Origin of the sequence: Streptomyces ferrugineus, assembly GCF_015160855.1 — a bacterium.
Taxonomy (GTDB): Bacteria; Actinomycetota; Actinomycetes; order Streptomycetales; family Streptomycetaceae; genus Streptomyces; species Streptomyces ferrugineus.
The window spans coordinates 3,069,047-3,125,422 of the sequence record NZ_CP063373.1; the positions used below are offsets into that span (position 1 = coordinate 3,069,047).

General features: G+C 72.1%; 54 protein-coding genes and 1 tRNA gene (2 of these 55 only partly in view). 25 read left to right on the top strand and 30 right to left on the bottom strand.

The genetic code is table 11. The features are described from left to right. Positions 1-178, bottom strand: the 5' portion of a protein-coding gene (locus tag IM697_RS14015) for an exo-beta-N-acetylmuramidase NamZ family protein (RefSeq protein WP_194048014.1). 1,058 nt of this gene lie to the left of the window's left edge; only the first 178 of its 1,236 coding nucleotides appear in the window; the start codon lies at positions 176-178; its stop codon lies beyond the left edge, outside the window. Between the two features lie 127 nt (positions 179-305). Here IM697_RS14015 and IM697_RS14020 point away from each other — a divergent pair, with 127 nt between their 5' ends. The 3 genes from IM697_RS14020 to IM697_RS14030 are packed head-to-tail and all read left to right on the top strand — an operon-like array spanning position 306 to position 3,373. After that, positions 306-1,079, top strand: a complete 774-nt coding sequence (locus IM697_RS14020) for an SDR family oxidoreductase (RefSeq protein ID WP_194048015.1) — start codon at positions 306-308, stop codon at positions 1,077-1,079. Further along, positions 1,076-2,740 carry a class I adenylate-forming enzyme family protein gene (locus IM697_RS14025; RefSeq protein ID WP_194048016.1) on the top strand — a complete coding sequence of 555 codons (1,665 nt, stop codon included), beginning with the start codon at positions 1,076-1,078 and terminating at the stop codon, positions 2,738-2,740. The genes IM697_RS14020 and IM697_RS14025 overlap by 4 nt, the downstream gene beginning before the upstream one ends. Positions 2,741-2,779: 39 nt before the next feature. Beyond that, on the top strand, positions 2,780-3,373 hold the full coding sequence (locus IM697_RS14030) for a TetR/AcrR family transcriptional regulator (protein ID WP_194048017.1): 594 nt from the start codon (positions 2,780-2,782) through the stop codon (positions 3,371-3,373). A 15-nt stretch (positions 3,374-3,388) separates the two neighbouring features. On the opposite strand, the gene IM697_RS14035 is transcribed toward IM697_RS14030, so the two are convergent. Both IM697_RS14035 and IM697_RS14040 read right to left on the bottom strand, forming a co-directional pair. Further along, the gene (locus IM697_RS14035; protein WP_194048018.1) at positions 3,389-4,084 is read right to left on the bottom strand and encodes a response regulator; all 696 of its coding nucleotides are present in this window, start codon (positions 4,082-4,084) and stop codon (positions 3,389-3,391) included. Then, entirely contained in the window at positions 4,081-6,075 is a 1,995-nt protein-coding gene (locus IM697_RS14040) for a sensor histidine kinase (RefSeq protein WP_194048019.1), read from the bottom strand. The genes IM697_RS14035 and IM697_RS14040 overlap by 4 nt, the downstream gene beginning before the upstream one ends. A gap of 176 nt (positions 6,076-6,251) precedes the next feature. Between IM697_RS14040 and IM697_RS14045 the strand changes: the two genes are divergently transcribed. Further along, positions 6,252-6,827 (top strand): hypothetical protein, encoded by a 576-nt coding sequence (locus IM697_RS14045; protein ID WP_194048020.1) that lies wholly within the window; start codon positions 6,252-6,254, stop codon positions 6,825-6,827. 65 nt (positions 6,828-6,892) lie between these two features. On the opposite strand, the gene IM697_RS14050 is transcribed toward IM697_RS14045, so the two are convergent. From IM697_RS14050 to IM697_RS14060, 3 genes are all read right to left on the bottom strand, one after another. Beyond that, positions 6,893-8,107, bottom strand: coding sequence for an acyl-CoA dehydrogenase family protein (locus IM697_RS14050; RefSeq protein WP_194048021.1), 1,215 nt, complete (start codon positions 8,105-8,107; stop codon positions 6,893-6,895). A 6-nt stretch (positions 8,108-8,113) separates the two neighbouring features. After that, entirely contained in the window at positions 8,114-9,148 is a 1,035-nt protein-coding gene (locus IM697_RS14055) for a phosphotransferase family protein (protein WP_194048022.1), read from the bottom strand. Between the two features lie 167 nt (positions 9,149-9,315). Then, positions 9,316-9,612, bottom strand: a complete 297-nt coding sequence (locus tag IM697_RS14060; RefSeq protein ID WP_194048023.1) for a hypothetical protein — start codon at positions 9,610-9,612, stop codon at positions 9,316-9,318. Positions 9,613-9,725: 113 nt separating this feature from the next. Here IM697_RS14060 and IM697_RS14065 point away from each other — a divergent pair, with 113 nt between their 5' ends. Next, entirely contained in the window at positions 9,726-10,703 is a 978-nt protein-coding gene (locus IM697_RS14065) for an NADP-dependent oxidoreductase (protein ID WP_194048024.1), read from the top strand. 247 nt (positions 10,704-10,950) lie between these two features. On the opposite strand, the gene IM697_RS14070 is transcribed toward IM697_RS14065, so the two are convergent. From IM697_RS14070 to IM697_RS14085, 4 genes are read right to left on the bottom strand one after another with little or no spacing between them, the layout of a single operon-like run. Continuing rightward, on the bottom strand, positions 10,951-11,268 hold the full coding sequence (locus IM697_RS14070; protein ID WP_194048025.1) for a DUF202 domain-containing protein: 318 nt from the start codon (positions 11,266-11,268) through the stop codon (positions 10,951-10,953). Continuing rightward, positions 11,265-11,657 carry a YidH family protein gene (locus tag IM697_RS14075; RefSeq protein WP_194048026.1) on the bottom strand — a complete coding sequence of 131 codons (393 nt, stop codon included), beginning with the start codon at positions 11,655-11,657 and terminating at the stop codon, positions 11,265-11,267. The genes IM697_RS14070 and IM697_RS14075 overlap by 4 nt, the downstream gene beginning before the upstream one ends. A gap of 10 nt (positions 11,658-11,667) precedes the next feature. Next, positions 11,668-12,213, bottom strand: coding sequence for an NUDIX hydrolase (locus tag IM697_RS14080; protein WP_194048027.1), 546 nt, complete (start codon positions 12,211-12,213; stop codon positions 11,668-11,670). Between the two features lie 33 nt (positions 12,214-12,246). Continuing rightward, positions 12,247-13,143 carry a DMT family transporter gene (locus IM697_RS14085; RefSeq protein WP_194048028.1) on the bottom strand — a complete coding sequence of 299 codons (897 nt, stop codon included), beginning with the start codon at positions 13,141-13,143 and terminating at the stop codon, positions 12,247-12,249. Positions 13,144-13,446: 303 nt separating this feature from the next. Here IM697_RS14085 and IM697_RS14090 point away from each other — a divergent pair, with 303 nt between their 5' ends. From IM697_RS14090 to IM697_RS14115, 6 genes are all read left to right on the top strand, one after another. After that, a complete protein-coding gene (locus IM697_RS14090; RefSeq protein ID WP_194048029.1) occupies positions 13,447-14,397 on the top strand; it encodes a hypothetical protein in 951 nt (316 codons plus the stop codon). Positions 14,398-14,434: 37 nt separating this feature from the next. Beyond that, positions 14,435-15,982 (top strand): APC family permease, encoded by a 1,548-nt coding sequence (locus IM697_RS14095; RefSeq protein ID WP_194048030.1) that lies wholly within the window; start codon positions 14,435-14,437, stop codon positions 15,980-15,982. A gap of 102 nt (positions 15,983-16,084) precedes the next feature. Beyond that, entirely contained in the window at positions 16,085-16,834 is a 750-nt protein-coding gene (locus tag IM697_RS14100; protein WP_194048031.1) for a molybdopterin-dependent oxidoreductase, read from the top strand. Between the two features lie 2 nt (positions 16,835-16,836). Beyond that, positions 16,837-17,460 (top strand): cytochrome b/b6 domain-containing protein, encoded by a 624-nt coding sequence (locus IM697_RS14105; protein WP_194048032.1) that lies wholly within the window; start codon positions 16,837-16,839, stop codon positions 17,458-17,460. A gap of 58 nt (positions 17,461-17,518) precedes the next feature. Next, the gene (locus tag IM697_RS14110) at positions 17,519-17,833 is read left to right on the top strand and encodes a hypothetical protein (protein ID WP_194048033.1); all 315 of its coding nucleotides are present in this window, start codon (positions 17,519-17,521) and stop codon (positions 17,831-17,833) included. 53 nt (positions 17,834-17,886) lie between these two features. Continuing rightward, on the top strand, positions 17,887-18,171 hold the full coding sequence (locus IM697_RS14115) for a hypothetical protein (RefSeq protein WP_194048034.1): 285 nt from the start codon (positions 17,887-17,889) through the stop codon (positions 18,169-18,171). A 494-nt stretch (positions 18,172-18,665) separates the two neighbouring features. Here the strand turns inward: IM697_RS14115 and IM697_RS14120 are convergent, their stop codons facing one another. Genes IM697_RS14120 through IM697_RS14135 form a run of 4 tightly spaced genes read right to left on the bottom strand, consistent with a single transcriptional unit; the run spans position 18,666 to position 22,455 of the window. After that, on the bottom strand, positions 18,666-19,691 hold the full coding sequence (locus tag IM697_RS14120; protein WP_194048035.1) for an L-idonate 5-dehydrogenase: 1,026 nt from the start codon (positions 19,689-19,691) through the stop codon (positions 18,666-18,668). Positions 19,692-19,705: 14 nt separating this feature from the next. After that, positions 19,706-20,467, bottom strand: a complete 762-nt coding sequence (locus IM697_RS14125; protein ID WP_194048036.1) for an SDR family oxidoreductase — start codon at positions 20,465-20,467, stop codon at positions 19,706-19,708. Between the two features lie 27 nt (positions 20,468-20,494). Further along, positions 20,495-21,892 carry a GntP family permease gene (locus IM697_RS14130; protein WP_194048037.1) on the bottom strand — a complete coding sequence of 466 codons (1,398 nt, stop codon included), beginning with the start codon at positions 21,890-21,892 and terminating at the stop codon, positions 20,495-20,497. A gap of 44 nt (positions 21,893-21,936) precedes the next feature. After that, entirely contained in the window at positions 21,937-22,455 is a 519-nt protein-coding gene (locus tag IM697_RS14135) for a gluconokinase (RefSeq protein WP_194048038.1), read from the bottom strand. Positions 22,456-22,593: 138 nt separating this feature from the next. Between IM697_RS14135 and IM697_RS14140 the strand changes: the two genes are divergently transcribed. Next, on the top strand, positions 22,594-23,295 hold the full coding sequence (locus tag IM697_RS14140; protein ID WP_194048039.1) for a FadR/GntR family transcriptional regulator: 702 nt from the start codon (positions 22,594-22,596) through the stop codon (positions 23,293-23,295). A gap of 8 nt (positions 23,296-23,303) precedes the next feature. Here the strand turns inward: IM697_RS14140 and IM697_RS14145 are convergent, their stop codons facing one another. From IM697_RS14145 to IM697_RS14155, 3 genes are all read right to left on the bottom strand, one after another. Then, a complete protein-coding gene (locus IM697_RS14145; RefSeq protein ID WP_194048040.1) occupies positions 23,304-23,678 on the bottom strand; it encodes a YchJ family protein in 375 nt (124 codons plus the stop codon). Between the two features lie 13 nt (positions 23,679-23,691). Further along, complete coding sequence (locus IM697_RS14150; RefSeq protein ID WP_194048041.1) at positions 23,692-25,035, bottom strand: M1 family metallopeptidase; 1,344 nt, start codon at positions 25,033-25,035, stop codon at positions 23,692-23,694. 77 nt (positions 25,036-25,112) lie between these two features. Continuing rightward, positions 25,113-28,967: a Pls/PosA family non-ribosomal peptide synthetase gene (locus IM697_RS14155; protein ID WP_194048042.1), complete on the bottom strand. Its 3,855-nt coding sequence runs from the start codon at positions 28,965-28,967 to the stop codon at positions 25,113-25,115. A 348-nt stretch (positions 28,968-29,315) separates the two neighbouring features. Here IM697_RS14155 and IM697_RS14160 point away from each other — a divergent pair, with 348 nt between their 5' ends. Then, a complete protein-coding gene (locus IM697_RS14160) occupies positions 29,316-30,581 on the top strand; it encodes a hypothetical protein (RefSeq protein WP_194048043.1) in 1,266 nt (421 codons plus the stop codon). A gap of 13 nt (positions 30,582-30,594) precedes the next feature. Here the strand turns inward: IM697_RS14160 and IM697_RS14165 are convergent. Continuing rightward, a tRNA-Leu gene (locus tag IM697_RS14165) sits at positions 30,595-30,682 on the bottom strand. A 187-nt stretch (positions 30,683-30,869) separates the two neighbouring features. Here IM697_RS14165 and IM697_RS14170 point away from each other — a divergent pair. From IM697_RS14170 to IM697_RS45690, 3 genes are all read left to right on the top strand, one after another. Beyond that, positions 30,870-32,195 (top strand): M20/M25/M40 family metallo-hydrolase, encoded by a 1,326-nt coding sequence (locus IM697_RS14170; RefSeq protein ID WP_194048044.1) that lies wholly within the window; start codon positions 30,870-30,872, stop codon positions 32,193-32,195. A gap of 157 nt (positions 32,196-32,352) precedes the next feature. After that, a complete protein-coding gene (gene chpH / locus IM697_RS14175) occupies positions 32,353-32,586 on the top strand; it encodes a chaplin ChpH (RefSeq protein WP_194048045.1) in 234 nt (77 codons plus the stop codon). A gap of 148 nt (positions 32,587-32,734) precedes the next feature. Continuing rightward, complete coding sequence (locus IM697_RS45690) at positions 32,735-33,553, top strand: chaplin (RefSeq protein ID WP_228044662.1); 819 nt, start codon at positions 32,735-32,737, stop codon at positions 33,551-33,553. An 84-nt stretch (positions 33,554-33,637) separates the two neighbouring features. Here IM697_RS45690 and IM697_RS14185 read toward each other — a convergent pair whose 3' ends face one another. Next, a complete protein-coding gene (locus IM697_RS14185; RefSeq protein WP_005485166.1) occupies positions 33,638-33,826 on the bottom strand; it encodes a DUF5703 family protein in 189 nt (62 codons plus the stop codon). A gap of 47 nt (positions 33,827-33,873) precedes the next feature. Between IM697_RS14185 and IM697_RS14190 the strand changes: the two genes are divergently transcribed. Further along, positions 33,874-34,617 (top strand): hypothetical protein, encoded by a 744-nt coding sequence (locus tag IM697_RS14190; RefSeq protein ID WP_194048046.1) that lies wholly within the window; start codon positions 33,874-33,876, stop codon positions 34,615-34,617. Between the two features lie 94 nt (positions 34,618-34,711). Here IM697_RS14190 and IM697_RS14195 read toward each other — a convergent pair whose 3' ends face one another. Both IM697_RS14195 and IM697_RS14200 read right to left on the bottom strand, forming a co-directional pair. Next, positions 34,712-36,871 (bottom strand): helix-hairpin-helix domain-containing protein, encoded by a 2,160-nt coding sequence (locus tag IM697_RS14195; RefSeq protein WP_194048047.1) that lies wholly within the window; start codon positions 36,869-36,871, stop codon positions 34,712-34,714. Next, positions 36,868-37,851: an aldo/keto reductase gene (locus tag IM697_RS14200; protein ID WP_194048048.1), complete on the bottom strand. Its 984-nt coding sequence runs from the start codon at positions 37,849-37,851 to the stop codon at positions 36,868-36,870. Before IM697_RS14200 ends, IM697_RS14195 begins: the two co-directional genes overlap by 4 nt. A 185-nt stretch (positions 37,852-38,036) precedes the next feature. Here IM697_RS14200 and IM697_RS14205 point away from each other — a divergent pair, with 185 nt between their 5' ends. Both IM697_RS14205 and IM697_RS14210 read left to right on the top strand, forming a co-directional pair. Further along, positions 38,037-39,092, top strand: coding sequence for an LLM class F420-dependent oxidoreductase (locus IM697_RS14205; protein ID WP_194048049.1), 1,056 nt, complete (start codon positions 38,037-38,039; stop codon positions 39,090-39,092). Positions 39,093-39,331: 239 nt separating this feature from the next. Then, positions 39,332-40,120: a ferritin-like domain-containing protein gene (locus IM697_RS14210; protein WP_194048050.1), complete on the top strand. Its 789-nt coding sequence runs from the start codon at positions 39,332-39,334 to the stop codon at positions 40,118-40,120. Positions 40,121-40,168: 48 nt separating this feature from the next. Here the strand turns inward: IM697_RS14210 and IM697_RS14215 are convergent, their stop codons facing one another. Next, the gene (locus IM697_RS14215; protein ID WP_194048051.1) at positions 40,169-41,167 is read right to left on the bottom strand and encodes a magnesium and cobalt transport protein CorA; all 999 of its coding nucleotides are present in this window, start codon (positions 41,165-41,167) and stop codon (positions 40,169-40,171) included. A gap of 62 nt (positions 41,168-41,229) precedes the next feature. On the opposite strand from IM697_RS14215, the gene IM697_RS14220 reads away from it, so the two are divergent. From IM697_RS14220 to mshC, 4 genes are all read left to right on the top strand, one after another. Further along, complete coding sequence (locus IM697_RS14220) at positions 41,230-41,913, top strand: histidine phosphatase family protein (protein ID WP_194048052.1); 684 nt, start codon at positions 41,230-41,232, stop codon at positions 41,911-41,913. Positions 41,914-41,982: 69 nt separating this feature from the next. Then, on the top strand, positions 41,983-42,573 hold the full coding sequence (locus IM697_RS14225; RefSeq protein WP_194048053.1) for a DUF3090 domain-containing protein: 591 nt from the start codon (positions 41,983-41,985) through the stop codon (positions 42,571-42,573). Next, positions 42,537-43,355: an SCO1664 family protein gene (locus tag IM697_RS14230; protein WP_194048054.1), complete on the top strand. Its 819-nt coding sequence runs from the start codon at positions 42,537-42,539 to the stop codon at positions 43,353-43,355. The genes IM697_RS14225 and IM697_RS14230 overlap by 37 nt, the downstream gene beginning before the upstream one ends. A 94-nt stretch (positions 43,356-43,449) precedes the next feature. Further along, entirely contained in the window at positions 43,450-44,679 is a 1,230-nt protein-coding gene (gene mshC / locus IM697_RS14235) for a cysteine--1-D-myo-inosityl 2-amino-2-deoxy-alpha-D-glucopyranoside ligase (protein WP_194048055.1), read from the top strand. 67 nt (positions 44,680-44,746) lie between these two features. Here the strand turns inward: mshC and IM697_RS14240 are convergent, their stop codons facing one another. Next, entirely contained in the window at positions 44,747-45,259 is a 513-nt protein-coding gene (locus IM697_RS14240) for a hypothetical protein (protein ID WP_194048056.1), read from the bottom strand. Positions 45,260-45,327: 68 nt separating this feature from the next. Further along, positions 45,328-47,052, bottom strand: coding sequence for a S8 family peptidase (locus IM697_RS14245; protein ID WP_194048057.1), 1,725 nt, complete (start codon positions 47,050-47,052; stop codon positions 45,328-45,330). A gap of 311 nt (positions 47,053-47,363) precedes the next feature. Between IM697_RS14245 and IM697_RS14250 the strand changes: the two genes are divergently transcribed. Then, positions 47,364-48,347: an SMP-30/gluconolactonase/LRE family protein gene (locus IM697_RS14250; protein WP_194048058.1), complete on the top strand. Its 984-nt coding sequence runs from the start codon at positions 47,364-47,366 to the stop codon at positions 48,345-48,347. 54 nt (positions 48,348-48,401) lie between these two features. Here IM697_RS14250 and IM697_RS14255 read toward each other — a convergent pair whose 3' ends face one another. The 6 genes from IM697_RS14255 to IM697_RS14280 form a co-directional block, all read right to left on the bottom strand. Beyond that, positions 48,402-49,328, bottom strand: coding sequence for a PAC2 family protein (locus IM697_RS14255; RefSeq protein ID WP_194048059.1), 927 nt, complete (start codon positions 49,326-49,328; stop codon positions 48,402-48,404). A gap of 195 nt (positions 49,329-49,523) precedes the next feature. After that, the gene (locus tag IM697_RS14260) at positions 49,524-50,195 is read right to left on the bottom strand and encodes a FadR/GntR family transcriptional regulator (protein ID WP_194048060.1); all 672 of its coding nucleotides are present in this window, start codon (positions 50,193-50,195) and stop codon (positions 49,524-49,526) included. 265 nt (positions 50,196-50,460) lie between these two features. Further along, the gene (locus IM697_RS14265; RefSeq protein ID WP_194048061.1) at positions 50,461-52,077 is read right to left on the bottom strand and encodes a glycerol-3-phosphate dehydrogenase/oxidase; all 1,617 of its coding nucleotides are present in this window, start codon (positions 52,075-52,077) and stop codon (positions 50,461-50,463) included. 53 nt (positions 52,078-52,130) lie between these two features. Then, positions 52,131-53,672, bottom strand: a complete 1,542-nt coding sequence (gene glpK / locus IM697_RS14270) for a glycerol kinase GlpK (protein ID WP_194048062.1) — start codon at positions 53,670-53,672, stop codon at positions 52,131-52,133. 97 nt (positions 53,673-53,769) lie between these two features. Then, positions 53,770-54,564, bottom strand: coding sequence for an MIP/aquaporin family protein (locus tag IM697_RS14275; protein ID WP_194048063.1), 795 nt, complete (start codon positions 54,562-54,564; stop codon positions 53,770-53,772). A 318-nt stretch (positions 54,565-54,882) separates the two neighbouring features. Beyond that, a complete protein-coding gene (locus IM697_RS14280) occupies positions 54,883-55,647 on the bottom strand; it encodes an IclR family transcriptional regulator (RefSeq protein WP_194048064.1) in 765 nt (254 codons plus the stop codon). A gap of 295 nt (positions 55,648-55,942) precedes the next feature. Between IM697_RS14280 and metH the strand changes: the two genes are divergently transcribed. Then, a protein-coding gene (gene metH, locus IM697_RS14285; RefSeq protein ID WP_194048065.1) for a methionine synthase crosses the window boundary here: on the top strand, positions 55,943-56,376 show its beginning. 3,082 nt of this gene lie beyond the right edge of the window; 434 of the gene's 3,516 nt are visible here — the first part of the coding sequence; its start codon is at positions 55,943-55,945; the stop codon falls past the right edge of the window.

Below are 56,376 nucleotides of genomic sequence, written 5' to 3' on the forward strand. Positions count from 1 at the left end.
CGGTGGGGTTGGTGACGATGCCGACCTTCTGGCCTTCGAGGACCGAGTAGCCGTCGGCCGCGAGCCGCTCGAAGCCGGTTCGCAGCCGTCTGTGGCGCTCGGCTGCCGTCGCGGTGGAAGGTAGGGAGGCTGCTGCTGCCGTTGTCGCTGCGAGGAGAGCTCGTCTGGATAGGCGCATGGGGGGCACGGTATGCGCTCCCGCAGGTTGTGGGGAGGGGGCGGGTGGGCGCCGCAGCCGCCCTTCCCAGGAACATACCGACCGGTTAGTCTGGTCATCGCGAGAGAGCCGTAGCCGAAGGAGACCGATGGTGGAAGCCGTTCAGGGTGCCGGAGTCGTCGTGACCGGGGCTGGGGGTGGCATCGGCGCGGCCCTTGCCCGTCGGTTCGCCGCGGAAGGGGCCCGGGTCGTCGTCAACGACCTGGATGCCGCGAAGGCGAAGGCGGTGGCCGCCGAGATCGGTGGCCTCGCGGTGCCGGGCGACGCCTCCTCGATCGTCTCCGCAGCCCGGGACGCGCTCGACGGCACCGTCGACGTCTACTGCGCCAACGCCGGCGTCGCCTTCGGCGGCGAGGAGCCCGGGCAGCCGCTCGACGAGAGGGTCTGGGCGGCGTCCTGGGACGTCAATGTCATGGCCCATGTGCGTGCCGCCAACGAACTGCTGCCGGGCTGGCTGGAGCGGGGCAGCGGACGGTTCGTCTCCACCGTCTCCGCCGCCGGGCTGCTCACCATGATCGGTGCCGCGCCCTACGCCGTCACCAAGCACGGGGCGTACGCCTTCGCCGAGTATCTGTCGCTGACGTACCGCCATCGCGGGATCAAGGTCCACGCCATCTGTCCGCAGGGCGTGCGCACCGACATGCTCGACGCCACCGGCAGCGCGGGGGACCTGGTGCTCAAGCCCACCGCCATCGCGCCGGAGGACGTGGCCGACGCGCTGTTCAAGGGGATGGCTGAGGACCGCTTCCTGATCCTGCCGCATCCCGAGGTGGCCGCGTACTACCAGGCGCGGGCCGGCGAGCCCGACCGCTGGCTGAGCAATATGAACCACCTCCAGCAGAAGTGGGAGGCGGCCCGGTGACCGGCTCCCGGTATGCGGCCAAGCCCTGGCTGGCCCGGCTCACGGACGCCCAGCGCGCCCCCATAGACCCCGCCGACTCCCTCGTGCACGCCCTGCGCCGGGCCGCCGCCGAGACCCCGGAGCGGGTCTTCCTCGCCTACTTCGACGGTCGCCTCACCTACCGCGAGGTCGACGAACTCAGCGACTCCGTCGCCGGGCACCTCGTCGCGCGCGGCCTGGAGCGGGGCGAGCGGGTGGCGGTCCTGCTGCAGAACTCGCCCCACTTCGTGCTCGCCATGCTCGGCGCGTGGAAGGCCGGGGCGGTCGTGGTGCCCGTCAACCCGATGTACAAGTCGGGGGAGGTCACCCACGTCCTGCGGGACGGCGAAGTGGCCGCGCTGATCTGCTCCGACCGGGCCTGGGAGTCGTATCTGCGCGAGACGGCCGCAGAGTCGCCGGTGCGGATCGTGCTCACCGGGTGCGAGCTGGATTTCCAGACCCGCGGCGACGCGCGTGTGCTGACCTTCGAGCGACTGGCGCAGGCCGAGGACGCCGACGACCTGGCCGCCGTCGCCCGCGCCGGACACAAGGCGCCCGACGGCCGCGACCCCGGCCCGGCCGACATCGCGCTGATCAGCTACACCTCGGGCACCAGCGGCACCCCCAAGGGCGCCACCAACACACACGGCAACATCATGTACAACGCCGAGCGGCAGCGCACCGGCCTGGAGCTGCCCGAGGCGCCCGTCTACTTCGCGATGGCGCCGCTGTTCCACATCACCGGCATGGTGTGCCAGCTCGGTGCCTGCCTCAACAGCGCGGGCCGGCTCGTGCTGGCGTACCGCTTCGAGGCGGGCGTGGTGCTCGACGCCTTCGCGGAGCACGGGCCGCACTACACCGTCGGCCCCTCGACGGCCTTCATGGCGCTGGCCGCCCACCCGGACGTCCGCCGGGAGCACTTCGCGTCCTTCGTGAACATCTCCTCGGGCGGCGCCCCGCTGCCCCCGGCCCTGGTGGAGAAGTTCCGGGCCGGCTTCGGGCCCTACATCCGCAACGGCTACGGCCTCACCGAGTGCACCGCCCCCTGCGCCTCCGTCCCGCCCGCCCTGGAGGCCCCCGTCGACCCCGGCTCAGGGACCCTCGCCGTGGGCGTGCCGGGCCCCGAGACGGTCGTACGCATCATCGACGACCAGGGCCAGGAGGTGCCGTTCGGCGAGCAGGGCGAGATCGTCGTACGGGGCCCGCAGGTCGTCCCCGGCTACTGGCGGCGGCCCGACGCCACCGCCGAGACCTTCCCCGGCGGCGAGCTGCGCACCGGCGACATCGGCTTCATGGACGCCGACGGCTGGCTGTACGTCGTCGACCGCAAGAAGGACATGATCAACGCGTCCGGCTTCAAGGTGTGGCCGCGCGAGGTCGAGGACGTGCTCTACACGCACCCGGCGGTGCGCGAGGCCGCCGTCGTCGGGGTGCCCGACGGGTACCGCGGGGAGACCGTCAAGGCGTACATCAGCCTCCGTCCGGGTGCCGAAGCCGACCCCGACGCACTCGCCGCGTACTGCAAGGAGAGACTGGCCGCCTACAAATATCCGCGGCAGGTGGAGATCCTGCCCGACTTGCCCAAGACCGCAAGTGGGAAGATCCTCCGTCGGGAACTGCGTTCCCGTGAGCACGACGGCTAGACAGCAGGCACAGACCTCGGAAGGGCAGGTGGCGGGACAGTGGCCAGGACGACGGACGGAGACGGCACGCCCGTCCCGCAGCGGCTGCTCGCCGCCGCCACCCGGCTCTTCGCCGAGCAGGGCTACGACCGCACCTCGGTGCAGGAGATCGTCGAGGCGGCCGGCGTCACCAAGGGAGCGCTGTACCACTACTTCGGCTCCAAGGACGACCTGCTGCACGAGGTGTACGCGCGGGTGCTGCGCGTGCAGCAGGAGCGCCTCGACGCCTTCGCGGGCGCCGACGAGCCGGTCGAGAAGCGGCTGCGGGCCGCGGCGGCGGACGTCGTGGTGACGACCATCGAGAACCTCGACGACGCGATGATCTTCTTCCGCTCGATGCACCATCTGAGCCCGGAGAAGAACAAGCAGGTGCGCGCCGAGCGCCGGCGCTACCACGAACGCTTCCGCGCGCTCATCGAGGAGGGCCAGGAGGCGGGCGTCTTCTCCAAGGCGACCCCGGCCGACCTGGTCGTGGACTACCACTTCGGGTCGGTCCACCACCTGTCGACCTGGTACCGGCCCGACGGTCCGATGAGCCCGCAGGAGGTCGCCGACCATCTCGCCGACCTGCTGCTGCGGGCGCTGCGACCCTAGGGCCCTGAGCGACCGCTACGGCTCGGGCGGTGCGGGGCCCAGCCCGGCCCCCCGGGCCCAGGCCGCGGCCTCCGAGCGGTCCGCCACGCCGAGCTTGGCCAGCACCGCGGACATGTGGTTGCTGACCGTCTTCGGGGACAGGCCGAGGCGGACGGCGACCGCGGAGTTGGGATGCCCCTCGGCGATCAGCACGAGGACGTCCCGCTCCCGCGGAGTGAGCGCCGGACACGGATCGGGCTGGGGCAGCGGACGGCTGAGCTGACCGAGCACCCGGCGGGCCACCCCGGGTCCGAAGATCGCCTCCCCGGCGGCGACCGCCCTGATCGCCCGCACGATCTCGTCCTGTCCGGCGCCCTTGAGGACATATCCGCGAGCCCCCGCGCGCATCGCCGCGAACACCGAGTCGTCCTCCTCGACCATGGTGAGCATCAGCACGGCCACCGAGGGCGCCACCCGGCCGATCTCCCGGGTCGCCTCGATCCCGTTGAGACCGGGCATCCGGATGTCCATCACCACCACCTGCGGGCGCAGCGTCACCGCCTCCCGCACCGCCTCCCGCCCGCTCGCCGCCACGCCGACGACCCGTACCGGCGGCGACCCGTCGCGCACGGACTCCAGCAGCGCGGCCAGCCCGGTACGCACCACCGGGTGATCGTCGGCGAGCACGACGCGCAGCGCGCCGTCCGCGTCGTCCGCATCGTCCTTCTTCATGCCGTCCCTCCCAGGGGCAGCCGCGCCTTCACCCGTCCCCGCCCCGCCACACAGCTTCCGCCGAGCTCGGCGGCCCGCTCCTGCATCGACGTGATGCCCACACCGGGCCGCCACGGTGTCTCCTCGTCCACCGGTGTCCCGTCGTCGCACACCTCCAGGCACAGCCCGTCGCCGATCTCGATGCGCAGGTCCACCCGCGAGGCGCGGGCGTGCCGGGCCGCGTTGGTGAGGGCCTCGGTCGCGATCCGGTACGCGGCGACCTCCACGGCGGCGGGCAGCGCCGGCAGCCGGTCCGGTGCCCGCACCCGTATCTGCAGCGGGGTGCCGTCGGCACGCCAGGACAGCCGGGCGGCCCGCGCCCGCAGGGCGCCGAGCAGGCCGAGCTGGTCGAGGTCCGGCGGCCGCAGCCCGTCGACCAGCCGCCGTACCTCCGCGACCGCACCCCCGATCTCCGCCCGCAGCTCGGTGAGCAGCCCGGCCGCCCGCTCCTGGTCGAACGCGAGCAGATTGCGCACCGCGTCCGCCTGGAACGCGGCCCCGGCCAGCGTCGGCCCGAGCCCGTCGTGCAGATCCCGGCGGATCCGGCGCCGCTCCTCCTCACGCGCGGCGACGATCCGCTCCCGGGAGTGCTGCAGCTGCCGGGACAGATCGGTGGCGTGCAGCGCGGCCGCCAGCGGTACGGCGAGCAGCTCCAGGACGGCCAGGTCGGCCGGCGCCGGCTGCTGCTCGCCGGGGCGCAGCCCGACCACCAGCTCGCCGACCGTCCGGCCGTCGTAGTCCAGCGGCACGGTGTGCGTGGGACCGTCCGGGACACCCCAACTCCCGCACCCCGCCCCCGTCTTCGACGCCACGCGCGCATACGGCAGCCGCAGCGCCTCGCCCACCGCCTCCGGCACCGCGCCGATCCCGGTCCCGGCCAGCCGTTCGCCGATCCGCGAGACCGCACGCACCGGGTCGTGCCGGTCGCCGTACAGGGTCCGGTCCACCGTGCGCTGCAGCAGCCGGCGGGCCGGCTCGAAGCCCAGGGCGAGGGCGACGGTGACCATGGCGGGGCCGAGCAGTTCGGGCCGCGGGTCGAGAAGCCACTGCAGGAACGTGACGAGGCCGGCGTACGCGGCGACCAAGCCGACCGTCATCGCCCCGTACAGCAGGCTGCGGGAGACGACGACACGGATGTCGAGCAGTTCGTGGCGGACCACGGCGATCACGATGGCGACCGGCAGGAACAGCGTGCAGCACGACGTGTAGACCGGCGGGAACCCGAAGAGCTGCAGCAGCACGCTCAGCGCCAGCGGCATCATCCCGGCGATCAGCCACAGCAGCCGGCGCCGGTCCTGCTCCGTACCGCGCCGATAGCGCAGGCACATCACGGTGAACACGGCCGCCAGCACGAGGCAGGCCTTGACGGTCTCGAATTCCCGCAGGACGGGCATCCAGCCGCCCGGCACCGGCAGATACGCCGGCTGGGCCGCGGTGCCGTGGAACAGCCCCCAGTCGTCCCGCCCCCAGATGGCCAGGTCGACGGGCATGGACACCACCTGGGCCAGCAGCGCCCAGCGCAGGCGACGGTCGGGCAGCCGTCCGTCGGGAAACAGGAAGAACATGAGCACGAACGCCGTCGAGGCGCCGGCGATCCACGTGTGCCGTCCGATGGTGGTCAGCGCGCTCAGCGACTCCGGGGACCAGCCCGCCCGCAGCCCCTCGGCCGCCAGCCCGATCGACAGTCCGGTGAACGCGTGGCCCAGTCCGTAGGCGACCAGCAGCCACCCGATGGGGTTGCGCGGCCGGTGCAGCGCGATCACCGTGCCGCACACCGGGTAGGCGAAGCCGACCGCCAGGTCGATGACCATGTCGTAGCGGAACAGGTCCCGCGCCGGGACCCCCGCCGTCGCCAACGCCCAGCTCCCCGCGGTCACCTGGGCCAGCGCCAGCCCCAGCAGGGCGTACGTCGCCGCCGTGCGCAGCCGGGTCCGCCCGTGCCGGTCCTCCATGCGCGCCATCGTCCCGGTGCGGTCGCCCGGGTGTCATGGGAACGGCTCCCGGTTCATCCGGGAGAGGTTCCGGGGCCCGCCCGGCGGATCCCTCTCAACTCCCGGGCCCCGTCGGCGCGATGCTCATGGCAACCGGCGGGCGGAGGAGCCGCCGGCCTGGAACTCGGGGGTGGAACATGCTTTCAGCGAATCGGCGTCTGGTGGGCCTCGCCATGGCGTCCGCGGTCGTGCTCGGCGGCGCGGCGGCCGTGCCCGCGGCGGCGGAGGGCGGCGCGGCCGAGGCCCGCGCGCGATACTGCCGGATCTCGGTCGACAACGCGTACATCTACAAGCGCTGGAGCGAACTCGGCGGCAGCGACGGCTTCCTGGGCTGCCCGCGCACCGGCACCAAGAACGTCACCGTCAACGGCGTGTGGAAGGGGCAGCGGCAGTACTTCGAGAACGGCAACATCACCCGGTCGTACTACCAGGGACGCAGGATGGTCATCGCGGCGTGGGAGCGCGACGGCCACGCCTTCTTCAACTGGGGCACGACGAGCCCGCGCTTCTACGACACCTTCGTCGTCCGCTACACCAGCCCCGCCGAGACGCAGGGTCGGCTGCGCCAGGTCGGCAGGGGAACGTCCGGCGGGATGTGGGTCAAGAAGCGCACGACCGGCGACTACACGTTCCGTGTCAAGGGCTGCTACAGGACCGCGCAGGGCCTGAGGTGCCCGCAGGGCTGGACGCTGACGGCGACCACGCGCAACTGACCGGCACCACTCGGGGGAGCGGGGCCGGTGCGGGCGTACTCGCCCGCACCGGCCCTCGCGCCGCCCTACAGGTACTTCTTCAACTCCCGTCGCGCCAGCGACCGCTGGTGCACCTCGTCCGGTCCGTCGGCGATCATCAGGGTCCGCGCCCCGGCGTACAGCTCGGCCAGCGGGAAGTCCTGGCTGACCCCGCCCGCGCCGTGCAACTGGATCGCCCGGTCGATGATGTCGACGACGGCACGCGGCGTGGCGATCTTGATGGACTGGATCTCGGTGTGGGCGCCCTTGTTGCCGACCGTGTCCATCAGCCAGGCGGTCTTGAGGACCAGCAGCCGCAGTTGCTCGACGGTGACGCGCGCGTCGGCGATCCAGTTGTGCACCACGCCCTGCTGGGCCAGCGCCTTGCCGAAGGCCTGACGCGACACCGCCCGCCTGCACATCAGCTCGATCGCCCGCTCGGCCATGCCGATCAGCCGCATGCAGTGGTGGATCCGGCCGGGGCCGAGCCGGGCCTGGGCGATGGCGAAGCCGCCGCCCTCCTCGCCGATCAGGTTGGACACCGGCACGCGCGCGTGGTCGAAGACCACCTCGGCGTGACCGCCGTGGTAGTGGTCCTCGTAGCCGAAGACCCGCATGGCGCGCTCGACCGTGACGCCCGGGGTGTCGCGGGGGACCAGGACCATGGACTGCTGACGGCGGATGTCCTCGCCGCCCGGGTCCGTCTTGCCCATCACGATGAAGATCCCGCAGTCCGGGTTCATCGCCCCGGAGATGTACCACTTGCGGCCGGTGATGACGTACTCGTCGCCCTCCCGCTCGATCAGCGTGGTGATGTTGGTGGCGTCCGAGGAGGCCACCTCCGGCTCGGTCATCGCGAAGGCCGAGCGGATCTCGCCGGCCAGCAGCGGCTCCAGCCACTGCTTCTTCTGCTGCCCGTCGCCGAACTGCGCCAGCACCTCCATGTTCCCGGTGTCCGGGGCCGCGCAGTTCAGCGCGGTCGGCGCCAACTGCGGGGAGCGGCCGGTGATCTCGGCGAGCGGGGCGTACTGGAGGTTGGTGAGCCCCGCGCCGTGCTCGGCGTCGGGGAGGAAGAGGTTCCACAGGCCCTGCCTGCGCGCCTCGGCCTTCAGCTCCTCGACCACGGCAGGCGTGTCCCACGGGGACGCCAGCGCGGCCCGCTGCTCCTCCGCGACCGCCTCGGCCGGATAGACGTACTCGTCCATGAAGGCCAGCAGCCTGGCGCGCAGTTCCTCGGTGCGTGCGTCGAACGCGAAGTCCATGTCCCGTCAGCCTTCCTGGATGCCTTCTCGAAGAGTGGTCAGGCCGTGCTCGATGAAGACGGGGACCAGGTCGCCGATGCGGTCGAAGCCGCGGCCGACGGTCTGGCCCAGCGTGTAGCGGTAGTGGATGCCCTCCAGGATCACGGCGAGCTTGAACCAGGCGAACGCCGTGTACCAGGAGACCGCGGTGACGTCGCGCCCGGAGCGTTCGGCGTACCGCCGGATCAGCTCGGCGGGTGCGGGATGCCCCGGCGCCTCGGCGGTCGTGGAGACCGGCGAGTCCGCCATGCCCAGCGGCATGCTGTACATCACCAGCAGGCCCAGGTCGGTGAGCGGATCGCCGAGCGTGGACATCTCCCAGTCCAGGATCGCCTTGATCCGGTCGTCGTCACCGATCAGGACGTTGTCGAGCCGGTAGTCGCCGTGCACGACGGCGGGCGCGGGGGAGGTGGGCAGCCGCCGCCCGAGCGTCGCGTGCAGCTCGTCGATGCCGGCCAGCTCGCGGTTGCGGGAGGCGTCCAGCTGCTTGCCCCAGCGGCGCAGCTGCCGGTCCAGGAAGCCCTCGGGGCGGCCGAAGTCCGCCAGACCCACCGACGCCGGGTCCACCGCGTGCAGTTCGACGAGAGTGTCCACCAGCGACAGCACCGCGTCCCGGGTGCGCGCCGGGCCGAGCGGGGCGAGCTGGTCGGCGGTGCGGTACGGGGTGCCCTCGACGAACTCCATGACGTAGAACTGAGCCCCGAGCACCTCCTCGTCCTCGCACAGCAGCACCGGCCGCGGCACCGGCACGTCCGTCGGGTACAGCGCGCTGATCACCCGGTGCTCGCGCTTCATGTCGTGCGCCGTGGCGAGGACATGGCCGAGCGGAGGCCGCCGTACGACCCACTTGGAGGTGCCGTCGGTGACCGCGTAGGTGAGGTTCGACCGTCCGCCCTCGATCAGCCGGCCGGTCAGCGGACCGTGCGCCAGACCGGGCCGCTCGCGCTCGAGCAGGCCGTGCAGCCGGTCGAGATCGAGTCCGGGCGGATGGTCGGGGGTCATACGGCGCTCCTAAGGACAGGTGAACGAGACCTGACTCATGATGCCGACCAGTCGGTATGTCGTCCAGTGGGGAAGCCGAACGTGATCAGGGCCACCATAGGCCGACAGCTCCCCGGGTGAAGCGCCGGGGAGCTGTCGGTGGTGCCTTCTCGGCCAGTGGGCCGGGCTCAGTGGTCGTCCCAGTGGCCCTCGTGCGGGGCGTGCCGGTGGCCGTCGTGGAGGTAGTCGACGTGGTCGCCGTGCAGGACGCTCTCGTGTCCGCAGCCGGCGCCGTGCTGATGGGTGTGGCCCTCGTGTGCGACGTGCCCGTCCGCCTCGCACTCGTCCCAGTGGCCGGCGTGCTCGCGGTGCAGATGGCCGTCGTGCGCGTAGTCGGTGTGGTCGCCGTGCGGCACCGCGGTGTGGCCGCAGTCGGGGCCGTGGGTGTGCGTGTGGGAGGGGTGTTCCGTGTGAAGGGTGGTCATGCTGCTCGCCTTCGGAAGTGCGGGTTCGTGACGTCGCACAGGCTGCCACGCGAACGCCGCATATCGGGTCATTCGGCTTGCGTGGCGCCGCGTCGGCCCGGAGGGTCGAACCCATGAAGGGCATCAGCTACTCACGCTACGGCGGGCCCGAGACGCTCGCATACGGAGATGTGCGCGACCCGCGGGTGGGCCCGGACTCGGTCCTGGTCAAGGTGCGGGCGGCGGCGGTCAACCCGGTGGACTGGAAGTGCCGCGAGGGCCATATGGACCGGCTGCTGGAGCCGGTCTTCCCGGTGGTCCCGGGCTGGGACGTCGCCGGTGTGGTGGTCCAGCCGGGCGTGTCCGTCACGGAGTTCGCGGTCGGCGACGAGGTCATCGGGTACGTGCGCGAGGACGTCCTGTCCCACGGCACCTTCGCCGAGTACGTCGCCGCCCCCGTGCGCACCCTGGCGCGCAAGCCCCGCAACCTCACCTGGGAGCAGGCGGCCGGACTGCCGCTGGTGGGGCTGACGGCGTATCAGGTGCTGACCAGGGTCCTCCGGGTCGAGCGGGGCGAGACGGTCCTGGTGCACGCCGCGGCGGGCGGGGTCGGCTCGATCGCCGTCCAGCTCGCCCGCCATCTGGGCGCGCGGGTGATCGGCACGGCGAGCGAGCACAACCACGACTTCGTGCGCGACCTGGGCGGTGAGCCCGTGGAGTACGGCGACGGCCTGACGGAACGGGTGCGCGGGCTGGTGCCCGACGGCGTGAACGCGGCGTTCGACACGGTCGGCGGCGATGCGCTGAAGGTCTCCGCCAATCTGCTGGCCCCCGAGGGCCGCCTGGTGTCGATCGCCGACCCGGACGTCTTCGACTACGGCGGCCGCTACTACTTCGTCCGCCCCGACGCGGAGGACCTGCTGCGGCTGTCGGAGCTGGCGGAGCAGGGGGTGGTGACGGTGCATGTCTCGCAGACGTTCCCGCTGGACCGGACGGCCGACGCCCACCGCCTGAACCAGGAGGGCCGCACGCGCGGCAAGATCGTGGTGACCGTGGACTGGGAGACGGAGGAGGCGCTGGCGCCGGAGGGGTTGTGGCAGGGCACGGAGTAGCGGAGGGCGCGCTGCCAGCCCCGCCTGCCTTCAGAAGAGGAGTGTGGCGCCGCATGGTGCTCTGTGGGTTCGGTGGTGGGTGAGGGTTCGGTGCTCGCGGCAGCTCTGTCCGCTCTCAGAAGAGCAGCGCGGCGGCGCACGGAGCTGGCGCTGCTGTGAGCGGGATCGTGGCTGTCGGATGAGGCGGGGCAGGGGCGGTGTTCGGTGGTGGGTGAAGGGCTGGCGCTCGCGGCAGCCTCGCCCGCTCTCAGAAGAGCAGCGTGGCGCCGCACACCGCCAGTGCCACCGTGACCAGGATCGTGGTCGTCGCATGGCGTGGGGCCAGCGCCGGCGGTTCGGGCGACGCGGCGAGGGCGCGGATCCGGTGGTGGGCGAGGGTGAGGAAGGCCAGCCACAGGACGCAGGACAGGGCGCCGGCCAGGATCCCGGTCGCCGAGACGCCGCCGTGCAGCGCGGTCTTCATGGCGAGTACGGCGACCACGGTGCCGGACAGGGTCGTACGGCGCCACGCGAGGCGCGTTCGCTCGGGCTGGAGCCCCGGGTCCCGCACCGGCTCGGCGCTCATCCCTCCCACCCGACGAGCACGACGACGACCATCGCGAGGGCCACCACCGCGACCACCAGGCTCAGCAGCGCGGGGAACCGTGACACCGGCAGGTCCTCGCCCCGCCGCATCGCCCGCTCGCAGCGCACCCAGTGATTCACCGCGCGCAGCGAGCACAGCACGCCCGCCGCGAGCAGCGCCAGCGCGAGCCCGACCCGCCAGCCCCAGCGCAGGTCCGGCAGGAACTGGTCGACCGCGAAGCCGCCGCCGATCAGGGCGAGGGCGGTGCGCAGCCAGGCCAGGAAGGTGCGCTCGTTGGCCAGTGAGAACCGGTAGTCGGGGGTGCCGCCCTCCTGCCGGACCTCCTGCGGCGCGAACCACAGCCGGACGTTTCGCACGAACTCGCTCACGTGTCCGACCCTATCCGGGCCGTCCCGCGGGGGCGTCGCCGGCTCCGCCCGCCCGATGGGCCCTGAGGCGCTCGAACGCCGCCAGCCCGTCCGGCACCCACGCCCACTCGGCCAGCCGCCGCCGCAGCTCGGCCTCGGGCAGGAAGTCGTACCAGGCGACCTCCTCCACCTGAGGGCTCACCGGCAGCTCGCAGCGCACCTCGTACACCGCCGACCACCAGGTCCGCCCGGCGCCGTCGTCGTAGAGGAACTTGAACAGATACCCCGGCCGCGGCAGGCCGCTCACCCCGAGCTCCTCCTCGGCCTCGCGCAGGGCGGCGTCGTCGTACGACTCGCCCGCGCCGACCACCCCGCCGACGAACATGTCGTACCGCGAGGGGAACACCAGCTTGGTGGCGGTGCGGCGATGCACGAAGAGCCGCCCCTGTGCGTCCCGCGCCTCGATGAAGACACAGCGGTGGCGCAGCCCCTTGGCGTAGGCCTCGCCGCGCGGGGACCGTCCGACGACCCGGTCGTTCTCGTCGACGATGTCGAGGATCTCGTCAGCAGAACTCATGGGGCCATCCAAGCAGGGCGGCCCGGGTCCAGGTCAGGGCGTCTGGAGGGCGGGCGCAGGCCGCCGCGGCTGGGTCGCGCCGCACGGCATCGCCGAGTGCGTGCCGAGCATGATGATGCCCACCACGATGCCGGTGAGGCCGGCCGCCTCCCAGGCCAGGGCGCCCGCGTCGGTGCGCAGCCGGTCGCCGAGGAAGCCGACGCCGCAAAGGATGCCGGCCAGCGGCTGGGCGGCGGTCAGGGCGGGCAGGGACATGCGCAGGGACGCCGTCTCGAAGGCGCTCTGGACCAGGATCAGCCCGGTGAGACCGAGCGCCACCACGGCATACGGCTGCCAGCCGGTCAGGACCTCCATGATGCCGCCCTCGGCGAACCGCTGCCCGGTCACCCGCGTCAGGGCGTCCTGCACGCCGTAGAGGAGGCCGGCGGCGGTCGCCAGCAGCGCCGGACCCGAGCTGAGCCGGGAGCGCTTGGCGTATGCCGTGAGCAGCAGGGCCACTCCGATCATGACGCCGATGATCAGCCAGTGCCGGAGCGGGTCGTCGGTCGCCGTTCCCCCGCGTGGCTGGCCGGCGACGATGAACGCCGTCACACCGCCCGCGAGCAGTGCGAGGCCGATCCAGCCCTGGCGGCCCAGCGGCTGCTTGGTCTGGCGTCGGGAGAGCATCAGCGCGAACAGCAGGTTCGTCGCGAGCAGGGGTTCCACCAGGGAGATCTCGCCCTGGCCCAGCGCCATCGCACCCAGCGCCATACCGACCACCATCAGGCCGATGCCGCCGAGCCAGCGCGGCACCTTCATCAGGTCGAGCAGGATCCGCGGCGAGAGGAAGTCGCTCAGCGGCGCCTTCTGGGCCGCGTTCTGCTGGAGGACGAAGCCGAAGCCCAGACAGCACGCAGCGGTCACGGCGAGTATCAGAATCTGGAGCGACACGCTGCGTACCTCGAATCCTGCCGGGCGGACGGGATGCGTAAGGGCCGACTGTAGCGGCCCCGAGCCCGGCGTGCGCGTCCTGCAATCCTGCGGGGCGCAGGACGAGGATGCCATGACGTACGCCACACAGTCCGAATAAATCCGGCATTGCGGACAGCCCGTATGTCACAACTGCCCCATCGGTAACGGGACTTGACGCGTGTAACGACTCGACGGCCCTTGACGCGAACCCTTGGCTGAGGGTTTGCTGCGAGTGATCGTTCGATGACTGTCCACAATGTGCTCACAACAGGACCCAAAACGGTGTCCCCACCTCCGCCACCCCTCGGCCGTGGTCGCAAGCGCGCCGCCCACGCCTTCGACGAGGCCCTCGACGACGCCGAGCTCGCCGCCGCCCGCGCCGCTCTGGCCCAGGGCCGCTGGCAGACCGCCCGCTCGCTGCTCGCCCGCACCGGCGACGACTGGGACCGCCGGGGGCACCGCGTCACCGTCCTCGCCCAGGAGCCGCACTGCGCCCCCTGGACCCGTGACTGGCTGCTCGCCGAGCCCGACTCCGCCGACGCCGCCGTCCTGCTCGCCCTCGCCCAGGTCCGGCGGGCCTTACGCGGCAAGGAGAAACCGGTCCGCGCCCGCGAGTCCTGCCACGCCGCCGCCGAGCTCGCACCCGCCGACCCCACCCCCTGGCTCGGCCTGCTCATGCTGGAGTGCGCCCTGGGCGCCGAACCCGAGGTGCGCCGCCTGTTCGCCGAGGTCCGCGCCCGCTACCCCGACCACCACCACGCCCACCATCTGATGGCCGCCCGGCTCGCCGAGCACCGGTCCGGCACCGGTGTCGACCCGCTGCACGAGGTGTACGACTTCGCCAACGCGGCCGCCGAGCGGGCCCCCGCCGACTCCCCGCTGGCCATCCTCCCGGTCGTCGCCCACGCCGAGCGCTACCGCGTCCTCGCGGCGGCGGGCCACGAACCCCGGGACGCCACCGCCTCCGGGCACTGGACCGGCCGCCGGGCCCGGCAGGTGATGCGGGCCGCCTTCGACTGGTGGCTGGAGTGGGAGCAGGAGGGCCATCCGCGCCGCCTGATCGACCTGAACTTCCTCGCCCACGCCAAGGTCTGCGAAGGCCGCGGCGCCGAGGCCGCCGCCCTGTTCCACCGCATCGGCGAACACGCCACCCCGTCCCCGTGGTCGTACCCGGACCGCGACCCGTACCCCGCCTTCCGCGCCGCACGCGACACCGCGCTCGGCACGGCGTAACGCCCCCCAACCGCAGTCGACCCAAGGACGGTCCCCGATGACCACGGGCAGTTCCAGCACCAGCAGAGCCACCGCGGACGGCGGCGGCATCAGTACGTTCAAGGGGCAGGACCGCGCCCTGCGCGCCGACCGGCTGGGCACCACGGGCCTGCTGCTGTCCGTGCTCGCCGCCACCGCGCCCCTCATGGTCGTCGCGGGTGTCATGCCCACGACCTTCGGGGTGATGGGCATCCTCGGCCAGCCGCTGCTCTTCGTGATCCTCGGCCTGGTCCTCGCCCTCTTCAGCGTCGGGTACGCCGAGATGAGCCGGCACGTGCACAACGCCGGCGCCTTCTACGCCTACATCTCCCGCGGCCTCGGCGGCACGGCCGGCGCCGGCGCCGCGATGGTCGCGCTCGTCGCCTACAACTCCCTCCAGGTCGGCATCTACGGCATCTTCGGCTTCGAGGTCTCCGGACTGTTCGCCACCTACCTGGAGATGGACGTCGCCTGGTGGATACCGGCCATGCTCGCCGCCCTCGTGGTCGGCGCGCTCGGCTGGCTGAAGATCGACCTCAACGCGCGTGTGCTCGGGGTGCTGCTGCTCATCGAGGTGATCCTCGTCGTCATCTTCGACGTGGCCGCCCTCGGCAGCCCCGGCCCGGAGGGCCTGTCCCTGCACGCCTTCAACCCGGACACGCTCACCGGCGCCGGCTTCGGCACCGCGCTGTGCTTCTCCGTCGCCGCGTTCCTCGGCTTCGAGCAGGCCCCCGTCTACGCCGAGGAGACCAGCCGCCCGCACGTCCTGGTGCCCCGGGTGATGTTCCTGGCCATCGGCGGCATCGCGGTGTTCTACACGATCACCTGCTGGGCGTACACCGTCGCCGCCGGGCCGTCGGCCATCGTCGGCACCGCCGAGAAGCAGAGCGCGGGCCTGCTGTTCTTCCTCACCACCGACCTGCTCGGCGAGACCTTCACCGACGTCCTGCACGTGCTGTTCGTGACCGGCATGTTCGCGGCGATGCTCAGCTTCCACAACGTCGTCGCGCGCTACGCCTTCGCCATGGGCCGCGAGGGACTGCTGCCGTCCGCCTTCGGCCGCACCAGCGGCGCCAGCGGCGCCCCCGGCACCGGATCGCTGCTGCAGACCGTGGTCGCCCTCGTCGTCGTCGCCGCCTTCGCGCTCGCCGACGACAAGCCGACCGGCGACCCGACCGCACCGGTCCTGCACCTGTTCACCTGGATGGGCAGCCTCGGCGCGCTGGGCGTCGCCGCGCTGATGGCCGCCGCGTCGATCTCGGTCATCGCCTTCTTCGTCCGCCGCGGGGCCGCGGCCACCCAGTTCTGGCGGCTGGCCGCCTCCGGGCTCTCGGTCGTCGCGCTGGTCTTCATCGTCGTCTACACCGTCAAGGACTTCGACGTGCTGATCGGCGCGGGCCCCGACTCGTCCCTGAGCTGGGCGCTGCCCGCCGTCATCGCCCTCGCCCTGGTCGTCGGCCTGGTCCAGGGCCTGCTGCTGCGCTCCCGCGCCCCCGAGCGGCACGCCCGCATCGGGCTCGGCAACGAGGCGTTCCAGCTGGAGAAGGCGGCGGCGGATCAGTCGTAGCGCGGGACCGCTCATGAGAGCCGCGCAAGAAGTGATTACGGAACCCTGACGAGCACCCGCGATCCCTGGTCCGCCCGGGGTCGCGGGTGTTCGAATGAGCGGGTGAACCCCGAAGAACCCGAGAACGAGGGCGAAGGTCGCGGCGAGGAGAAGGGCAAGCCGATCGGCCGCCGTGTCCTGCTCGGCACCCTCGGCCTGGGCGCCCTCGGCGTGGTCACCGCGCCCACCCTGCAACGCGGACTGGAGTCGTTCCTCGCGAGCGCCTCCGACAAGGACCCCACCGGCCTGACCGAGCTGCTGCCCAACGGTGGCGGCTTCCGCTACTACTCGGTGGTCTCCTCCGTCCCCCGCAAGAACGCCGCCACCTACCGCCTCAAGATCGACGGCCTGGTGGACAGCCCCAGGACCTACACGCTGGCCGACCTGCGCGCCCTGCCGCAGACCCGGATCGTGCGCGACGTCCAGTGCGTCACCGGGTGGCGGGTGCCCAGCACGCCGTTCGAGGGGGTCCGCCTGTCCGAACTGCTCGACGCCGCGGGGGTGCGCGAGGGCGCCGGCGCGGTGCGCTTCACCTGCTTCGACGGCGCGTACAGCGAGAGCCTCACCCTCGACCAGGCCCGCCGCGCGGACGTCCTGGTCGCCCTGCGGATGCAGGACAAGGACCTGGGCCACTCCCACGGCGGCCCGGTCCGCCTCTATGTGGCCCCCATGTACTTCTACAAGTCGGCCAAGTGGCTCTCCGGCATCACCGTCACCGAGGACGTGCAGCCGGGCTACTGGGAGGAGCGGGGCTACGACGTCGACGCCTGGGTCGGCCGCTCCAACGGACGCGACGACAAGCCCACGAGTTGACGATGAGCCTACGAGTCGACACCCCCGGCCCGACCACCGGCGTCCGCCGCTTCGGCCCGACCACCCGCTGGGTGCACCGCACGACGGCCACGCTGATGGGCGTGTGCGTGGTGACGGCGGCCTGTCTCTACGTCCCGCAGCTCGCCGAACTCGTCGGCCGCCGCGAGTTGGTCGTCCGCGTCCACGAATGGGCCGGACTGGCCCTGCCCGTGCCCGTCCTGGCCGGCCTGGCCTCCCGGCTGTTCCGCGCCGACCTCGGCTTCCTCAACCGCTTCGGCCCGCACGACCGCGTCTGGCTGCGTGCCGCCCTGCACCGCGACAAGCGGCGCTCATCCCGACCCGCGGGCAAGTTCAACGCCGGGCAGAAGATCTACGCGGCCTGGATCGCCGGCGCCACGCTGGTGATGCTCGGCACCGGCCTCATCATGTGGTTCACCCATCTCACGCCTCTCCAGTGGCGCACCAGCGCGACCTTCGTCCACGACTGGCTGGCCCTCACCATCGGCATCGTCCTCGCCGGCCACATCGGCATGGCCCTGGGCGATCCGGAGGCCCGCCGGGGCATGCGCACCGGGATGGTCAGCCGTGAGTGGGCCGAGCGGGAGCATCGGTTGTGGCGACACTGACACGGCGAGGGTGACGGGTTCCGGCTGCGGTGGCGATTCCGCGGCGCCGGGGGTCCCCGTGCTCGGGTCAGGGACCACGTCGGCGGCCGCGACCGTGAAGGCGCCGGGCAGCCGCACCTCGGTGCCGGCGTACCGTACGGCGACGTCGGCGGGGCCCGGCTCCAGTGCCGGTACGGCCACGGACAGCACCACCGTGCCGCCCGGCTCCGGCCGCAGCACGGGCACCCCGGGCACCTGCAGCCCACCGATGCTCACGGCCGCGCCCCGCAGCAGCTCGGCAGGGTCGAAGTGGACGTCCGTCAGCTCGATCCCGATCACCTCACCGGGCTCGGCCGCACCGTCGCCGCCCGTGTCCACCCCGGCGATCCGGTAGCCGCACGCCGGGGCACCGCTCGTCGAGGGCTTCAGCCGCACGGTGGCGCCGGGATGCCGCCGGTGGAAGTCGAGCAGCCCGCCCAGCACGTCGTACGCGGCACGCCCCTTGCAGGAGCCGGCCCGGTCCGCCGCCGCGGCATGCTCTCGGGCCGCCTCCTCCCAGCCGCCGCCCTCGCCCTGTACGGCCAGACAGGCGGTGGCCAGGCCGCGCAGCAGCGCCCAGTCGCCGTCGGCCGGCGTCCGGGGGATGACGTTCAGCGCGCTCCGGCACTCGGCGGGGTCGCGCAGCAGGTCGTACACGCTCGCCGGGTCGGGGGTGCTGTCGGCGTCCGGTGAGTCGGGGCCGGGCGGGAGCCACTCGGGGACTTCGAGGAGCTTGTGGGTCACGGAGGGGCTGGGGGAGGGGCTCGCGGGCGCGCTCGTCGTGCCGCGGCCCTCGGCGGCGCTCGGCGTGCCCGTGAGGGCGGGTGCGCCGATGTGCCCGTCGGGCTGTGGCCGTACCGGAGGGGCGACGCCGCTCGGCAGGCCGGAGGGGAGGCCGGGGGGACCGGTTGTGGGGCCGGCGGTCACGGTGGTGTCGCCGCGGCCCCTGCCGTCCGCCGGACCACCCCCGTCACCGGTGAAGGCCACGGTGGCCACCGCCACCGCCCCTACGACGAACAGCCCCGAGATACGCATCCCGAGGGAAACCGCCATGACGCCCCCCGTTGTTCGTGCCCCCGGGCTGTGACAGCCTCCGGGGTCACCTCATCATCGGGCCGAACACGTCCCTGGGGAAGCCGCTCCGGGTGATCGCCGATGCGAGTTGCGACACTCGGCACGGCGGACGTTCAGCCTCCGAAGTCCAGCAGCACCTTGCACGACCGGCTCCGGTCGGCCGCCAGCGCGAACGCCGACTCGGCCTCCCGCACCGGCAGCACCGCGCTGACCAGCCCGTCGAACGACGGCTCGGCGGCGAGCAGTTCCAGCGCCGCGTCGAACTCGGCGTCGAAGCGGAACGCCCCGCGCAGCTCGATCTCCCGGCTCACCACGAGGTTGCCCGCGAACGGACTGTGCCCCGGCGGCAGCATCCCGAGCTGCACCACGACGCCGCCGCGCCGCACCAGCCGCAGACAGCTGTCAAGGCCGGCCGCCACCCCCGACGCCTCGATCGCCACGTCCACCTCCGAGGGCCACCCGGCGTCGTCCGGATGATCCGCCCGTACGACGGTGTCGGCGCCGGCGATCCGCGCGTACCCGAGGGCCGTCGGCAGCAGGTCCGTCACCGTCACCCGCGCGGCTCCCGCGGCCCGCACCGCCGCGACGACCAGACAGCCGATGGGCCCGGCACCGGTGACCAGGACGTGCCTGCCCGCCACCGCCCCGGCCCGGCGCACCGCGTGCAGTGCCACGGACAGCGGCTCGGCGAGCGCCGCCCGCCGCAGGCCGAGGCCGTCCGGGAGCGGCCGCAACTGCCTGGCCGGCACCGCCACTCGGGCCGCGAACCCGCCCTGCACGTGTGGAAACCGCGCCGCACTGCCGAGATAGCGGGTGTCCCGGCACACATGGCGCCGCCCGTCCGCGCACTCCGGGCAGCCGTCGCAGGGGGTGGCGGGGTGCACGGCGACGGCCGTACCGGCGAGGGGACCCGAGGCCCCGTCGCCGTACGCCACGACCGTCCCGACGACCTCGTGCCCGAGCAGCATCGGCTCCCGCAGCCGGAAGTCGCCGACCCCGCCGTGCCGCCAGTAGTGCAGATCGGAGCCGCAGACCCCGCCGTAGCGCACGGCCACCAGCGCCTGTCCGGGGCCGGGCTGCGGCGCCGGCAGTTCCTCGACCCGCAGGTCGCCCTGACCGTGGATCACACAACCGAGCATGTCCGAGGCCTCCTTCACAGCACGCTGGTCATGCCGCCGTCGACATACAGCACCTGTCCGCCGACGAAGTCCGCGGCCGGCGAGGCGAGGAACAGCAGCCCGCCCACCAGGTCCTCGGTACGGCCCCAGCGGCCGGCCGGGGTGCGGCGGCGCACCCACGCGCTGAACTCCTCGTCCCGGACCAGGGGCTCGGTCAGCTCGGTCTCGATGTAGCCGGGGCCGAGGCCGTTGACCTGGACGCCGTACGGGCCCCAGTCGGCGCACATGCCCTTGGTGAGCATCTTCAGCGCGCCCTTGGTGGCGGCGTAGGGCGCGATGCCCGGGCGGACCACCTCGCTCTGCAGCGAGCAGATGTTGACGATCTTCCCGTGGCCGCGTTCCGTCATCCGCCGGGCGGCCTCCCGGCCGACCAGGAACGCGCTGGTGAGGTTGGTGTCCAGGATGCGGTGCCAGTCCGCGTCGGCGAACTCCAGCAGGGGTGCGCGCAGTTGCATCCCCGCGTTGTTGACCAGGATGTCGAGCGGGCCCACCCGCTCCTCGACGTCCGCGATCCCGGCGGCCACCGAGTGGCCGTCGGTGACGTCGAACACGGCCGTGTGGACGTCGCCGGGCAGTTCCCCGGCGGCCTTGGCGAGGCGTTCGCGGTCGCGCCCGTTGAGGACCACCGTGCAGCCGGCCTCGGCCAGGCCGCGGGCGAGCGCCAGGCCGATGCCCCGGCTGGAGCCGGTGACCAGGGCGGTGCGGCCGCCGATGTCGAAGAGGGGGTGAGCCGTCATCGTCGTATCCCTGAAGGTGTCGTAGCGCTAAATGATCAGCGAGAGCAGCAGGACCACACCACCGGCGACCACCGAGATGATCGTCTCCATGACGGACCAGGTCTTGATGGTCTGGCCGACGCTCAGGCCGAAGTACTCCTTCACCATCCAGAACCCCGCGTCGTTGACATGGCTGAAGAACAGCGAGCCGGCGCCGATGGCCAGGACGAGCAGGGCCGCGTGGGTCGTCGACATGTCGGCCGCGAGCGGGGCGACCAGACCGGCCGCGGAGACCGTGGCCACCGTCGCCGAACCCGTCGCCAGCCGGATCGCCACCGCGATCAGCCAGGCCAGCAGCAGCGCCGGGATCGACCAGTCCTCGGAGATGTCGAGGACCATCTGGCCCACGCCCGTGTCGATCAGCGTCTGCTTGAAGCCGCCGCCCGCGCCGACGATCAGCAGGATGCCCGCGATGGGCGCGAGGCTCTTCTCGACCAGCGGCGAGATGCGCCGCTTGCCGAACCCGGCGGGCCTGAGCAGGGTGAAGATGCCGACGAGGACGGAGGCGAGCAGGGCGATCAGCGGGGAGCCGACGACGTCGAAGACCCGCTGGACGGTGTTCTCGGGGTCGTCGATCACGATGTCGACCAGCGCCTTGGAGAGCATCAGGGCGACGGGCAGGAGGATGGTGGCCAGCGTCGCGCCGAAGCCGGGACGCCTGTCCAGGTCCTCGGACGCGCGCTGTGGGATCATGCGTTCGGGAGCCGGGACGTCCACCCAGCGGGCCGCGTACCGGGAGAACACCGGGCCGGCGATGATCACGGTCGGTATGGCGACTAGGACGCCGAGCGCCAGCGTGACCCCGAGGTTGGCGTCCACCGCGTCGATCGCGACGAGCGGGCCGGGGTGCGGCGGAACCAGGCCGTGCATCACGGACAGGCCGGCGAGGGCGGGTATGCCGATGCGCATCAGCGAGTAGTTGCCGCGCTTGGCGACCATCAGCACGACCGGGATCAGCAGCACGACGCCGACCTCGAAGAACAGCGGCAGGCCGATCACCGAGGCGATCAGCACCATCGCCCACGGCATCGAACGGCCGCCGGCCCTGGCGAGGATGGTGTCGACGATCTGGTCGGCGCCGCCGGAGTCGGCGAGCATCTTGCCGAGGATCGCGCCGAGCGCGATCAGCACGCCCACACCGGCGACCGTGGAGCCGAGCCCGGTGGTGAAGCTGGTGATGACCTTGTCGAGCGGCGCCCCGGCGATGGCGCCGAGCGCCAGCGAGCCGAGGGTCAGCGACAAAAAGGCGTGGAGCTTGAACTGGGTGATGAGCAGCACGATGACGGCGATGCCCGCCAGGACGGCGATGCCCAGTTGGGCGTGGCCGGCCGAGGTGATGGGCTCGACGGTGTCCGCTGCCAGCATCTCGACGCTGAGTCTGGTCACGGGGTTCCCTTGCAGGTACGGGGAGGACGGGGAGAGGGGTGGGGTCAAGCGGTCGGCTCGGGGAGCGTCGTCAGGGCCGACATGGCCCGTTCGGCGATCTCCTCGGGGCTGCCCGACACGTCCACGACGACTCCGGCCTCGTCCGCCTGGAGCGGCTGGAGCGTGGCGAACTGGGAGTCGAGCAGCGCGGTCGGCATGAAATGCCCCTGCCGGTGCGACATCCGGTCCTCGATGACCGCGCGGTCCCCCGCGAGGTGCACGAACACCAGGCCCGGCGCGGCGGCCCGCAGCCGGTCACGGTACGACCGCTTCAGCGCCGAGCAGCTGACCACCCCGCCCAGCCCGGCCCGTCCGTGCGCCCAGGTGCCGATGGCGTCCAGCCAGGGCCACCTGTCGTCGTCGTCGAGCGGGGTGCCGGCCGACATCTTGGCGATGTTGGCCGGCGGGTGGAAGTCGTCGCCCTCGGCGTAGGGGACGCCGAGCCGGGCCGCGAGCAGGGGACCGATGGTGGTCTTTCCGGTGCCCGCTACGCCCATGACCACGACGACATGGGGGGTACTCATCGCTGCCTCACTGTCTGCTGTCTGTCGTCGACACGTGATGTCGACGACACTGAAACCCATTAGGTACGACGAATTCAAGAGTCCGTGACTTATAAGTCTGACTTTTTGAGATCGTGATCCACCGCGTACGCTGAGTACATGACCACTCCGGGCCGGGGTCTGCACGGCCATGTACTGGAAACCCTCGGCCCCGCGATCACCGCCGGCGAGTACCCGCCCGGCAGCGTGCTGCGCACCGACGAACTGGCGCAGCGCTTCGACGTGTCCCGCTCGGTGATGCGCGAGGCGGTCCGCGTCCTGGAGTCCATGCACCTGGTGGAGTCCCGTCGCCGGGTGGGCGTGACGGTCCGTCCGAAGGCCGAGTGGAACGTCTACGACCCCCAGGTCATCCGCTGGCGCCTGGCCGGCGCCGACCGTCCCGGGCAGCTGCGCTCGCTCACGGTCCTGCGCTCGGCGATCGAACCGGTGGCCGCCGGCCTGGCGGCGAAGCACGCCACCGCCGACCAGTGCGCCGAACTCACCGAGTGCGCCCTGGGGATGGTCGCCCACTCACGCGGCCACCAGCTGGAGGGCTACCTCGTCCACGACATCGCCTTCCACCGCGTCATCCTCAACGCCTCCGGCAACGAGATGTTCGCGCGCCTGGGCGACGTGGTCGCCGAGGTCCTCGCGGGCCGCACCCACCACGAGGTCATGTTCGAGGACCCCGACCCGGCGGCGGTCACCCTGCACGTCCAGGTCGCCGAGGCGGTCCGCGCCGGCGACGCGGTACGGGCGGAGCACCTGACCCGCGAGATCACGGTCGGGGCGCTTCAGGAACTGGACATCCTGGCGCCGTAGCTCCCCCGCTAGCTCAGAAACTCCCCGTCGACATACACCCAGGCCCCGTCGACCCGCTCGAACCGGCTCCGCTCATGCAGCGACCCGCCCCGGAAGGACGCCCGGAACGTCACCGTCCCCGTGGCGTGGAACGCCGAACCGTCCGTCGTCCCCAGGATCTCCAGCCCGGTCCACCGCATCCCCGGATCGAGCTCCAGCCGCGCCGGCCGCGTCCGCGGATGCCAGGTACGCAGCAGATACCCCACCTCGCCCATCACGAACGCGCTGTACCGCGACCGCATCAACGCCTCGGCGGTGGGCGCGGCGCAGGCACCGGCGTGATAGCGCCCGCAGCACCCGTCGTACGACTCGGGCAGCCCGCACGGGCAGGAACGCGTCGTCATGGCGGCCATTGTGCTAGCCCGCCGCCCGCGTCCGCGCCCCCGGCAGCGGTGGCAGTGCCGTGCCGTGTACCCACGCCTGGAGCAGCTCGTCCACCGGCTCGGTGGCGAAGCGGGCCACGTGTGCGGCGAAGGCGGCCGTCGTCACCGACCCGCCCCGGTGCAGCTGGGCCCAGCCGCGCAGCATGCGGAAGAAGGCGATGTCGCCCAGCGCGCAGCGCACCGCGTGCAGGACGAGGCCGCCGCGTTCGTAGAGCCGGTCGTCGAACATCGACTTGCGGCCCGGATCCCCCAGCCGCAGATCCTGCGGCTGCGACGCCAGCAACCGGTGTGCGGCGGCGGCGAGTTGCTGTGCGGTACGGCCGCCCGAGCGCTCCGACCACAGCCACTCCGCGTACTTCGCGAACCCCTCGTTCAGCCAGATGTGCCGCCAGTCCGCGATCGACACGCTGTTGCCGAACCACTGGTGCGCCAGCTCGTGCGCCACCAGCCGCTCCGAACCCCGCGCCCCGTCCACGTGGTTGGCGCCGAACAGCGACAGCCCCTGTGCCTCGACGGGCACATCGAGCTCCTCCTCGGTCACCACGACCGCGTACTCGTCGAACGGGTACGGCCCGAACAGCTCCTGGAAGACCTCCATCATCTGCGGCTGGCGCGCGAAGTCCCGGGAGAACTCCGGCAGCAGATGTGCCGGGATGTGCCCGTGCTGCGGCACCCCGCCCAGGCCCGGGTCGCCCAGCAGCACCGCCTGGTACTTGCCGATCGACAGGCCGACCAGATAGCTGGACGTCGGCGCCGACTGCTCGTACACCCAGGTCGTCGTCGACGCCTTGGTCGTCCGGGTCAGCAGGCGCCCGCCCGCCACCACCGCGTACGCCGACGGGGTGGTGACCGAGATCTGGTACGACGCCTTGTCGGCCGGCCGGTCGTTGCACGGGTACCACGACGGCGCCCCGATCGGCTGGCTCGCCACCAGCGCCCCGTCCTCCAGTTCCTCCCAACCGAGCCCGCCCCAGGGGCTGTTCACCGGCTTGGGGTTGCCCGACCAGTGCACCTCCACCGTGAAGGCCGCCCCGGCGCGGACCGGCTTGGCCGGGCGGACGCGCAGCCTGCCGCCGCGGTGCGTGTAGTGCGGCTGCCGGCCGTCGACCCGGACCCGCCCGATCCGGAAGCCCGCCAGGTTCAGCACGAACTCGGTCAGCGGCGCCCGCCCCGCGATGGCGTTGATGCGGGCCGTCCCCGACAGCCGGTTCGGGCCCGGGCGGTAGTCCAGCGCCAGCTCGTACCGGTGCACCCGGTACCGGGGGTCGCCGTGCTCCGGGAAGTACGGGTCCGCGCCCGCCGCCTGCTGAACTGCCACCGCTGTCTGTGCTCCCTGCGCCTTACCGCTGCCACTGAAGTGCCGGCCCACCGCCTCCGGCCCCGAGTGGGCCGCGCTCAGGGACGCCATGCCTCGATCGGATTGCCGAGCCAACGGGTGTCGTCGGGGACCGACTCCGCCGCCATGACGAGCGACGCGGGACCCAGCGTCGTACGGGCCCCGATCGCGCTGCCGGGCAGGACGATCCCGCCAGGACCCAGCGTCGCGCCCTCACGGAGGACCACAGTATCCGTCCGCAAGATCCGGTCGTGGAAGAGGTGCGTCTGGAGCACACAGCCCCGGTTCACCGTGGCCGCGTCCTGAAGGGTCACCAGATCCGTCTCCGGCAGCCAGTAGCTCTCGACCCACACACCCTTGCCGATGCGCGCGCCGAGCCCTCGAAGCCACGCCGTCATCACCGGCGTACCCGGCACCGAACCGGCCAACCACGGCACCGCGAGCACCTCGACGAAGGTGTCGGCCAGCTCGTTGCGCCACACGAAGGAGGACCACAGCGGATGCTCACCGCTGTGATGCCGCCCCACCAGCAGCCACTTCGCCACGATCGACACCAGCCCGGCGGCGGCACCCGCCGCGAGCAGCACAAGACCCGACAGCAGCGGCGCCCAGACCCCCAGCGCACACAGCGCGGCGATCGTCAGTACCGCGAGCCCCGCCGAGCAGAACACCGGCACGATCCGGCACAGCTCCACCAGACCGCGCGCCCACAGCAGCCGGGCCGGCGGCTCGTACGTCCGGCTCTGGTCGCCGTCGGCCGCGGCGCGCGGCAGCTTCACCGGCGGCAGCCCCAGGTACGAGGTGCCCTTCTTGGCCTTCTTCGGCGTCGCCGACAGCACCCCGACCAGCCCGCCGTCCGGCACCGAACGCCCCGGCGCGGTCATCCCCGAGTTCCCGAGGAAGGCCCGCCGCCCGATCTGAGCCCGCCCGATCCGCATCCAGCCACCGCCGAGCTCGTACGGCGCGGTCAGCGTGTCGTCGGCCAGGAACGCGCCCTCGCCGACCGTGGTCAGGCTCGGCAGCGCCAGCACCGTCGACACCTCGGCGCCGCGCCCGACGCGCATCCCGAGCAGCCGCAGCCACACCGGCGTGACCAGCCCGGCGTACAGCGGGAACAGGGTGTCGCGCGAGCGGTCCATCAGCTGGGTGACGGTCCAGGCCTGCCAGCCGACCCGGCTGTGCGTGGGATGGGTGCCCTCCCGCAGGCCCAGGCTCAGCAGCCGTACGGCGATCAGGATCAGCAGCGCGTACGCCGCCCCGAAGGTGAGCGTCGCCGGCACGAGGGCCAGCGCGGCGCCCGTCAGTGGCGCGTCCGGCGTGAAGAACACCAGGGCCACGAGGAACGCGGCGGCGCCCGCCAGCACCGGCAGCGCACTCAGCGCGAAGCCCGTCAGGCCGTACATCACCCGCCAGTACGTGCCCCGCCGCGGCCGCTCCTTGGGCCAGTTGCGCTTGGCCTTGCCCAGCTTCACGGCGGGCGCGCCCGCCCACCGCTGACCGGTGGGAACCTGCCCGGTGACCGCCGAACCCGGCGCCACCTCGGCCCGCTTGCCCACCCGGGCACCCGGGAAGAGCATGCTGCGCGTGCCGACGACGGCATGCGCGCCCACCTTCACGGTGCCGATCTCGAGCCGGTCCCCGTCCAGCCAGTACCCGGACAGATCGACCTCGGACTCGACCGCCGCCCCGCGCCCCAGCTTGAGCAGCCCGGTGACCGGCGGCAACGAGTGCAGGTCGGCCTCGGGCCCGACCTTGGCGCCCAGCGCCCGCGCGTACCGCTCCAGCCAGGCCCCGGTCAGCGAGGTCGCCCCGGTGAACTCGGCCAGCCGCTCGGCGGTCCACAGCCGCAGATGGACGCCGCCACCGCGCGGGTAGCGGCCGGGCTTCACGCCCCCGAGCAGCAGCCGCGCACCCCCGGCGGCCAGCGCGAGCCGCCCCGGCGGGCTGAACAGCACCACGGCCCCGACCGCGAGCAGCCACCAGGGCGCCGTCGGCAGCCACCCGTAGGCGGGCAGCAGATTCCCGAGCGCGGCCAGCACGACCGTCCAGCGCAGACCGAGCAGCGTGAACAGCGGAGCGAGAAGCAGCAGCTGGACAAGCTGCGCCCGCCGGGGCACCGGCGTGACGACACGCTCCGCCCCGTCGTCCTGCGCGGACTCCTCAAGCCGCCGGGCCAGCTTGCGCAGCACCGGCTGCTGATAGATGTCCAGCACGGCCGCGCTCGGATACCGGGTCCGCAGCCGCGTCGTCAGCTGCGCCGCGGCGAGGCTGCCGCCGCCGATCGCGAAGAAGTCGTCGCTGGCTCCCGTGACCGGGATGCCCAGCACCTCGGTCCACTGCTCGGCGAGCCAGGCCTCGGTGCCGTACAACTGCTCGGCACGCCCACCCGTCTCGACGCCCTCCAGGGGCCAGGGCAGGGCCGCGCGGTCCACCTTGCCGCTCGTACGGGTCGGCAGATCGTCGACCGGCGCCAGCAGCGGCACCAGCGCGGCGGGCAGCTCCGCCCGCAGCTTCTCCACCGCCACCGCCTGGTCCCAGCCGTCCTGGGTGACGACGTACCCGACGAGGAGCTGGTTGCCGCTGCGAGCGGTCCGCACCGCGGCGGCCGCACCGGCCACGCCGGGCAGCGCCTGCAACGCGGCATCCACCTCACCGAGCTCGATCCGCCGCCCGCCGAGCTTGATCTGCTCGTCGGCCCGCCCGAGGAAGACAAGACCCTCCGGCTCCGCCTTGACGAGGTCACCACTGCGGTACGCCCGCTCCCAGCCCAGCGACTGGAGCGGCGCGTACTTCTCCGCGTCCTTCTCGGCGTCGAGATACCGGGCGAGACCCACCCCGCCGATCACCAACTGCCCGCTCGCCCCCATCGGCACCGGCTCCCCGGCCTCGTCGACGACGGCCAGCTCCCAGCCGTTCAGCGGCAGCCCGATCCGGATCGGCTCCTCGCCGCTCATCAGCGACGCACACGCCACGACGGTCGCCTCGGTCGGCCCGTACGTGTTCCAGACCTCGCGCCCCTCGGTCACCAGCCGCTGCGCCAGCTCGGGCGGGCAGGCCTCACCGCCGAAGATCAGCAGCCGTACGTCATTGAGGGTCTCCGGCTCCCAGAGCGCGGCCAGCGTGGGCACGGTCGACACGACCGTGATCTCCTGCTCGACCAGCCACGGCCCGAGATCGGCGCCGCTCCTGACCTGCGAGCGCGGCACCGGCACCAGACAGGCGCCGTACCGCCAGGCCAGCCACATCTCCTCGCAGGACGCGTCGAACGCCACCGAAAGACCCGCCATCACCCGGTCCCCGGGCCCGATCGGCTCCTCGGTGAGGAACAGCGCGGCCTCGGCGTCCACGAACGCGGCGGCGCTGCGGTGCGAGACGGCGACGCCCTTCGGCCTGCCCGTCGACCCGGAGGTGAAGATGATCCAGGCGTCGTGCTCGACGCCCGGGCGCGCGGCGGCGACGTCACCGCGCGAGTACACGGTCAGCTCGTGCCCGGCCCCGACGACGGCCCGTACGTCCGCCTCCCCGAACACCAGCTCGGCCCGCTCGTCCGGGTCCTCGGCGTCCACGGGGACATAGGCGGCACCGGCCGCGAGCACGGCCAGGATCGCGATGTACAGGTCATTGGTGCCGGACGGCACCCGCACGCCGACCCGGTCGCCGCGCCCGACCCCGGCCGCGGCGAGCGCCCGCCGCAGCCGCTCCACCTCGACGGCCAGCGCCCGGTAGGTCAGGCTGCTCGTGCCGTCGTCCAGCGCCGGCTCGTCCGGGTAGGACCGCACCGACGCGTCGAAGATGTCGACCAGCGTGCGGGGGGAGGCCGCCGGACCTCCGGAGAAACGTGCCCTGTCGCCGAACTTCTCGCGGATCTCTTCGTCGAGCAGGCCGAGAGCATCGCTCTCGTGGATCGCTGCCATCCGGTCCTCGCGTCTCGATCCCGGATGCCTCCGGGGCGCTGGCGGGCCCGCAGGTCTGCCTGGGGTTGTCCGGCTCCAGCTCCGTAACAAGCCGGAAATTTTAGTACGACGCTAGGTTCGGGGCCGTGGTTCGGCCACTTGGGACGGCTGTCCAGGGCTTGTGGAGCCCGGCAGACGGGCGCTGACCTGGTGATCTTCTCTGGACGAGACTTACCCCACACAGTGTGTGACGGGGCGGTGGACACAGCGTCCGGATGGCCCATTCCGAGGTGCCGGAGCCCCTGGGTTCGGCGGGAATGGACTCGAACCGCGGGTGGCCGCGGGCGGTGTTCCGATGCCGGAGGACGGATGCCGAACCCACTACAGGGCGGTCGTACGGGCAGGGTCCTGCGCCGTACCGCGTCGGCGGTTCTGATCGTCCTCGCCTGCGTCCTGGTCCCGGTCACCGTGATCACGGTGTGGGTGCACGACATCGCCCTCGACACCGACCGCTACGTCAGGACCATGGAGCCGCTCGCCTCCGACCCCGCCATCGAGGACGCCGTGCACGACCGGCTCGTCGACGCGGTGGACGTGCGCGTCAACGGCGAGCAGGTGACCGCCGACATCGCGGCCTGGCTCCAGTCGCAGGGCCTGCCGCCCCGCGCCGCCGCGGCGGTCAAGGCGCTCGCCCCCCAGCTGGACGCGGCCGCGCACGCCGCCGCGGACCGGGTGGCGACCCGCTTCGTCGAGAGCGACCGCTTCGAGCAGCTGTGGACCACGGCCAACCGCACCGCCCACTCGGCCGTGGTGCACGCCCTGACCGGCAAGGGACGCGGGGCGATCGACGTCGAGGAGGGCACGGTGACCCTCGACGTCGGAACCGCCGTGGAGGGGGTCCGACAGGATCTGGTGGACGCCGGTCTGCGGCCGGCGTCCAGGATCCCGGACGTCGAGAAGCGGGTGGTCCTGTTCAAGTCCGACGAACTCGACCAGTTCCAGGACGCGGCGCACGCGCTGGACCTGGCGGGCTACTGGATGCCGGTGATCACCGTGCTGCTCGGCGCGGCGGGCGTCGCGCTGGCCCACCGACGCCGCCGCGCACTGGCGAAGGCGGCCCTGGGCGCGGCCCTCGGCTGTCTGATCGTCGCCATCGGGCTGGTCGTCGCCCGCCGCTACTACCTCGACCACCTGCCGCGGACCGTCCTGTCCGAGCCGGCGGCGGCCGCGGTCTTCGACACCCTGCTGCGCTTCCTGCGGGTCACACTGCGCACCGTGATCGTGCTCGGCGTGGTCGTCGCCCTCGGCGCCTACCTCGTCGGCCCCGGGCGCCTGCCGCGCGCCGTGCGCGGCCGGGCCGAGCGGGGCGCCGACGCCACCGCCCGGTGGGCCGGCTCCCGCGGCATCACCACCGGACCGGCCGGGACGTGGACGGCGGCCCACCGGGGCGCGCTCACGGCCGGCGTCCTGCTGCTGATCACCGTGCTGTTCGCACTGTGGAACAACCCCACGCCCGCGACGGTCCTGGTGCTGGTGATCATCCTGCTGGCGGCACTGGCGGTGATCGCCCTGCTCGCGGCCGACGGCCGCAGCAGGCCCCCGGCGACCCCGGAAAAGCAAGAAACCCCTGGTTGACAGGGGTTTCAGCTGGTGTCCGAGGGGGGACTTGAACCCCCACGCCCGATAAAGGGCACTAGCACCTCAAGCTAGCGCGTCTGCCATTCCGCCACCCGGACAAGGTGTCTGTCGTGCGGGGTTTCCCCGCGGCGACAGAGAAAACATTACCAGGCTTTCGAGGGGCCCCGATCACCCCCCGTCGCGACGTGAACGGCGTGTGACGGCTCGTGGCCGCTCTTGGGCCGGACCGTGGTCGGGGGGAGGATGAGGGGGCACACCAGCATCGACCGCGCGGAGGGAAGCAGCGTGAGCGAGACGGACACGGCCAGGGGCGTCACCGGCGAGGACGAGGTCGTGGACCTCTGCCGCGAGCTGATCCAGATCGACACCAGCAACTACGGAGACCACTCGGGTCCCGGCGAGCGGGCGGCGGCCGAGTACGTCGCCGAGAAGCTCGCCGAGGTGGGCCTCGAACCGCGGATCTTCGAGTCGCACCCCGGGCGCGCCTCCACGGTGGCCCGCATCGAGGGCGAGGACCCCTCCAGGCCGGCGCTGCTCATCCACGGCCACACCGACGTCGTACCGGCCAACGCCGACGACTGGACCCACCACCCCTTCTCCGGCGAGGTCGCGGACGGGTGCGTGTGGGGGCGCGGGGCCGTCGACATGAAGGACATGGACGCGATGACCCTGGCGGTCGTACGCGACCGGCTGCGCAGCGGCCGCAGGCCCCCGCGCGACATCGTGCTCGCGTTCCTCGCCGACGAGGAGGCCGGCGGCAAGTTCGGCGCCCGGTTCCTCGTCGACAAGCACCCCGAACTCTTCGAGGGCGTCACCGAGGCGATCAGCGAGGTGGGCGGGTTCTCGTTCACCGTGAGCGAGCAGCGGCGGCTCTATCTGATCCAGACGGCCGAGAAGGGCATGCACTGGATGAAGCTGACCGTGGCCGGTACGGCGGGCCACGGGTCGATGATCCACCGGGACAACGCGATCACCGAGCTGTCGGAGGCGGTCGCGCGGCTCGGCCGGCACAGGTTCCCGGTACGGGTCACCAAGACCACCCGGGCCTTCCTCGACGAACTCGGCGACGCCCTCGGCACCGAGCTGGACCCGGAGAACATGGAGGGCACCCTCGCCAGGCTCGGCGGCATCGCCAAGCTGATCGGCGCGACCCTCAGCAACACGGCCAACCCCACCCAGCTCGGCGCCGGCTACAAGGTCAACGTCATCCCGGGCGAGGCCACCGCCCATGTCGACGGCCGGTTCCTGCCCGGGTTCGAGGAGGAGTTCCTCGCCGACCTCGACAAGATCCTCGGGCCCAAGGTCAGGCGCGAGGACGTGCACGCCGACAAGGCCGTCGAGACCAGCTTCGACGGGGCGCTGGTGGACGCCATGCAGTCCGCGCTGGTCGCCGAGGACCCGGCCGCGAAGGCCGTCCCCTACATGCTCTCCGGCGGCACGGACGCCAAGTCCTTCGACGACCTGGGCATCCGGGGATTCGGCTTCGCCCCGCTGAAGCTGCCGCCGGAGCTGGACTTCGCCGGAATGTTCCACGGCGTCGACGAGCGGGTACCGGTGGACGGGCTGCGATTCGGCGTGCGGGTGCTCGACCGTTTCATCGACGCGTCCTGAACCGGCCTACTCAAACGACCCTCCTGTAATCGTCCAGTTGTACTGGGCGTGGCTGGGGAGGGTGAACGCGCTCATAGGGTCGTAGCCCTATTAGTTCCTCCTCGTTACAGGTGATGCGATCAGCTACTTGTGATCGCATTGCCAACAAGGAGGAACAATGATCAAGAAGGTCGTCGCTGCTGCGGCTGCCACCGGTGGGCTGGTTCTCGCGGGCGCGGGCCTGGCCGTTGCCGACTCCGGTGCCCAGGGTGCCGCGGTGCACTCCCCGGGCATCCTGTCCGGCAACGTCGTTCAGGCGCCGATTCACGTCCCCGTGAACGTCTGCGGCAACACGGTCTCCGTGGTCGGTCTGCTGAACCCCGCCTTCGGCAACACCTGCATCAACAAGTGACGTTGTGCCTCGCCCCATGACCAAGGGGCTGAGCCCGTCGGCCCCGGAGCGCGTGCCATGCGCTCCGGGGCCGACCGGCCTTTTCGGAACGTCGGTCGAATATCCGACGTCGTCCTTTCGGAACAAGGTCGAAGGCAGGTAATCAGCAATGCGACAGGTCACCCGCAAGGGCCTGATGACCGTGGCGGCCGCGACCGGAGTCATCGCCGCCGCGGGCGGCACGGCCCACGCGACCGGCGCGGGAGCGGACGGCTCCAGTTCGAACTCGCCCGGCGTGCTGTCGGGCAACACGGTGCAGGCGCCGGTACACGTGCCGGTCAACGTCTGCGGCAACACCGTCAACGTCGTCGGGGTGCTCAACCCGGCGATCGGCAACAGCTGCACCAATCAGGGCGGCGGCTCCCACGGCGGGGGCGGCGCGTCGTCCGACGGTCACGCCAGTGACTCGCCCGGCATCGGCTCCGGCAACCACGTCGAGGCGCCGGTGCATGTGCCGGTCAACGTCTGCGGCAACAGCGTCGACGTCATCGGCATCGGCAACCGCAGCACGGGCAACGACTGCGCCAACGGCGGCGACGGCGGGGGCCACACCCCGCCGGGCGGCGGCCAGGAGACCCCGCCGGGGGAGCCGGGCAACCCCGGGAACCCCGGCAGCCCGGGGGAGCCGGGCCATCCCGGTACCCCTGAGAACCCCGGCAACCCTGGAAACCCCGGCAGCCCGGAGAACCCCGTCGAGCCCGCCAACCCCGGATCCCCGAGCACGCCGCCCGGCATGGGCGGCGTGACACCGGGCGGCGGCGCCTCGCACGCGAACCACCCGGGCACCCACTTCGTCACCCAGCCCGAGGGCGAGGCACAGCTCGCCCGGACCGGCAGTGACCTGCCGATGGGCCTCGTGCTGCCGGTCGGCGCGGGGGCGCTGCTGGCGGGTGCCGTGCTGTACCGCAAGGCACGGCCCTCGCAGTAGACGCGGGCGCGGCTTCCGGTACGGAACGGAGTGGGCCCCGCCGCGGCGGGGCCCACTCCGCATCTTCCTGTCCGTCGCCTCAGCTCACCACGTGGCCCGCACCTGGCGGATGATCCTGCGGCGCAGCCGCACCCTGCGGCTGCCGTCGCGCAGCAGGCTCAGGCGGTCCAATTCCCAGTGTCCGTACTCGGCATGGTCCGTCAGCAGGCGTGTGGCGTCCTTGCGGGAGACCCCGCGCGGTACGTACACGTCGACAAATTCGTATTCCGGCATCGCATCTATTGTGCGGGCTGGGGCCCGGTACGGATAGCGTCTGCACTATGTCTGATGCTGTGCAGCCCACCGCTGCCGAGGTACGCGCCGCCGCCGAGGCGGTCAAGACCGCGCTCGACCGCCATCTGGCCGCGGTCGAAGGCCGGTCGGGTGAGGACGACCCGGCCGTCTACGAGGCGTTCAACGAGCTGGCCGCGGCCGCCGAGGCCTACGACGAGCTGCTCTACGACCGTTACGACGAGGTCACCCCCTTCGAGATCCCCGGTGCGGAGGACGCGCTGCCGCCGTACACGGGCCCCGAGGAACCGAACGCGCTGAGCGTGCTGATCCGCCGCGACTACGCGGTGGCGGAGCCGCAGCGGCTGCTGGCGCAGGCCCAGCGGGTCGAGGCGGCGGACTACGACGACGGCGCGGACGCGAACGCCTCCGGCACGGTGCACGGGGCGCTCGGCCTCCTGTTCGGCGAGTTCGAGCCGGACGAGATCGCCTCCCGGCACAAGGAGTTCGGCCTGGAGGAGGGCGACTCCACGCTCTGGGTGACCGCGGCGGACGACCAGGCCGACCCCGGTGAATGGCTGGAGGCGCCCTTCGAGGGGGTCGACCCGCAGCGGGTGGTGTGCCGCTTCGACGTCAGCACGGTGTTCGACGACGAGCTGGACGACGAGGACATCGAGGACATCGAGGAAATCGAGGACGTCGAAGGGGACGCGGACGACGACGCCGACGACCTCGAGGACGAGCTCGGCACAGACCTGGACGACGATCTCGAACCGCTGGACGCGGATCGCTGACGCGCGGCGCGGCCGGTTCGACGACGGCGGCGGTCACGGTGAGTGCCGTGACCGCCGCCGTCGTCGTGTGCGGGCGCGGTGCGGTGCGGCCCGGTCAGCCCGCCGACGGCACCTGCGTACCGAGCAGGACGGGCAGGCGGGTCGTGCGCGGCTTCGGCGGGATCTCGGCGACCGCTCGGGGCAGCGCCTGCTCCACGCCGTGGACCACGGACAGATGACGCTCCGCCCGTCCGAACGCCGTGTACACCCACGGTCTGCTCAACGCCTGCGCGGAGTCGCCCGGCAGCACCACGACCACCGCCGGCCACCGGCCGCCCGCCGCCTGGTGGGCGGTCAGGGCCCAGCCGTGCCGCACGGACCGCTCCACCCGCTCCTTCTCCACGACCACCTGCGCACCCGCACAGGACAGGTGCAGTCCCTCGGCGTCGGCCCGCACCACCTGGCCGCAGACCGTGCGGCCCGGTGCGGGGGAGTACGCGACGCGGTCACCGGGGTCGAAGCCGCCGAAGCGGCCGGGACCGGGGTTGAGCCGCTCCTTGAGCGCGGCGTTGAGCGCGCGCGTGCCCGCCGCGCCTCCGTGGCCCGGCGTGATCACCTGCGTCTCCTCGGCCGGCACCCCGATCGCCCGCGGCACCGAGTCCGCGACGAGCTGCACGGTGCGGTGCACGGCCTCGCCCGCGTCCCGCACGGGCACGATCACGACCTCCTTGCCGGGCGCCTCGACCTGGTTCAGCTCGCCGATGCCGACACCGGACAGCAGCTCGCCCAGTGGGCCGGGGTCCGGTCGCCGCGAGGCGATCTGCGGGCAGACCCGCGCCGCCAGCAGATCGGCGAACACCCGCCCCGGCCCCGCCGACCACAGCACGCCCGGATCCCCGGCCAGCACCAGCCGAGCCCCGTCCGGCAGCGACTCGGTGAGCAGCGCGGCCGTCTCGACGTCCAGCTGCGGCGCGTCCAGCACCACGAGCAGATCGAGGTCCAACGCCCCTTCCGCATCCCGCCCGGGGCCCTCGGCACCGGAGAGCAGGCCGGCCACGGTGGCGACGCCGGGCGCGTCGGCCGCCGCCGGGGCGAGCAGCGCCGAGAACCGCTCCCGGCCCAGCGGGCTGTGCGTCGCCGCCCAGGCCCGCAGCCCCAGAGCCCGCGCCGCGCCCAGCAGCGCCGCCGGTTCGGCGCGGGACGCCTCCCCGCCGGTGTGCAGGACCAGGCCGCCGGCCGCGACCGCGCGGATCAGGTCGGCGGCGGAGCCCGCGCCGGCCGCCGCCCGCTCCCACTCCTCGGCCGAACCGTCCTGCTTCGGCACCGAGTTGATCAGACGGGCCAGTCCGTCGGCGAGGCTCTCCTCCGCGAGGGCGTACCGCTCCAGACCGACGAGGACCCGGACGGGCCGCTCCTCCTCGCCGTCCTCGTCCCGCGCCGCCTCCTCGTCCCGCCGGGCCGGGGCGCCGGGCTCGTCCAGGGCGTCCTGGAAGGCCAGGGCCTCGCCCTCGGCCAGGGTGTGCTGCACGGCCGCATCGGCGTCGGGCACGCCCCGCCGGTCCAGCGCGGCGGTGAGCGCCGGTATCTCCAGGGCCGTGTGCCCGGCCAACGCCGCCTGCTCCAGGAGCCAGACGGTGACCGCACGCCCGCGCCGCTCGTCATCCGGTCCGCACTGGGCGCCGAGCAGCGCCCGCGCGAACCCGTCGGCCTGCTCGGGCCGTACGCCGCCGACCCGCAGCAACTGCCAGGGGTCCGCCCGGAGCTGGTCGGCCGCCGTCTCGCCGAGCACCGCGGCGGCCTGTGCGGCGAGCGCCTCCGGGGCGCCGCCGTCGGCCAGCACACGCCGTACCGACTCGACGGTCTCCGGCGCGGGGGCCGAGGGCGCGTCGGACGCCGGCGTCGGCTGCGGCCGGCGTACCGGTTCCGGGGCGGGGCGGCGCGGGGGCTCCGGCTCGCTGAAGACGGCGGCCGCGGGCTTCGCGCCGCTCTCCACGGCCCGTACGGCCGCGAGCAGATCGGCCGCCTGCCCGCTGAGCTTGGCCCCGCTGTCGATGGGCCCCTGCCTCTCGGCCTTGCGCCGCTCGATCCGCTCCCGCTCGATCCGCTGAGCGGCGAGCTCGGCCTCGGCCTCCGACCGCCGCGCCGCGTCGTCGCCGTCCTCGGCCGGATCCGCGCCCGCACCTTCCGGGGCCGAGGCGGCGCTCTCGCCCTGCGGCGCGGCACCCGGCGTCCCCGGCTCGGTGTCCTCCGTGGTCTCGGGTGGCTCCGTGCTCACAGCATGCTCCAGTCGTGATCGGGATAGCGGTGCACGGGCGCCGACACGTCGTCGAGCGCCCGGCAGATCTCGTCAGGAAGACTAAGGGCCTCCACTGACAACGCCGCCGTGAGCTGCTGTGCGTTGCGCGCGCCTATGACCGGCGCGGTCACTCCGGGCCGGTCGCGGACCCAGGCGAGGGCGACCTGGAGCGGGGAGACGGCCAGCCCGTCGGCCGCCGTCTGCACGGCGTCCACGATGCGGCTCGCCGTGTCGTCGAGGTACGGCGCGACGAACGGCGCCAGATGCTCCGAGGCGCCGCGCGAGTCGGCCGGTGTCGCGTCGCGGTACTTGCCCGTCAGCACGCCCCGGCCGAGCGGGGAGGAGGGCAGCAGGCCGATGCCCAGGTCCAGCGCGGCCGGCAGCACCTCGCGTTCCACGCCGCGCTGCAGCAGTGAGTACTCGAGCTGGGTGCTGGCCAGCCGGGTGCGTATGCCGGGCGCCGCGAGCTGCCAGGTCGCCGCCTTGGCGAGCTGCCAGCCGCAGAAGTTGGAGACGCCCGCGTAGCGCGCGCGGCCGCTGCTGACCGCCAGGTCGAGTGCCTGGAGGGTCTCCTCCAGCGGGGTGCTGGGGTCGTAGGCGTGGATGTGCCAGACGTCGACGTACTCGGTGCCGAGCCGGGTGAGCGAGGCGTCCAGCGCGGAGAGCAGATGGCCGCGCGAGCCGTCGAAGCGGCGGTCCGGGTCGGGGACGCTGCCCGCCTTCGTCGAGATGACCAGGTCCCGGCGCGGGACCAGCCCCTCCATGAGCCGCCCCAGCAGGTACTCGGCCTCCCCGTCGCCGTACACGTCCGCCGTGTCGACGAGGGTGCCGCCCGCCTCCCAGAACGTCTTCAAGAGGTCCGCGGCGTCGTGCTCGTCGGTGTCCCTGCCCCAGGTGAGGGTGCCGAGCCCGATCCGGGACACGCGCAGGCCGGTGCGGCCGAGATGCCTCTGCTCCATGAACGCCGAGATTACTGGCCAGAACCTGCCATGTGGGGGCCTGTGGATGAGCAGTTTGCGGGACCGTCACCGGGGATGCGGCAAGCCCGTCGCGCGACGCCCGCCACATCGGCCTCCCCGCCGGCCGCCGGCCGCGCTAAGGTCTGGTCCACAAGGGACGTTACTGATCGGTAAGGGGATCGGCCATGCAGCTCGGGATCAACCTCGGCTACTGGGGCGCCGGAATGGACGCGGACAACCTCGCCGTCGCGCAGGAGGCCGACCGGCTGGGCTACGCCGTGTGCTGGGCCGCCGAGGCCTACGGGTCGGACGCGGCCACCGTGCTCAGCTGGGTCGCCGCCCAGACCGAGCGCATCGACGTCGGCTCCGCCATCTTCCAGATCCCGGCCCGCCAGCCGGCCATGACCGCGATGACCGCCGCGACCCTGGACTCGCTCTCCGGCGGCCGCTTCCGGCTGGGCCTCGGCGTCTCCGGGCCGCAGGTCTCCGAGGGCTGGTACGGCGTCAAGTTCGACAAGCCGCTGGCACGCACGCGTGAGTACGTCGAGATCGTCCGCAGGGCCATGACGCGCGAGCGCCTGACCTACGAGGGGCAGCACTGGACGCTTCCGCTGCCCGGCGGCCCCGGCAAGCCGATCAAGCTGACCGTGCACCCGCAGCGTGAGCACATCCCGCTGTACATCGCCGCCATCGGCCCGAAGAACCTGGAGCAGACCGGCGAGATCGCCGACGGCGCCCTGCTGATCTTCCCCTCCGCGGACCACCTGGAGGACACCGCCGTCAAGCACCTGCGCGCCGGGCGCGAGAAGGCCGGCAAGACCCTCGACGGGTTCGACGTCTGCCCGACCCTGCCGCTGGCCGTGGGTGACGACAAGGACGTGGCCACGCTCGCCGACACCTTCCGCCCCTACACCGCGCTGTACGTCGGCGGCATGGGCAGCCCCAAGCAGAACTTCTACAACCAGCTCGCCCAGCGCATGGGTTACGAGAAGGAAGCCGCCGAGATCCAGACCAGGTACCTCTCCGGCGACAAGCAGGGCGCCGCGGCCGCCGTACCGCAGGACCTGATCGACAAGACCACGCTGCTCGGCTCCGTCGACCGTATCGCCGACCGGATGAAGGCCTACGCCGCGGCCGGGGTCACCACCCTGTCCCTGGCGCCCGCGGGCTTCACGCTCGACGAGCGGATCGCCTCGCTCCGCGCCGGCGGCGAGGCCCTGGAGCGCGCCGGGCTGGCGTGACACGAGGGCCGTACGACGGGGGAGTTCCAGCGGCCGTGGTGGGGGCTCGGGGGGTCTTCCCCGCCACGGCCGTCACGCAGATACAACGCGCGCGTGCCCACGCGGTTACGCCTCTGTCGTCACGCGGATGGTCATTCTTTTGGCGGAGTTGTCCGTCGTAGCTGTTGCGGCACCCCTCGCGCCGCATTTGACTCGTTCTTTGCGGAATCCTGCGGCGTCCTTAAGAGAGGTGCCCCACGATGCTTTCGGCGAAGAGTCTGTTCCAGGAGATCCTCGACAACGACGAGTCCTTCCGCCTGTTCTGCTCCATCGCGGCCAGCGGCGAGTCCCAGGGCGGCTGGGAGAACGCGCGTATCGCCGCGCTCGTACCCGACGGCGAGCGCGCCATGGCCCCCAAGATCACCCGGCACGGCGCGGACGAGGACAAGCACGGGCGGATCTTCAACGCCCTGCTGAAGAAGCGCGGCCTCGAACCCGCCCCCGTCCCGCACGAGACCGACTACACGATGCTCCTGGAGAAGCACGGCATCGGTCTCGCCCACGAGAAGCTCAAGGCGGACGAGCCGCTCACGGTCGAGGACATCATCACCTACCTCGCGCACAGCCGGGTCACCGAGCAGCGCGCCTCCGAACAGATGATCATGCTCCGCAAGTACTTCGGGGACCACCCCGTGATCGGCAAGGCCGTCCGGATGATCTCCGACGACGAGGACAACCACCTCGCCTACACGCACGAGGAACTGCTGCGCTTCGCGGCCGCCGGGCACGGCCGGCTGATCCAGGCCACGCTGCGCGAGTGCGCCCTCGCCGAGATCCGGATCTACCGGGACGTCAGCCTCGCCGTCATGGACCACATGGGGCGCATCCTCGGCTGGCCGCGGCCGAAGGCGGCCGTGCTCGCCGCCGGCATCCACGCCGTGTACGCCTGGGAGCGGCTCGCGGGCTGGCGGCGCATGGTGTCCCTGAAGACGCCGGAACGGCGCGACGCCCTCGGCGGACCCGCCGCCTCCGCACCCGAGTTCGCCTGACGACAACCGAGGTGACGACCACCGAGGTGACGACAACCGACGTGACGGCTACAGCCAGCCCCGGCGCTTGAACAGCCGGAACAGCAGTACCTCCAGGGCGGCCATGCCCAGGATCAGCGCCGGATACGAACCGAGCCAGTGCAGTTCCGGCATGTGCTCGAAGTTCATGCCGTAGATCCCCGCGATCATCGTGGGGACCGCGGCCATGGCCGCCCACGCGGAGATCTTCCGCATGTCGTCGTTCTGCCGGACGCTCATCTGCGCCAGATGCGCCGACAGCACGTCGGAGACCAGCCGGTCCAGGCCCTCCACGGACTCGTTCACGCGCGTGAGGTGATCGCTCACGTCGCGGAAGAAGGGCTGCGCCTTGTCGTGCACGAACGGCACCCGCGCGCCGATCAGCCCCGTGCCCGCGAGCCGGGTCAACGGCTGGGCGAGCGGGCCGGTGGCCCTGCGGAACTCCAGGATCTGCCGCTTGAAGGCGTAGATGCGCGACGCCGTGTGCCGGGAGCCGCCGCCGGTCGGCGAGAACACCTCCGCCTCCAGCTCCTCCAGGTCCCGGCCCAACTCGCCCGCCACCTCCAGATAGTGGTCCACCACCGCGTCGGCGATCGTGTACAGCACCGCCGTGGGACCGTGCCGCAGCATCTCCGGCTCGTGCTCCAGACGGTGCCGTACGACGCCCAGCGGGGCCTCCACGCCGTGCCGGACGGTCACCACGAACGAGTCGCCGATGAAGACCATGACCTCCCCGGAGGAGACGATGTCGCTCTTCGGCTCGTAGCCGACCGGCTTGAGGACCATGAACAGCGAGTCGTCGTAGACCTCCAGCTTCGGCCGCTGGTGCGCGTTCAGGGCGTCCTCCACGGCCAGCGGGTGCAGCCCGAACTCCTCCGCGACCTGATCGAACTCCTTCTCCGTGGGCTCGTACAGGCCGATCCACACGAACGCGTCGTCCTGCAGACGGCACAGATCCAGGGCGTCGGAGAAGTCCGGCGGCCCTTGTGTCCGGCGCCCGTCCCGGTAGATGGCGCAGTCGACGATCACGGAGCGTATTCTCCCGCCCCGAGCGCCCGAACGCACCCGGTCGTACGCCTACCCTGGGCGGCATGCCCACGCTGATCCTGGTCCGGCACGGACGTTCCACCGCCAACACCGAGGGGCTGCTCGCCGGCTGGACGCCCGGCGTCGCCCTCGACGAGCGCGGGACCCGGCAGGCCGCCGCACTGCCCGCCCGGCTCGCCGAACTGCCGCTCTGCGAGATCGTCACCAGCCCCCTCCAGCGCTGCCAGGAGACGATCCGGCCGCTCGTCGAGGAGCGGGGACTGACCGCGCACACCGACGAGCGGATCGGGGAGTGCGACTACGGCGACTGGTCCGGCCGCAAGCTCGCGGAACTGGGCGACGAGCCGCTGATGGAGGTCGTCCAGGCCCACCCGTCGGCGGCCGCGTTCCCCGGCGGCGAGTCGATGCGGGCGATGCAGACCCGGGCCGCGGAGGCCGTACGCGAGTGGAACGCGCGCGTGGAGCGCGATCACGGCGCCGACGCCGTGTACCTGATGTGCTCGCACGGCGATGTCATCAAGTCGCTCGTGGCGGACGCACTCGGTCTTCATCTCGACCTCTTCCAGAGGATTTCCGTCGAACCGTGTTCCATCACCGCGATCCGCTACACACGCCTGAGGCCGTTCCTCGTACGCCTCGGGGACACCGGTGACTTCGCGTCCCTCGCCCCGCGCGAGGAACCGCCGGCCGGCGACGCGACGGTCGGGGGCGGCGCGGGCGCACCGTGATCGTCGGGCGCAGTAGGGTGAAGCGGTCGAAGCAGCGCCGCACCCATCCACGACTCCAGGAGACAGGACGTGTCCCGTCAGGTGTTCCTCTACGACCCCCCGGACCGCTTCGTGGCCGGTACGGTCGGACTGCCCGGGCGCCGTACGTTCTTCCTCCAGGCCACCGCAGGCTCCCGGGTGACCAGCGTGGCCCTGGAGAAGACCCAGGTCGCCGCCCTCGCCGAGCGCATGGACGAACTGCTCGACGAGGTCGTACGGCGTAGTGGCGGCAGCGCCGCCGTCCCCGCCGTGGCGCCCACCGAGATCGCCGACTCCGACCCGCTGGACACCCCCATCGAGGAGGAGTTCCGCGTCGGCACCATGGCCCTGGCCTGGGACGGCGAGGAACAGCGCATGATCGTCGAGGCCCAGGCCCTGGTGGAGCTGGACGCCGACTCCGAGGAGGACCTCGCCGAGGCCGAGGAGCGGCTGCTCCAGGACGAGGAGAACGGGCCCCCGATGCTGCGGGTCCGGCTCACCGGCGCCCAGGCGAGGGCCTTCGCCAAGCGCGCCCTGGACGTCGTCAACGCCGGGCGGCCGCCGTGCCCGCTGTGCAGCCTCCCGCTCGACCCGGAAGGACACGTATGTCCGCGCCAGAACGGATACCGCCGCGGAGCGTGACCTCGGTGCACCTGCTCACCGAGGGCGAGCTGACCGTGCGCGGCCGCATCCGGGACGCGTCCAACGCGGCACTGTTCTGCACCGTCGCGCACCAGGGGCAGGAGGCGTCCTGCGTCTACAAGCCGGTCGCCGGTGAGCGTCCCCTGTGGGACTTCCCCGACGGGACGCTCGCCGAGCGCGAGGTCGCCGCGTACGAGGTCTCCGAGGCGACCGGCTGGGGGCTGGTGCCGCCCACCGTGCTGCGGGACGGGCCGTACGGCGAGGGCATGGTCCAGCTGTGGATCGACGCGGCCCCCGAGGCCGAGCTGCTCGCCCTGGTGGACGGCGAGGAGCCCGGACCCGGCTGGAGGGCGATCGGCCTCGCCGAGGTCGGGGAGGGCAGGACCGCGCTGCTCGTGCACGCCGACGACGAGCGGCTGCGGCGCATGGCCGTGCTGGACGCCGTGATCAACAACGCCGACCGCAAGGGCGGCCACCTGCTGCCCACCGAGGACGGCCGGCTGTACGGCATCGACCACGGTGTGACCTTCAACGCCGAGAACAAGCTGCGGACGCTGCTGTGGGGCTGGGCGGGCGAGGCGCTGACCGACGAGGCCGTCGAGGTGCTCGGCGGCCTGCGGGAGGCCCTCAAGGAGGGCGGCACACTGGCCGTGCGGCTCGCGGAGCTGATCACCACCGCCGAAGTGGCGGCCACGCGCGCGCGTGTCGATGTGTTGCTCGCCTCGGGCAGGCATCCGGAGCCGAGCGGGGAGTGGCCCGCCATTCCGTGGCCCCCCGTCTAGCAGCACAGTGGCCGCTGTCGGGCAAGCAGGCATTCCCGGCCATCCGACCCGGTCCGGTTCGTGTACGGAACATCCGTCCGGTTAGGCTCATGACATGCATGCCTGGCCCGCTTCTGAGGTCCCCGCCCTGCCCGGTCAGGGCCGCGACCTGAGGATCCACGACACCGCGACCGGCGGTCTGGTCACCCTGAACCCCGGTCCCGTCGCCCGTATCTACGTCTGTGGCATCACGCCGTACGACGCCACCCACCTGGGACACGCGGCGACCTACAACGCGTTCGACCTCGTGCAGCGCGTGTGGCTCGACACCAAGCGGCAGGTTCACTATGTCCAGAACGTCACCGACGTGGACGATCCGCTCCTGGAGCGGGCCGAGCGCGACGACATCGACTGGGCCGCCCTCGCCGAGAAGGAGACCGCCCTCTTCCGCGAGGACATGACCGCCCTGCGGATGCTGCCCCCGCAGCACTACATCGGCGCGGTCGAGGCGATACCCGGCATCGTCCCGCTCGTCGAGCGACTGCGGGACGCCGGCGCCGCGTACGAACTCGACGGCGACGTCTACTTCTCCGTCGAGTCCGACCCCAACTTCGGCAAGGTCTCCAGCCTCGACGCCGCCGCCATGCGGCTGCTGTCCGCCGAGCGCGGCGGCGACCCGGACCGCCCGGGCAAGAAGAACCCCCTCGACCCGATGCTGTGGATGGCGGCCCGGCCCGGCGAGCCCAGCTGGGACGGCGGCTCCCTCGGGCGCGGCCGGCCCGGCTGGCACATCGAGTGCGTCGCCATCGCCCTCGACCACCTCGGCATGACCTTCGACGTCCAGGGCGGCGGCTCCGACCTCGCCTTCCCGCACCATGAGATGGGCGCCTCGCACGCCCAGGTGCTGACGGGCGAGTTCCCCATGGCCAAGGCCTACGTCCACGCCGGCATGGTCGCCCTGCACGGCGAGAAGATGTCCAAGTCCAAGGGCAACCTCGTCTTCGTGTCCCGGCTGCGCCGCGACGGCGTCGACCCCGCCGCCATCCGGCTCGCCCTGCTCGCCCACCACTACCGGGCCGACTGGGAGTGGACCGACCAGGTGCTCCAGGACGCCCTCGCCCGCCTCGACCGCTGGCGCGCCGCGGTCTCCCGCCCCGACGGGCCGTCGGCCGAGGCGCTCGTCGAGGAGATCCGCGACGCCCTCGCCCACGACCTGGACGCGCCGGCCGCGCTCGCCGCGGTCGACCGCTGGGTGGCCCGCCAGAACGCCGAGGGCGGTACGGACACCGGCGCCCCCGGCGTGGTGTCCCGGGCCGTGGACGCGCTGCTGGGCGTCGCCCTGTAACGCTCCTCCGACATGGAAGGGCGCTTCCACCCCACGGGTGGAAGCGCCCCTGTCGTTCAGGTGCCGGTCAGAACCGCTGGATGCGGACGCTGCGCAGCACGTTCGGCGACTGGGTGTCCCAGATGCCGATCACCTGGTGACCGAACGCGAAGGCCTGCTGGATCTGCTGGTGGATCTGCGGGTTCGGGTTGTTGAGCACCCGGAACTGGTTGTTGATGCGCAGGAAGATCTGGTGCGGCTGGCCCTGGAGCGGGTGGACGATGTCGACGAAGCCGTTCGCCACACCGGAGGCGAGGGCCTGGGCCTGCACCTGCTGGACGACCTGCTGAACCGCCGACAGCGCGACCTGCTGGAGCTGCTGCTGCATCTGCTGCTCGACCTGCTGCTCCTGCTGCTGCGCGCCGTAGGGCTGGCCCAGCTGTTGCAGCAACTGCTGGTACGGCTGCTGCTGACCGAGCTGCTGGAGCTGCTCCAGCGACCCGCTCATGCCGTACGGCTGCTGCTGTTGGTACGGCGACGTGCTCGGGAACTGCTGGCCCTGCGGTTGTCCCATGTGACTCATCTGCGGGGTGGTGCTCATGCGGGTGTCACCTTCCCTTGATGCGATGGGCTTGCCTTGATGGGATGGGCTTGCCTTGATGGGCTGCGTCAGCCGGCGATCACCAGGCCGACGATCTCGTCGTCCGAGAACCACACTCGGACATCGGGCCGACCCCCCGCGAAGGCGGTGTGGACCGCCTGGCGGATTTCGGGGGACGGATGGTTCAGATTCCGCCAGTCGCCGGCCACGAACAGCCGGAGCCTGGGCGGAAGTTCGCGTGGATACGGCAGCAGCTCGTCCCAGTACCGCTCGGCCGGCCCGGAGCCGACCGCCTGCGGCACCAGATGGGTCACCGCCGCCTTGATGTCGGGCCGGTTGCCGATCCGCTGCGAGGCCGGCCGCCCTGGCGCGTCCTGCTGCGCGGAACCCGTCGCCCTGAGGACCGTACGCGCCCGCTCCGGGGACATCGGCGACTGGCCGGCCGCCTTGAGGATGCCCTGCAGCGCGGCCAGCGCGCCGACCACCAGCGGGGCGGCGGACGACGTGCCCGAGAACGTGTCGGTGTACCAGGCGATCTCCTCGGGCCCGCCCTGAAGGTCGCCGGGCCGGTCCCAGAAGCCGCCGGCCGTCGTCACCTCGCGCCCCCAGCCCTGCGCGTCCACCCGGGCGCCGTAGTTGGAGAACGCCAGCCGTGAGCGGTCCGGGCCGTGATCGCGGCCGTGGGTGCCGGGCGGCGGTGCGCCCGCGCCGACCAGGACCGCGCCGGAGGACGGGTTGGAGGGGTTGAACGGGTTGCGCCACGACTCGGGGAACTCGTCCGGGCGGCGCTCGTAGACGGCGTCGTCCAGTGACTCGGCGCCATTGCCGGCGGCGGCCACCACGAGGACGCCCTTGGCGGTGGCGTAGCGCACGGCGGCGTAGTCGTCCGGCCACCATTCGAGCGGGACGTAGCCACGCTGGTCGTCGCGCTCGGCGTACTCGAACCGGGGCCCCGGGCGGTGCAGTTCGATCAGCATGATGTCGCCGGGGCCCAGCCGCTCGGCCGCCGCGTGGATCGCCGCCGCCGTGCCGATGCCCTGGAACGACGCGGCCGCGGTCACCGTCTCCGGCACGACGCCGGTGACGCCGAACTCGCCCCGGTCGCCGCCGATCACGCCGATCACGGCGGTGCCGTGGTTGCGCCAGGCCAGATCGGTCAGCGGGGTGCCGACCACGACCCCGGCCAGCTTCCCGGCCAGGTCCTCGTGCCCGAGCTGCCAGGAGCCCTCGACGTCGATCACGGTCACGCCCTGACCGGCGCCGCCGGGCCGCTGCCAGGCCCAGTGCGCGTCGACGCCCTCGGGCGCCGGCCGCAGATAGCCCTGCCGGCCGCTGTAGTCGGGTGTGACGGGCGCGCCCTCCTTCAGGCGCCCGCTGCCCTCGCCGACCTGCCCGACAGTGGCCGGAACCGCGCCGGGCTTCACATACGCCGTGTCGATCCCCGGCAGCGCGGCGATACGGGCCCGCAGCTCCTCGGCCCGGCGCTCGCCACCGCGTGCCCGGTAGAACAGCGCCAGATCGGGTGCCTGTGCCAGGTCCGTGGCCTGCTGAAGTCGTTCCTCGCTGCCGAACAGCGGCTCCAGCACGAGCTGTTCGTCGCTGAGGAACATGTTGAGGGCCGACACGTCGGCGCCCGCCGCCGACCGCACGCCCTCGGCCTGGGCACGCAGCCGGGCCTCCGGACGGGCGACGACGATCAGTTCCCGCTCGGCTCCTCGGTAGGTGAATCCCGCTCCGTCGGGCCCCGGCCCGGACGCTCCCGGGCCCTGCGCCGGCTCTGCCTGGTCGGTCATCGTCTGCCGCTCCCTTCGGTCCTGGGGTTGCCAAGTACGGGTGGTGCGGCGCGCCTTCGCAGGACAACCAAGCACGCCCGGCCCGGCCCGTCCAGCCTTATTTCGCCAACTCGGTTTGAAAACAAGTTGAATTGGGCAACGTGTGCATTCCGTCCTGAAACAGATGTCACGACACAATCGGGCCAGATGCTGTCCGGCCGCTGTCGAGGGGCTGTCTCGTGCTGCGGAGGCGAGCGGCGTGTGATGGGGTGGACGAGTCAGTTGACCGTTGGACCAGCTCTCGGCCGGTCCTGTCCGCGGAAGGACGCACCGTGGCCCCCGAACACCGCTCCTTCGCACCTCGGCTCACCCGCCGCAGACTCCTCACGGCCGGCGCCGCCACCACCGGCGCCCTCCTCGTCGGATCCGCCGGCACCCCGGCCGCCGCGGCCGAAAGGACGCAGAAGACACGGCCCACCGTGATCCACCTCCCGAACGGCTTCCGCCCGGAGGGCATCACCATCGGCGGCGGACCGTACGCCTACCTCGGCTCCCTCGGCGACGGCTCGATCTACCGCGCCGACCTGCGCACCGGAGAGGGCGGCATCGTCTCGACCGGGCCCGGCACACCCTCGGTCGGCCTCAAACTCGACCACCGGGGACGCCTGTTCGTCGCCGGACGCGGCGAGGGCGCCCGCGTCGTGGACGCCCGCAGCGGAAACGTCCTCGCCTCCTACCGGCTCACGACGGCGACCCCGACCTTCGCCAACGACGTGTTCCTGACCCCGCACACGGCCTGGTTCACCGACTCCTACCAGCCCGCGCTGTACGCCCTGCCGCTCGGCCGGCACGGCGCACTGCCGGACGCTGACGAGGTCATGACGCTCACCCTGAGCGGCGACTGGAGCCAGGTCGCCGGCGAGGTCGTCAACGCCAACGGCATCACCAGCACGCCCGACGGCTCCGCCCTGCTCGTCGTGCAGTCCGGCGTCGGCGGCCTGCACCGGGTGAACCCGCGCACCGGCGTCACCCGGCTCGTCGACCTCGGCGACGCGGCCCCGCTCACCAACGGCGACGGCCTGCTGCGGATCGGCCGGACGCTGTACGTCGTGCAGAACCGGCAGAACGCGATCGACGTGTTCAGGCTCGCCGCCGACGGCCGCAGCGGCGTCTTCCAGCGCCGAATCACCGACCCGCTGTTCGACGTGCCGACCACGGTGGCCGCCCACCGGGGCCGGCTCTATCTGCCCAACGCGCGCTTCACGACGACGCCGACGCCCGAGACGACGTACGACGTGATCTCCGTGCCCGCGTGACGGCGAAAGGCGGTGCGCCCACCGCGCACCGCCCTGCCTTCGGCTCCCCGGGCCTCAGTCGTCCGACGAGTCCTCGTCGTCGTCCTTGGCACCCGGCTTCGGCGGCATCGGCGGGCGCGTACGGTCGCCGGCCGACGGGCCGCCGTCCCGGCGCCGCAGATACCGCTCGAACTCGCGGGCGATGGCCTCGCCCGACGCCTCCGGAAGCTCCGCGGTGTCCCGGGCCTCCTCCAGCGACTGGACGTACTCGGCGACCTCACTGTCCTCGGCGGCCAGCTGGTCCACGCCCACCTGCCAGGCGCGCGCGTCCTCGGGCAGCTCGCCCAGCGGGATGCGCACGTCGATCAGGTCCTCCAGCCGGTTGAGCAGGGCCAGCGTCGCCTTCGGGTTGGGCGGCTGCGACACGTAGTGCGGTACGGCCGCCCAGAGGCTGACCGCCGGCACGCCCGCGTGCGTGCACGCCTCCTGAAGGATGCCGACGATGCCCGTGGGGCCCTCGTACTTGGTCTCCTCCAGATCCATGCGGCGGGCCAGGTCCGCGTCGGACGTGGTGCCGCTGATCGGGACCGGACGCGTGTGCGGGGTGTCGCCGAGCAGGGCACCCAGGATGACCACCAGCTCCACGCCCAGTTCGTGCGCGAAGCCGAGGAGCTCGTTGCAGAACGAGCGCCAGCGCATGGAAGGCTCGATACCTCGGACGAGTACGAGATCACGCGGCTTCTCACCGCCGACCCGGACCACCGAGAGACGGGTCGTCGGCCACGTGATCTTGCGGACGCCCGCGTCCATCCACACCGTGGGGCGGTTCACTTGGAAGTCGTAGTAGTCCTCGGCGTCCAGCGCCGCGAACACCTCGCCCTTCCACTCCTTGTCCAGATGCGCGACCGCGGTGGAGGCGGCGTCGCCGGCATCGTTCCAGCCCTCGAACGCGGCCACCATGACCGGGTCGATCAGCTCGGGAACCCCCTCGAGCTCGATCACCCAGCGCCTCCTTCCGACGTGCCCTCGCCTGACGAACCAACCTTACGGCGTGCGGCGGGGGCGCCCGCAGCCCCCTTGCACGGGGGAGTGAACGGATCACTGCCCCGTTCGCCACCCCCGAACACCCTCCTGAGAGACCCGATGTCCGATCAGTACCACATGGTGGGCATGTCAGGCCGAAGCGGGATGATCCGGTCACAGGGTCGAACGCAGCCACTGCTCCACGCTCGCGATGTGCACCGTCGCCCACGAGCGCGCCGCCTCCGCGTCCCGGTCCCGCAGGGCCGCCAGGATCGCCCGGTGTTCGCGCAGGGTCCGGCTGACCGCGTCCTCCTGGGTCAGCCCCCGCCAGATCCGCGCCCGCGTGGTCGGCCCGGACAGGCCGTCGAGGAGCGAGCACAGCACCGAATTGCCGGAGCTCTGCACGATGCCCCGGTGGAACTCCAGGTCACAGGCGACGAGTTCCTCCACCGACGGATCGTCGCCGAGCTTGTCCAACTGGTTCGCCAGCGCGTCCAGTTGCTGCTCGCTGATCCGCGACGCCGCCATCGCCGTGGCCGCCGGCTCCAGGATGCGGCGCACGGCGAGGAACTCCAGCACCGTGTCGTCGCGGTGGAAGTCGACGACGAAGCTCAGCGCCTCCAGCAGCAGTTGCGGATCCAGGCTCGTGACATAGGTGCCGTCGCCCTGCCGTACGTCCAGGATCCGGATCAGCGACAGGGCGCGCACGGCCTCCCGCAGGGAGTTGCGGGACAGCCCGAGCTCGGCCGCCAGCTCGCTCTCCTTGGGGAGCCGGTCGCCGGGGCGCAGCGCACCGGAGACGATCATGCCCTTGATCTTCTCGATCGCCTCGTCGGTCACTGCCATGGCCGGCCTCCCTGTCGTTCAGGATGTCGGGCGAGACATCCGATCACTCAGACCCATTATGTGCGAGTGATCTCGTTGTGGACGAGGCGCGTGAAAGGGGCATGCGGAAGGGGCGGCTCCATCGGCGCGGAGCCGCCCCTTCCGGTGTGGCCGGCCCCGGTGCGGAAGGGGCCGCCCTCGTGCGATCCGGCCTGGTCAGGGGAGTGGCCGGACCCGGCACCGGGAGAGGCCCATCCGGCGGAAACCTCATCCGGCGCCTACGAGGTCACTTCTTGTCGAGCAGGTCCTGCACCTTCGCCCGCACGTCGTCCGAGGCCAGACCCCGGATCGTCAGCGTCGTACGGCGGCGCAGCACGTCGTCCTGCGTCTCGGCCCACTCGTTGTCCCGGGCGTAGACGACCTGGGCCCAGATCTCCGGGGCGTCCGGGTGGACGCGCTCGCCGAGCTCCGGGTTCTCGTTGGCGATCCGGGCGATGTCGAAGGCCAGCGAACCGTAGTGGGTGGCCAGGTGCCTGGCGGTGTCGGCCGCCATGCGCGGACCCGGCGCCGGGCGGTCGGTCAGCAGCCGGTGGGCGACCGCGCGCGGGTTCGCGATACCCGGCAGCGGCAGCTTCTTCGGCAGCGAGGCGATGGGCTCGAAATCGTCGCCCAGCGGGTGGCCCGGCAGCGCCTCCAGCTTCTTCATGACCGTACGGCCGATGTGCCGGAAGGTGGTCCACTTGCCGCCCGCGACGGACAGCATGCCGCCCCGGCCCTCGGTCACGACCGTCTCGCGCTTGGCCTTCGCGGTGTCACCGGGGCCGCCCGGCAGCACCCGCAGACCCGCGAACGCGTAGGTGATCAGATCCCGGTCGAGCTGCTGGTCCCGGATGGAGAACGCGGCCTCGTCCAGGATCTGGGCTATGTCCTTGTCGTTGACCGCGACATCCGCCGGGTCGCCCTCGAACTCCTCGTCCGTGGTGCCGAGCAGCAGCATGTCCTCCCAGGGCAGGGCGAACGTGATGCGGTACTTGTCGATCGGGGTCGCGAGCGCCGCCTTCCACGGCGAGGTCCGCTTCAGGACCAGGTGCGCGCCCTTCGACAGCCGGATCGACGGCGCGGCGTTCGGGTCCTCCATCCGGCGCAGGTGATCGACCCACGGCCCGGTCGCGTTCAGCACCAGGCGGGCGCTCACCCCGAACTCGTCGCCGGACAGGCGGTCCTTCAGCTCCGCTCCGGTCACCCGGCCCTTGGTGAAGCGCAGGCCGGTGACCTCGGCGTGGTTGAGCACGACCGCGCCCGCCTCGACGGCCCCGCGGACCGTCATCAGCGCCATGCGCGCGTCGTTCATCTGGTCGTCGCCGTACACGGCCACGGCCTTGAGGTTGTCGGTGCGCAGCTCGGGCACGTCCTGCGCCGCCTTGGCGGGGGACAGGAGGTGACCGACGCCGTCTCCGAACGCGGACAGTGCGGAGTAGGCGAAGACGCCCGCCCCGAGCTTCGCAGCGCCGTGCGGCCCGCCCTTGTACACGGGGAGGTAGAACGTGAGCGGGTTCGCCAGGTGGGGAGCCACCTGACGGGAGACCGCACGGCGCTCGAAGTGGTTCTCCGCCACCAGCTTCACCGCGCCGGTCTGCAGATAGCGCAGACCGCCGTGGAGCAGCTTGGAGGAGGCGGACGAGGTGGCGCCGGCGAAGTCGCCGGCGTCGACCAGAGCCACCCTGAGGCCGGACTGCGCGGCGTGCCAGGCGGTGGAGATGCCCAGGATGCCGCCGCCGATCACGAGAAGGTCGTACGACGCCTTGGCGAGCTGCTCCCGGGTCTCGGCGCGGCTCGGGCCTACGCCGAAGGCCGGGCGCGTGCCCAGGGCAGGCACGGACTGCAGGGTGGACTGACTGGTCATTTCGGGTTCTTACTCCTCATCAGAGCTCGCGGCAGAGCTTGCGTCGGCTCTTGTCAGCTCTCGTCGTCCTCGATCCAGCCCATGGTCCGGTCGACGGCCTTGAGCCAGTTCTTGTACTCACGGTCGCGGGTCTCCGCGTCCATCTGGGGGGTCCACTCGGCGGCCCGGCGCCAGTTGGCGCGCAGCTCGTCGGTGCTGGACCAGAAGCCGACGGCGAGACCGGCGGCGTAGGCGGCGCCGAGGCAGGTGGTCTCGGCGACCATCGGACGCACCACGGGGGCGTCCAGGACGTCGGAGAGCGTCTGCATCAGCAGGTTGTTGGAGGTCATGCCGCCGTCGACCTTGAGGGCCACCAGCTCGTCGCCGGAGTCCTTGACCATCGCGTCGGCGATCTCCCGGGTCTGCCAGGCGGTGGCCTCCAGGACGGCACGGGCGAGATGCGCCTTGGTGACGTACCGGGTCAGGCCGGCGATCACACCGCGGGCGTCGGAGCGCCAGTGCGGGGCGAACAGGCCGGAGAAGGCCGGCACGAAGTAGGCGCCGCCGTTGTCCTCGACCGAGAGCGCCAGCGTCTCGATCTCGGCGGCGGTGGAGATCAGGCCCATCTGGTCGCGCATCCACTGCACCAGCGAGCCGGTGACGGCGATCGAGCCCTCCAGGGCGTAGACCGTCTTCTGGTCGCCGATCTTGTAGCCGACGGTGGTCAGCAGGCCCGCGTAGGAGTTGATGATCTTGTCACCGGTGTTCATCACCATGAAGGTGCCGGTGCCGTACGTCGACTTGGTCTCGCCCTCGGTGAAGCAGGTCTGGCCGAACAGCGCCGCCTGCTGGTCGCCGAGCGCGGAGGCGACCGGGATGCCGCCGAGCAGGTCGCCCAGCTTGCCGCCCTTGATCTCGCCGTAGACCTCGGCGGAGGAGCGGATCTCGGGCAGGATCCGCAGCGGCACGCCGATGGACTCGGCGATCTTGTCGTCCCACTCCATGGTGTGCAGGTTCATCAGCATGGTGCGGGAGGCGTTGGTGACGTCGGTGACGTGCTTGCCGCCGTCGACACCGCCGGTCAGGTTCCAGATGACCCAGGTGTCCATGGTGCCGAAGAGGATGTCGCCGGCCTCGGCGCGCTCCTTGAGGCCCTCGACGTTGTCCAGCAGCCAGCGGGCCTTGGGACCGGCGAAGTAGGAGGCGAGGGGAAGGCCGGTCTCGCGGCGGAAGCGGTCCTGGCCGACGTTGCGGCCGAGCTCCTTGCAGAGCGCGTCGGTGCGGGTGTCCTGCCAGACGATGGCGTTGTGGACGGGCTCACCGGTGTTCTTGTCCCACAGCACGGTGGTCTCGCGCTGGTTGGTGATGCCGATGGCCTTGATGTCGTCGCGGGTGATGCCGGCCTTGTCGATGGCTCCGGCGACGACCTCCTGGACGTTGGTCCAGATCTCGGTGGCGTTGTGCTCGACCCAGCCGGGCTTCGGGAAGATCTGCTCGTGCTCCTTCTGGTCGACGGAGACGATACGGCCGTCGCGGTCGAAGACGATGCAGCGGGACGAGGTCGTGCCCTGGTCGATGGCTGCGATGAAGGGGCCGGCGGTGTGGGCGTCGGTCACTGTTAGCTCCTGGAAGTTCCGTGGTTATGGGGCTTTACGTACGGCGCGTGCCGAGAGTTTCGGTGCTTCTCACCCGAACGGGCGAAGCTCGCTGCTCCTAGGCGAAAGCGACGTTGTAGATGCCTGCCGCGACGGCGCCGCCGACGAGCGGACCGACCACCGGGATCCAGGCGTAGCCCCAGTCGGAGCCGCCCTTGTTGGGCAGGGGCAGGAGGGCGTGCACGATGCGCGGACCGAGGTCACGGGCCGGGTTGATCGCGTAGCCGGTCGGGCCGCCGAGGGACAGACCGATGGAGACGACGACGAGCGCGGTGATCAGGGCGCCCAGCGGGCCCAGACCGTTGCCGTTGTCGTTCAGGCCCTGGGTGAGGACCGCGAGCACCAGCACGACGGTGCCGATGATCTCCGTGAGGAGGTTCTGCACCGTGTGCCGGATCTCGGGACCGGTGGAGAAGATGCCCAGGACCGGGCCTGCGCCCTTCTCCTGGGCCTCGACGGCCTTGGCCGCCGTGGCCTGCGCGCCCGGACCGCCGACGATCTCCCGGTCGGTGAGGTGGGCCTGGAACTGGCCGTAGTAGGCGACCCAGACCAGGGTCGCGCCGATCATGGCGCCGAGGAGCTGGCCGGCGAAGTACGTCGGAACGTTGCTCCAGTCGTTGTCCTTGATCGCGAGCGCGACGGTCACGGCCGGGTTGAGGTGGGCGCCGGACAGCGGCGCCGAGGTGTACACCGCCGTGAGTACTGCGAAGCCCCACCCGAAGGCGATGGCGAGCCAGCCGGCGTTGCGGGCCTTGGAGGCCTTGAGCGTCACGGCGGCGCACACGCCGCCGCCGAGCAGGATGAGCAGGGCGGTACCGATGGTCTCGCCGATGAAGATGTCGGAGCTGGACACCCGCGACTCCTTTGTCCTTCGTCCAGGGGAAGCCGAACCCCGGGTCCCTCCGGTGGTTCGCGTTGCCCTCGGGGGTGAGAGCGATGCCGGCCCTTGGCACTGTCACACTCTAGCGCGTATTGCCGTCAGGTGTTCGACAATGCCGACCGATGGACGGGAGTCTTGCCCCGGCGTCGGGCGTGCGTCAAGAGCTCTGTCGTTGAATGCGCGATCGTTGTCGGTTGTGTTGATTTATCGACATGGCGATGAACGGGTCGGCGCATGGTGCATGGCGGAACGTCCTACGACGTCCCGCAACCGCTTTCGTCCCGTACGGGCTCAGAACCGCCCGGCGCCCAGATCCCGCGATACGGCGCGGGCACAGTCCCGCACCGCCGCGATCAGCTCGGGCCGCAGCTCGCCGTCCCGGCACAGCCGCTCCACGGCACCGGTGATGCCGACCGAGCCCACCGGCATGCGACGCCGGTCGTGAATGGGGGCGGCGACGGACGCGACGCCCTCCCAGGTCTCCTCCACATCGGCGGCGTAACCACGCGCGCGGGTCATGTCGAGGATGTGTTCGAAATCGTCGAGATCGCACACGGTGCGGTCCGTGAACGCCTTGCGGTCGGCGTCGATCGCCTCGCTGTGCGCGACCGGGTCGTACGCCGACAGGACCTTGCCCAGGGCCGTGGAGTGCAGCGGCTGCATGGCCCCGATCTCCAGCACCTGCCGGCTGTCGTCCGGGCGGAAGACGTGGTGGACGATCAGCACGCCCTGCTGGTGCAGGACACCCAGATACACGCTCTCCCCGCTGGAGCGGGCCAGGTCGTCCGTCCACACCAGGGCCCGCGCCCGCAGCTCGTGCACGTCCAGGTAGGTCGTGCCCAGGCGCAGCAGCTCGGCGCCCAGCTGATAGCGCCCGGAGGCGTCGTCCTGCTCGACGAAGCCCTCCTGCTGCAGGGTGCGCAGGATCCCGTGGGCGGTGCCCTTGGCGAGGCCCAGGGAGGAGGCGATGTCCGACAGGCCGAGGCGTCGCTCGCCGCCCGCGAGGAGCCGCAGCATCGCGGCCGCCCGTTCGAGCGACTGGATGTTCCGTGCCATCGCCGTACTGCCTCCGTCCCCTTCGATCGTCGACCCTGCGACGTCGCTGCCGCCGTTCGGCAATGTCGAACACTACCGGTCGTTGCCGACCTCCCGCTAATGGTCCGCCGCTATCCGCCCGCTCGTGTCGCCTCACCTCTAGCCGGAGATCGCCCCGGACGCCATCGCCGTCCCGCGTCGTGGACTGCCTGACCACTTCGGCGCGGTCCCGGCTACGCTGGCGGCGTGCGCCCGCTGCGGAAGGGACCGTGGAGGGCGCAAAGCCGACAGCCGTCGCACTCCAGGGAGCCCTTTCATGGCCTCGTTGCCACCGACCCCTTCCGCCGACAGCCGGACCCGTGTGTCCGCCCTCCGCGAGGCGCTCGCCACCCGAGTGGTGGTCGCCGACGGAGCGATGGGCACCATGTTGCAGGCCCAGGACCCCACTCTCGAGGACTTCGAGAATCTGGAGGGCTGCAACGAGATCCTGAACCTGACCCGCCCCGACATCGTCCGCTCCGTCCACGACGCGTACTTCGCGGTGGGCGTCGACTGCGTCGAGACCAACACCTTCGGGGCCAACCACACCGCCGCGGCCGAGTACGAGATCGCCGACCGTGTGCACGAACTGTCCGAGGCCGGCGCGCGCCTCGCCCGCGAGGTCGCCGACGAGTACGCCGCCCGCGACGGCCGCGCGCGCTGGGTCCTGGGCTCGGTCGGCCCCGGCACCAAGCTGCCCACCCTCGGCCA

Excerpts from the sequence above, each read along its gene's own strand:
- IM697_RS14020 (WP_194048015.1), top strand. The coding sequence starts at position 306 with ATGGTGGAAGCCGTTCAGGGTGCCGGAGTCGTCGTGACCGGGGCTGGG.
- IM697_RS14035 (WP_194048018.1), bottom strand. The coding sequence starts at position 4,084 with ATGAAGAAGGACGATGCGGACGACGCGGACGGCGCGCTGCGCGTCGTG.
- IM697_RS14040 (WP_194048019.1), bottom strand. The coding sequence starts at position 6,075 with ATGGAGGACCGGCACGGGCGGACCCGGCTGCGCACGGCGGCGACGTAC.
- IM697_RS14045 (WP_194048020.1), top strand. The coding sequence starts at position 6,252 with ATGCTTTCAGCGAATCGGCGTCTGGTGGGCCTCGCCATGGCGTCCGCG.
- IM697_RS14050 (WP_194048021.1), bottom strand. The coding sequence starts at position 8,107 with ATGGACTTCGCGTTCGACGCACGCACCGAGGAACTGCGCGCCAGGCTG.
- IM697_RS14055 (WP_194048022.1), bottom strand. The coding sequence starts at position 9,148 with ATGACCCCCGACCATCCGCCCGGACTCGATCTCGACCGGCTGCACGGC.
- IM697_RS14060 (WP_194048023.1), bottom strand. The coding sequence starts at position 9,612 with ATGACCACCCTTCACACGGAACACCCCTCCCACACGCACACCCACGGC.
- IM697_RS14065 (WP_194048024.1), top strand. The coding sequence starts at position 9,726 with ATGAAGGGCATCAGCTACTCACGCTACGGCGGGCCCGAGACGCTCGCA.
- IM697_RS14070 (WP_194048025.1), bottom strand. The coding sequence starts at position 11,268 with ATGAGCGCCGAGCCGGTGCGGGACCCGGGGCTCCAGCCCGAGCGAACG.
- IM697_RS14080 (WP_194048027.1), bottom strand. The coding sequence starts at position 12,213 with ATGAGTTCTGCTGACGAGATCCTCGACATCGTCGACGAGAACGACCGG.
- IM697_RS14095 (WP_194048030.1), top strand. The coding sequence starts at position 14,435 with ATGACCACGGGCAGTTCCAGCACCAGCAGAGCCACCGCGGACGGCGGC.
- IM697_RS14105 (WP_194048032.1), top strand. The coding sequence starts at position 16,837 with ATGAGCCTACGAGTCGACACCCCCGGCCCGACCACCGGCGTCCGCCGC.
- IM697_RS14115 (WP_194048034.1), top strand. The coding sequence starts at position 17,887 with ATGCCGCCGGTGGAAGTCGAGCAGCCCGCCCAGCACGTCGTACGCGGC.
- IM697_RS14120 (WP_194048035.1), bottom strand. The coding sequence starts at position 19,691 with ATGCTCGGTTGTGTGATCCACGGTCAGGGCGACCTGCGGGTCGAGGAA.
- IM697_RS14125 (WP_194048036.1), bottom strand. The coding sequence starts at position 20,467 with ATGACGGCTCACCCCCTCTTCGACATCGGCGGCCGCACCGCCCTGGTC.
- IM697_RS14135 (WP_194048038.1), bottom strand. The coding sequence starts at position 22,455 with ATGAGTACCCCCCATGTCGTCGTGGTCATGGGCGTAGCGGGCACCGGA.
- IM697_RS14140 (WP_194048039.1), top strand. The coding sequence starts at position 22,594 with ATGACCACTCCGGGCCGGGGTCTGCACGGCCATGTACTGGAAACCCTC.
- IM697_RS14145 (WP_194048040.1), bottom strand. The coding sequence starts at position 23,678 with ATGACGACGCGTTCCTGCCCGTGCGGGCTGCCCGAGTCGTACGACGGG.
- IM697_RS14155 (WP_194048042.1), bottom strand. The coding sequence starts at position 28,967 with ATGGCAGCGATCCACGAGAGCGATGCTCTCGGCCTGCTCGACGAAGAG.
- IM697_RS14160 (WP_194048043.1), top strand. The coding sequence starts at position 29,316 with ATGCCGAACCCACTACAGGGCGGTCGTACGGGCAGGGTCCTGCGCCGT.
- chpH (WP_194048045.1), top strand. The coding sequence starts at position 32,353 with ATGATCAAGAAGGTCGTCGCTGCTGCGGCTGCCACCGGTGGGCTGGTT.
- IM697_RS45690 (WP_228044662.1), top strand. The coding sequence starts at position 32,735 with ATGCGACAGGTCACCCGCAAGGGCCTGATGACCGTGGCGGCCGCGACC.
- IM697_RS14185 (WP_005485166.1), bottom strand. The coding sequence starts at position 33,826 with ATGCCGGAATACGAATTTGTCGACGTGTACGTACCGCGCGGGGTCTCC.
- IM697_RS14190 (WP_194048046.1), top strand. The coding sequence starts at position 33,874 with ATGTCTGATGCTGTGCAGCCCACCGCTGCCGAGGTACGCGCCGCCGCC.
- IM697_RS14200 (WP_194048048.1), bottom strand. The coding sequence starts at position 37,851 with ATGGAGCAGAGGCATCTCGGCCGCACCGGCCTGCGCGTGTCCCGGATC.
- IM697_RS14205 (WP_194048049.1), top strand. The coding sequence starts at position 38,037 with ATGCAGCTCGGGATCAACCTCGGCTACTGGGGCGCCGGAATGGACGCG.
- IM697_RS14210 (WP_194048050.1), top strand. The coding sequence starts at position 39,332 with ATGCTTTCGGCGAAGAGTCTGTTCCAGGAGATCCTCGACAACGACGAG.
- IM697_RS14220 (WP_194048052.1), top strand. The coding sequence starts at position 41,230 with ATGCCCACGCTGATCCTGGTCCGGCACGGACGTTCCACCGCCAACACC.
- IM697_RS14230 (WP_194048054.1), top strand. The coding sequence starts at position 42,537 with ATGTCCGCGCCAGAACGGATACCGCCGCGGAGCGTGACCTCGGTGCAC.
- mshC (WP_194048055.1), top strand. The coding sequence starts at position 43,450 with ATGCATGCCTGGCCCGCTTCTGAGGTCCCCGCCCTGCCCGGTCAGGGC.
- IM697_RS14240 (WP_194048056.1), bottom strand. The coding sequence starts at position 45,259 with ATGAGCACCACCCCGCAGATGAGTCACATGGGACAACCGCAGGGCCAG.
- IM697_RS14245 (WP_194048057.1), bottom strand. The coding sequence starts at position 47,052 with ATGACCGACCAGGCAGAGCCGGCGCAGGGCCCGGGAGCGTCCGGGCCG.
- IM697_RS14260 (WP_194048060.1), bottom strand. The coding sequence starts at position 50,195 with ATGGCAGTGACCGACGAGGCGATCGAGAAGATCAAGGGCATGATCGTC.
- IM697_RS14265 (WP_194048061.1), bottom strand. The coding sequence starts at position 52,077 with ATGACCAGTCAGTCCACCCTGCAGTCCGTGCCTGCCCTGGGCACGCGC.
- IM697_RS14280 (WP_194048064.1), bottom strand. The coding sequence starts at position 55,647 with ATGGCACGGAACATCCAGTCGCTCGAACGGGCGGCCGCGATGCTGCGG.